Origin of the sequence: Streptomyces sp. NPDC051921, from assembly GCF_040680975.1 — a bacterium.
Classification (GTDB): Bacteria; Actinomycetota; Actinomycetes; order Streptomycetales; family Streptomycetaceae; genus Streptomyces.
This window is the reverse complement of the sequence record NZ_JBFAXU010000004.1, coordinates 112,142-168,695: the sequence shown is the minus strand read 5'-3', so window position 1 is coordinate 168,695 and position 56,554 is coordinate 112,142. Positions and strand designations below refer to the sequence as shown.

General features: G+C 73.0%; 49 protein-coding genes, 3 tRNA genes and 1 pseudogene (2 of these 53 cut by a window edge). 33 read left to right on the top strand and 20 right to left on the bottom strand.

Going from position 1 to position 56,554, the window contains the following annotated elements:
* A protein-coding gene (locus AB0M16_RS07460) for a PucR family transcriptional regulator (protein WP_365339821.1) crosses the window boundary here: on the top strand, positions 1–1,152 show its 3' portion. Its footprint begins 318 nt before the window's first position; 1,152 of the gene's 1,470 nt are visible here — the last part of the coding sequence; its start codon lies off the left edge, out of view; it ends in the stop codon at positions 1,150–1,152.
* Positions 1,153–1,273: 121 nt separating this feature from the next.
* Here AB0M16_RS07460 and AB0M16_RS07455 read toward each other — a convergent pair whose 3' ends face one another.
* Entirely contained in the window at positions 1,274–1,879 is a 606-nt protein-coding gene (locus tag AB0M16_RS07455; protein ID WP_365339819.1) for a hypothetical protein, read from the bottom strand.
* 164 nt (positions 1,880–2,043) lie between these two features.
* Here AB0M16_RS07455 and AB0M16_RS07450 point away from each other — a divergent pair, with 164 nt between their 5' ends.
* The 3 genes from AB0M16_RS07450 to AB0M16_RS07440 all read left to right on the top strand — a co-directional run bounded on the left by AB0M16_RS07450 (position 2,044) and on the right by AB0M16_RS07440 (position 5,334).
* Complete coding sequence (locus tag AB0M16_RS07450; RefSeq protein ID WP_365339817.1) at positions 2,044–3,231, top strand: helix-turn-helix transcriptional regulator; 1,188 nt, start codon at positions 2,044–2,046, stop codon at positions 3,229–3,231.
* Positions 3,232–3,306: 75 nt separating this feature from the next.
* Positions 3,307–4,464 carry an acyl-CoA dehydrogenase family protein gene (locus AB0M16_RS07445; RefSeq protein ID WP_365339815.1) on the top strand — a complete coding sequence of 386 codons (1,158 nt, stop codon included), beginning with the start codon at positions 3,307–3,309 and terminating at the stop codon, positions 4,462–4,464.
* The gene (locus tag AB0M16_RS07440; protein ID WP_365339813.1) at positions 4,465–5,334 is read left to right on the top strand and encodes an acyl-CoA thioesterase II; all 870 of its coding nucleotides are present in this window, start codon (positions 4,465–4,467) and stop codon (positions 5,332–5,334) included.
* A 38-nt stretch (positions 5,335–5,372) separates the two neighbouring features.
* On the opposite strand, the gene AB0M16_RS07435 is transcribed toward AB0M16_RS07440, so the two are convergent.
* Positions 5,373–8,069 carry a SpoIIE family protein phosphatase gene (locus AB0M16_RS07435; protein WP_365339811.1) on the bottom strand — a complete coding sequence of 899 codons (2,697 nt, stop codon included), beginning with the start codon at positions 8,067–8,069 and terminating at the stop codon, positions 5,373–5,375.
* 138 nt (positions 8,070–8,207) lie between these two features.
* Here AB0M16_RS07435 and AB0M16_RS07430 point away from each other — a divergent pair, with 138 nt between their 5' ends.
* A complete protein-coding gene (locus AB0M16_RS07430) occupies positions 8,208–9,128 on the top strand; it encodes a cation diffusion facilitator family transporter (protein WP_365339809.1) in 921 nt (306 codons plus the stop codon).
* 256 nt (positions 9,129–9,384) lie between these two features.
* Here the strand turns inward: AB0M16_RS07430 and AB0M16_RS07425 are convergent, their stop codons facing one another.
* Together AB0M16_RS07425 and AB0M16_RS07420 are read right to left on the bottom strand one after the other, a co-directional pair.
* Entirely contained in the window at positions 9,385–10,167 is a 783-nt protein-coding gene (locus AB0M16_RS07425) for a phosphatase (protein ID WP_365339807.1), read from the bottom strand.
* 33 nt (positions 10,168–10,200) lie between these two features.
* Positions 10,201–10,815 (bottom strand): TetR/AcrR family transcriptional regulator, encoded by a 615-nt coding sequence (locus tag AB0M16_RS07420; RefSeq protein WP_365339805.1) that lies wholly within the window; start codon positions 10,813–10,815, stop codon positions 10,201–10,203.
* Between the two features lie 100 nt (positions 10,816–10,915).
* On the opposite strand from AB0M16_RS07420, the gene AB0M16_RS07415 reads away from it, so the two are divergent.
* The 11 genes from AB0M16_RS07415 (at position 10,916) to AB0M16_RS07365 (ending at position 24,819) form a co-directional block, all read left to right on the top strand.
* Positions 10,916–12,523 carry a carboxyl transferase domain-containing protein gene (locus AB0M16_RS07415; protein ID WP_365339803.1) on the top strand — a complete coding sequence of 536 codons (1,608 nt, stop codon included), beginning with the start codon at positions 10,916–10,918 and terminating at the stop codon, positions 12,521–12,523.
* Positions 12,524–12,543: 20 nt separating this feature from the next.
* On the top strand, positions 12,544–14,580 hold the full coding sequence (locus tag AB0M16_RS07410) for a biotin carboxylase N-terminal domain-containing protein (protein WP_365339801.1): 2,037 nt from the start codon (positions 12,544–12,546) through the stop codon (positions 14,578–14,580).
* A complete protein-coding gene (locus AB0M16_RS07405) occupies positions 14,577–15,512 on the top strand; it encodes a hydroxymethylglutaryl-CoA lyase (RefSeq protein ID WP_365339799.1) in 936 nt (311 codons plus the stop codon). The genes AB0M16_RS07410 and AB0M16_RS07405 overlap by 4 nt, the downstream gene beginning before the upstream one ends.
* Positions 15,513–15,514: 2 nt before the next feature.
* Positions 15,515–16,675 carry an acyl-CoA dehydrogenase family protein gene (locus AB0M16_RS07400; RefSeq protein WP_365339797.1) on the top strand — a complete coding sequence of 387 codons (1,161 nt, stop codon included), beginning with the start codon at positions 15,515–15,517 and terminating at the stop codon, positions 16,673–16,675.
* Positions 16,676–16,844: 169 nt separating this feature from the next.
* Entirely contained in the window at positions 16,845–17,894 is a 1,050-nt protein-coding gene (locus tag AB0M16_RS07395) for an ABC transporter substrate-binding protein (protein WP_365339795.1), read from the top strand.
* A gap of 3 nt (positions 17,895–17,897) precedes the next feature.
* Positions 17,898–18,749, top strand: coding sequence for a siderophore-interacting protein (locus AB0M16_RS07390; RefSeq protein ID WP_365339793.1), 852 nt, complete (start codon positions 17,898–17,900; stop codon positions 18,747–18,749).
* 284 nt (positions 18,750–19,033) lie between these two features.
* Positions 19,034–20,512, top strand: coding sequence for an aspartate aminotransferase family protein (locus AB0M16_RS07385; RefSeq protein ID WP_365339791.1), 1,479 nt, complete (start codon positions 19,034–19,036; stop codon positions 20,510–20,512).
* A complete protein-coding gene (locus AB0M16_RS07380; protein ID WP_365339789.1) occupies positions 20,499–21,782 on the top strand; it encodes a lysine N(6)-hydroxylase/L-ornithine N(5)-oxygenase family protein in 1,284 nt (427 codons plus the stop codon). The genes AB0M16_RS07385 and AB0M16_RS07380 overlap by 14 nt, the downstream gene beginning before the upstream one ends.
* Entirely contained in the window at positions 21,779–22,315 is a 537-nt protein-coding gene (locus AB0M16_RS07375) for a GNAT family N-acetyltransferase (RefSeq protein WP_365339787.1), read from the top strand. Before AB0M16_RS07380 ends, AB0M16_RS07375 begins: the two co-directional genes overlap by 4 nt.
* On the top strand, positions 22,312–24,096 hold the full coding sequence (locus AB0M16_RS07370; protein ID WP_365339786.1) for an IucA/IucC family siderophore biosynthesis protein: 1,785 nt from the start codon (positions 22,312–22,314) through the stop codon (positions 24,094–24,096). The genes AB0M16_RS07375 and AB0M16_RS07370 overlap by 4 nt, the downstream gene beginning before the upstream one ends.
* A 147-nt stretch (positions 24,097–24,243) precedes the next feature.
* Complete coding sequence (locus tag AB0M16_RS07365) at positions 24,244–24,819, top strand: hypothetical protein (RefSeq protein WP_365339784.1); 576 nt, start codon at positions 24,244–24,246, stop codon at positions 24,817–24,819.
* Here AB0M16_RS07365 and AB0M16_RS07360 read toward each other — a convergent pair.
* Positions 24,812–25,780 (bottom strand): hypothetical protein, encoded by a 969-nt coding sequence (locus AB0M16_RS07360; RefSeq protein WP_365339782.1) that lies wholly within the window; start codon positions 25,778–25,780, stop codon positions 24,812–24,814. The genes AB0M16_RS07365 and AB0M16_RS07360 overlap by 8 nt on opposite strands.
* A 273-nt stretch (positions 25,781–26,053) precedes the next feature.
* On the opposite strand from AB0M16_RS07360, the gene AB0M16_RS07355 reads away from it, so the two are divergent.
* Entirely contained in the window at positions 26,054–26,329 is a 276-nt protein-coding gene (locus AB0M16_RS07355) for a hypothetical protein (protein ID WP_365339780.1), read from the top strand.
* Between the two features lie 33 nt (positions 26,330–26,362).
* Positions 26,363–28,180, top strand: coding sequence for a glutamine--fructose-6-phosphate transaminase (isomerizing) (glmS, locus tag AB0M16_RS07350; protein ID WP_365339778.1), 1,818 nt, complete (start codon positions 26,363–26,365; stop codon positions 28,178–28,180).
* Between the two features lie 148 nt (positions 28,181–28,328).
* Here the strand turns inward: glmS and AB0M16_RS07345 are convergent, their stop codons facing one another.
* Positions 28,329–28,892 carry a GPR1/FUN34/YaaH family transporter gene (locus tag AB0M16_RS07345; protein WP_365339777.1) on the bottom strand — a complete coding sequence of 188 codons (564 nt, stop codon included), beginning with the start codon at positions 28,890–28,892 and terminating at the stop codon, positions 28,329–28,331.
* 170 nt (positions 28,893–29,062) lie between these two features.
* Positions 29,063–29,584 (bottom strand): universal stress protein, encoded by a 522-nt coding sequence (locus AB0M16_RS07340; protein WP_365339775.1) that lies wholly within the window; start codon positions 29,582–29,584, stop codon positions 29,063–29,065.
* Positions 29,585–29,908: 324 nt separating this feature from the next.
* Between AB0M16_RS07340 and AB0M16_RS07335 the strand changes: the two genes are divergently transcribed.
* From AB0M16_RS07335 to AB0M16_RS07320, 4 genes are all read left to right on the top strand, one after another.
* Entirely contained in the window at positions 29,909–30,403 is a 495-nt protein-coding gene (locus tag AB0M16_RS07335; protein ID WP_365339773.1) for a hypothetical protein, read from the top strand.
* A gap of 307 nt (positions 30,404–30,710) precedes the next feature.
* Complete coding sequence (locus AB0M16_RS07330) at positions 30,711–31,880, top strand: helix-turn-helix domain-containing protein (RefSeq protein ID WP_365339771.1); 1,170 nt, start codon at positions 30,711–30,713, stop codon at positions 31,878–31,880.
* Between the two features lie 116 nt (positions 31,881–31,996).
* Complete coding sequence (gene orn / locus AB0M16_RS07325; RefSeq protein WP_365339769.1) at positions 31,997–32,608, top strand: oligoribonuclease; 612 nt, start codon at positions 31,997–31,999, stop codon at positions 32,606–32,608.
* Between the two features lie 118 nt (positions 32,609–32,726).
* Positions 32,727–32,799 (top strand) — tRNA-His (locus AB0M16_RS07320).
* Positions 32,800–33,119: 320 nt separating this feature from the next.
* Here AB0M16_RS07320 and AB0M16_RS07315 read toward each other — a convergent pair.
* From AB0M16_RS07315 to AB0M16_RS07305, 3 genes are all read right to left on the bottom strand, one after another.
* Entirely contained in the window at positions 33,120–34,607 is a 1,488-nt protein-coding gene (locus AB0M16_RS07315) for a cellulose binding domain-containing protein (RefSeq protein ID WP_365339766.1), read from the bottom strand.
* A 144-nt stretch (positions 34,608–34,751) separates the two neighbouring features.
* A complete protein-coding gene (locus AB0M16_RS07310; RefSeq protein ID WP_365339763.1) occupies positions 34,752–36,122 on the bottom strand; it encodes a HAMP domain-containing sensor histidine kinase in 1,371 nt (456 codons plus the stop codon).
* Positions 36,119–36,829: a response regulator transcription factor gene (locus AB0M16_RS07305; protein WP_365339761.1), complete on the bottom strand. Its 711-nt coding sequence runs from the start codon at positions 36,827–36,829 to the stop codon at positions 36,119–36,121. The genes AB0M16_RS07310 and AB0M16_RS07305 overlap by 4 nt, the downstream gene beginning before the upstream one ends.
* Positions 36,830–36,863: 34 nt before the next feature.
* Here AB0M16_RS07305 and AB0M16_RS07300 point away from each other — a divergent pair, with 34 nt between their 5' ends.
* Positions 36,864–37,430, top strand: a complete 567-nt coding sequence (locus AB0M16_RS07300; RefSeq protein ID WP_365339759.1) for a hypothetical protein — start codon at positions 36,864–36,866, stop codon at positions 37,428–37,430.
* 328 nt (positions 37,431–37,758) lie between these two features.
* Here the strand turns inward: AB0M16_RS07300 and AB0M16_RS07295 are convergent, their stop codons facing one another.
* Both AB0M16_RS07295 and AB0M16_RS07290 read right to left on the bottom strand, forming a co-directional pair.
* Positions 37,759–38,634 (bottom strand): fused MFS/spermidine synthase, encoded by an 876-nt coding sequence (locus tag AB0M16_RS07295; protein ID WP_365339757.1) that lies wholly within the window; start codon positions 38,632–38,634, stop codon positions 37,759–37,761.
* A 25-nt stretch (positions 38,635–38,659) separates the two neighbouring features.
* Complete coding sequence (locus AB0M16_RS07290) at positions 38,660–39,148, bottom strand: hypothetical protein (protein WP_365339755.1); 489 nt, start codon at positions 39,146–39,148, stop codon at positions 38,660–38,662.
* 224 nt (positions 39,149–39,372) lie between these two features.
* On the opposite strand from AB0M16_RS07290, the gene AB0M16_RS07285 reads away from it, so the two are divergent.
* On the top strand, positions 39,373–40,668 hold the full coding sequence (locus AB0M16_RS07285) for a tetratricopeptide repeat protein (RefSeq protein ID WP_365339753.1): 1,296 nt from the start codon (positions 39,373–39,375) through the stop codon (positions 40,666–40,668).
* A 97-nt stretch (positions 40,669–40,765) separates the two neighbouring features.
* Here AB0M16_RS07285 and AB0M16_RS07280 read toward each other — a convergent pair whose 3' ends face one another.
* A complete protein-coding gene (locus AB0M16_RS07280; protein WP_365339751.1) occupies positions 40,766–41,362 on the bottom strand; it encodes a histidine phosphatase family protein in 597 nt (198 codons plus the stop codon).
* Positions 41,363–41,576: 214 nt separating this feature from the next.
* On the opposite strand from AB0M16_RS07280, the gene AB0M16_RS07275 reads away from it, so the two are divergent.
* From AB0M16_RS07275 to AB0M16_RS07250, 6 genes are all read left to right on the top strand, one after another.
* Positions 41,577–42,728, top strand: a complete 1,152-nt coding sequence (locus AB0M16_RS07275) for a hypothetical protein (protein WP_365339749.1) — start codon at positions 41,577–41,579, stop codon at positions 42,726–42,728.
* A gap of 37 nt (positions 42,729–42,765) precedes the next feature.
* Entirely contained in the window at positions 42,766–44,349 is a 1,584-nt protein-coding gene (locus AB0M16_RS07270; RefSeq protein WP_365339747.1) for a hypothetical protein, read from the top strand.
* 11 nt (positions 44,350–44,360) lie between these two features.
* Complete coding sequence (locus AB0M16_RS07265) at positions 44,361–45,689, top strand: AAA domain-containing protein (RefSeq protein ID WP_365340227.1); 1,329 nt, start codon at positions 44,361–44,363, stop codon at positions 45,687–45,689.
* A 131-nt stretch (positions 45,690–45,820) separates the two neighbouring features.
* Positions 45,821–46,177, top strand: a complete 357-nt coding sequence (locus tag AB0M16_RS07260) for a hypothetical protein (RefSeq protein ID WP_365339745.1) — start codon at positions 45,821–45,823, stop codon at positions 46,175–46,177.
* Between the two features lie 132 nt (positions 46,178–46,309).
* Positions 46,310–46,939: a bifunctional DNA primase/polymerase gene (locus AB0M16_RS07255; protein ID WP_365339743.1), complete on the top strand. Its 630-nt coding sequence runs from the start codon at positions 46,310–46,312 to the stop codon at positions 46,937–46,939.
* A tRNA-Lys gene (locus AB0M16_RS07250) sits at positions 46,930–47,003 on the top strand. The genes AB0M16_RS07255 and AB0M16_RS07250 overlap by 10 nt, the downstream gene beginning before the upstream one ends.
* A gap of 61 nt (positions 47,004–47,064) precedes the next feature.
* Here the strand turns inward: AB0M16_RS07250 and AB0M16_RS07245 are convergent.
* Entirely contained in the window at positions 47,065–48,324 is a 1,260-nt protein-coding gene (locus AB0M16_RS07245) for a M6 family metalloprotease domain-containing protein (RefSeq protein ID WP_365339741.1), read from the bottom strand.
* A gap of 354 nt (positions 48,325–48,678) precedes the next feature.
* Here AB0M16_RS07245 and AB0M16_RS07240 point away from each other — a divergent pair, with 354 nt between their 5' ends.
* Positions 48,679–50,559, top strand: a complete 1,881-nt coding sequence (locus AB0M16_RS07240; protein ID WP_365339739.1) for an EAL domain-containing protein — start codon at positions 48,679–48,681, stop codon at positions 50,557–50,559.
* A gap of 13 nt (positions 50,560–50,572) precedes the next feature.
* On the opposite strand, the gene AB0M16_RS07235 is transcribed toward AB0M16_RS07240, so the two are convergent.
* The 4 genes and pseudogenes from AB0M16_RS07235 to AB0M16_RS07220 all read right to left on the bottom strand — a co-directional run bounded on the left by AB0M16_RS07235 (position 50,573) and on the right by AB0M16_RS07220 (position 53,966).
* The gene (locus AB0M16_RS07235) at positions 50,573–50,707 is read right to left on the bottom strand and encodes a hypothetical protein (RefSeq protein ID WP_365339737.1); all 135 of its coding nucleotides are present in this window, start codon (positions 50,705–50,707) and stop codon (positions 50,573–50,575) included.
* A 20-nt stretch (positions 50,708–50,727) separates the two neighbouring features.
* Positions 50,728–50,856: pseudogene (locus tag AB0M16_RS07230) on the bottom strand (GNAT family N-acetyltransferase); the annotation flags it as partial.
* 81 nt (positions 50,857–50,937) lie between these two features.
* Positions 50,938–52,632 (bottom strand): glycosyl hydrolase family 18 protein, encoded by a 1,695-nt coding sequence (locus tag AB0M16_RS07225; protein WP_365339735.1) that lies wholly within the window; start codon positions 52,630–52,632, stop codon positions 50,938–50,940.
* 242 nt (positions 52,633–52,874) lie between these two features.
* Positions 52,875–53,966, bottom strand: a complete 1,092-nt coding sequence (locus tag AB0M16_RS07220) for an LLM class flavin-dependent oxidoreductase (RefSeq protein WP_365340225.1) — start codon at positions 53,964–53,966, stop codon at positions 52,875–52,877.
* 338 nt (positions 53,967–54,304) lie between these two features.
* Between AB0M16_RS07220 and AB0M16_RS07215 the strand changes: the two genes are divergently transcribed.
* Both AB0M16_RS07215 and AB0M16_RS07210 read left to right on the top strand, forming a co-directional pair.
* Complete coding sequence (locus AB0M16_RS07215) at positions 54,305–55,063, top strand: IclR family transcriptional regulator C-terminal domain-containing protein (RefSeq protein ID WP_365339733.1); 759 nt, start codon at positions 54,305–54,307, stop codon at positions 55,061–55,063.
* 74 nt (positions 55,064–55,137) lie between these two features.
* Positions 55,138–55,211 (top strand) — tRNA-Lys (locus AB0M16_RS07210).
* A 137-nt stretch (positions 55,212–55,348) separates the two neighbouring features.
* Here AB0M16_RS07210 and AB0M16_RS07205 read toward each other — a convergent pair.
* Positions 55,349–56,002 (bottom strand): response regulator transcription factor, encoded by a 654-nt coding sequence (locus AB0M16_RS07205; protein WP_365339731.1) that lies wholly within the window; start codon positions 56,000–56,002, stop codon positions 55,349–55,351.
* A protein-coding gene (locus AB0M16_RS07200) for a sensor domain-containing protein (RefSeq protein ID WP_365339728.1) crosses the window boundary here: on the bottom strand, positions 55,942–56,554 show its final stretch. 701 nt of this gene lie beyond the right edge of the window; only the last 613 of its 1,314 coding nucleotides appear in the window; the start codon falls outside the window, past its right edge; its stop codon occupies positions 55,942–55,944. Before AB0M16_RS07200 ends, AB0M16_RS07205 begins: the two co-directional genes overlap by 61 nt.

Here is a 56,554-nt window from a genome sequence, read left to right as displayed (position 1 = left end):
CGGCACGGTCTCCCACTGATCGAGGTGCCGCCGAAGACCCCGTTCACGGCGGTGGCGCGAGCCCTGTGGCGCTTGATGGCGGAGGCCCGGCTGCACGAACTGCGCCGGGTCAGCGAGGCCCAGCAGTCCCTGGCGACCGCTGCCGCCCGCCCCGCTCCGGTCCCCGCGGTCCTCGGCGCGCTGGCCTCCCGCCTGGCCGGCCGCGCGGTCCTCTTCGACCCCGCGGGCGCGCAGACGGCGTCGGCCGGCCGCGAGATCCCCCCGGCGGCGTCCGAGGCCCTCGCGGACCTGGCGGGCGTGGTGGGCCCGCGTCCCGGCGGCCCGGCCTCGGCGAGCGGCGACGGCGGCGGGCTGCAGCTCGCCGCGTACGCCCTGGGCGGGGGCGACGGCCTGACGCTGGGCCTGGCGACGGAACGGCGTGGACCGAGCGACCGCACGATCGCCGGTGTCGCGGTGGTCCTCCTGTCCCTCCTCACGGCCCCGCACCGCGCCGCCGACGTGACGACGCGCGACACCGCGCTCCTCCGCCTCCTCCTGGGCGCCACCCCGTCGGCCGCGGCCGACGCCCTGGGCCCGGGTCCCTGGACGGTCGTCCACGCCCGCGGCGGCGACGGCACCCCCTTCGCCGCGGCCACCCTGGCGGCGGCCCTGGGCACCCCCCTCATGGACCCGGGCACGACGGCCGACGACGGCGGGACCCCGCAGGCCCGAGGATTCGCGCCCGTCCGCCTCCTCCTGCCGTCCTCCGCCCCCCTGACCGCCCAGCCCGGCTGGACCCTGGGCGCGGCCGCCCCCGCCGATGCGGCCGACCTCCCCTCCGCCGACGCCCAGGCGGCCCGCGCCCTGCGCCGCGCGGAAGCGACCCGGACCCCGTTGGTCCGGCACCGGCCGGCCGGCTTCGCGGGGCTCGTCGACCGCGACGAGGCGGCGGCCTACGCCCGCGCCACCCTCGCCCCGCTCTCCGAGCCGCTCGTCGAGACCCTCCGGACCTGGCTGTCGCTACACGGCAGCTGGGACCGGACCGCCGTGGCGCTGGCGATCCACCGCAACACGGTCCGGCAGCGGATCGCCCGCGTCGGGACGCTCCTCGACCGCGACCTGGACGACCCGGACGTGCGGATGGAGCTGTGGTTCGCCTTGGGCCGACTGTGACGGCGGGGCGGCTTTCCGGCCCCGCCGCGTCGCCGGCGCCGGGGTGGGCACGACAGCGGCGCGCCCAGGTTCGGGACGCGCCGCTGCGGAGCCGTGGTGAGTACTCGGGACAGCCCCCGGATCAGTAGAGCTTGCTGACGGCGGTCTTCGCCGTCGTGCGGAAGGCGCCCAGCGGGGCGTCCTTCAGGTCGCCCATCTGGCCCCAGCGGACGAGGGTGACGGTGCGGCCGTCGCGGCCGACGGAGAAGAGGTGGATGTCGGTGTTGCCGATCTGCGGGTCGGCGGTGTCCAGGCTGTAGACCCAGGCGCCCTCCTCGACGGCGAGCTTGCCGTGGTAGGCGCTGACGGCCTGCAGGCCCGGGTTCTGCTGCTCCAGCAGCGGGCCGCAGCCGGCGAGGGCCTTGCGGAGGGTGTCGACCAGCTTCACGGCGTCGGCCTCGGTGCGGGCGACGGTCGTGATCTGGACGCCGTTGGTGTCGAGCTCGGTGCTGAACTCGCGGTAGCGGGTGTTCTGCGCCGGGATCTTGTACGGGGCGCAGAGGACGCCGCCGTTCTCCGGTACGCCGGTGAAGACCTGGGTGGCGGTCCACGGCGTCGACGACGGCGGCATCTGGGCGGCGGCGAGGAAGGCGGGCTGGGCGGCGGCCTGCGCCGGGGCCGTGGCGAGGGCCGCGAGGCCCAGGGCGGCCGCGGCGGCGGTGGCGAGTGCGGTGCGGAGCTTGTGCATGGTGGTGGATCCCCCGTCGGGTCGTTCGGTCAGTGCTCGACCAGCGTCGGGGCGGCGCCCGCCGCCTGCAACGGTGACGCGCCCACCTTTCGTCCCGGAACCATTCCACCCCCGCTGACGTGCAAGAACGTTGAGGGGTGGGACGCAGGGCCGAGGGGGATGGAATGCCGAAGGACGCCGCCGTCGAGGAGTTCGCACGGCTCGTGCGCGCGCTGAAGGCGCGGGACGGGAGGAGTTACGAGGCGCTGGGCCGGCGCCTGAGCGTCAGCGCGTCCACCCTCCACCGCTACTGCTCGGGCGCGACCGTCCCGGAGGAGTTCGCCGTGGTCGACCGCCTCTGCCTGCTGTGCGGGGCGGACGAGGAGGAGCGGCGCGCCCTGGAGGTGGCCTGGAGCCGCGCGGACGGCGCCCGCCGCCGTCCGGCATCCGTTCCCGGGCCCGCCCCGAGCCCGGCACCGGTTCCCGGCCCCGCCCCCGGCCCGGAGCAGGAACCCGGCCCGGAGCAGGAGCCCGGCCCGGAGCCGGGTCCGGAGCCCGCGCCCGCCGTGCACACGCGCGTGCAGGGCCTCACGCGCGTGCCGGGCGTCCCCTCCCGGCGGCGCCGGTGGGGGCGGGTGGGCGTGGCCGGCGGGGCGCTGGCGGTCATCGGGGCGGTGACGCTCGGAGCGGTCCTCCTGCCCGGAAGGCCCCGGGAGCGGGCCGCCGAACCCCCGGCGCCGCTGACGTGGACGGTCGCCTCGGACCTCTGGAAGAACGGGTGCGGGCACACCTACCTCGTGGAGCGGACGCCCCCTCCCCCGCCGGAGGCGGCCGACGCGCGGAGCTGGGCGGCGGCGCAGGGGGCCGTGGACGGCGGGGAGACGCTGGTGCGGGTGTCGGTGCAGGGGAAGAGCGCGGCGGCGGTGGTGCTCCAGGCGCTGCACGTGCGGGTGGTGGAGCGGGGCACGCCGCCGCCGTGGGCGGCGTACCGGATGGACGACGGGTGCGGCGGGGCGGTGACGCCGCGTCGTTTCGAGGTGGACCTGGACCGGCCGCGACCTGTGGCGCGGGCGCTGGACGGGTACGACGCCTCCGGGGAGGAGGGCCGGACGCTCCCGGCGGTCTCCTTCCCGTACACGGTCAGCGCCTCCGAGCCGGAGGAGCTGCTGGTCTCGGCGGAGGCGGCGGGGTGCGACTGCCGCTGGTACCTGGAGCTGGAGTGGAGCTCGGAGGGGCGCCGGGGCACGGTCCGGATCGGGGACGAGGACGGCGCGCCCTTCCGGACGAGCGGGGCGCAGGGCCGGCCCGTGTACGGGTACGACTCCGTGGGGCGGGCCTGGATCACAGGCAAGGAGTCTGGACAGGGCGGGTGACCGCTGGGTAACTTCGTTGACGACAGGCTGAGCAAGCGCTTAGACAACTGGGCCGCAGACCGGAGGAGCCGCACCGTGCGCCGTACCGTATTCAACGAGGACCACGAGGCGTTCCGGGAGACCATCCGGGCCTTCATCGAGGCCGAGGTCGTCCCCGTCTACGACGAGTGGTTCGCCGCCGGTCAGGCGCCGCGCGACTTCTACAACAAGCTCGGCGAGCTCGGCATCTTCGGCATCAACGTGCCGGAGGAGTTCGGCGGCGCCGGCCTGGACACCCACAAGTTCGAGGCCGTCCTCTACGAGGAGACCGCCCGCGCCGGCGTGCAGTTCGGCGGCTCCGGCGTGCACGTCCTGCTCGCCCTGCCGTACATCAAGATGCTCGCCACCGACGAGCAGAAGAAGCGTTACCTCCCGAAGTTCGTCTCCGGCGAGGAGATGTGGGCCCTCGCGATGACCGAGCCGGGCACCGGCTCCGACGTCGCGGGCATGAAGACCACCGCCAAGCTCTCCGAGGACGGCACCCACTACGTCCTCAACGGCGCCAAGACCTTCATCACGGGCGGCGTCCACGCCGACCGCGTGATCGTCTGCGCCCGCACCTCCGCCCCGTCGGCCGAGGACCGCCGCTTCGGCATCTCCCTGTTCGCCGTGGACACCAAGTCCGAGGGCTACTCCATCGGCCGCAAGCTGGACAAGCTGGGCCTGCGCACCTCCGACACCGCCGAGCTCGCCTTCGTCGACGTCAAGGTCCCGGTCGAGGACCTGCTCGGCGAGGAGGGCAAGGGCTTCTCCTACCTCGGCCACAACCTGGCCTCCGAGCGCTGGGGCATCGCCTTCGGCGCGTACGCGCAGGCCAAGGCCGCCGTCCGGTTCGCCCAGCAGTACGTCACGGACCGCACCGTCTTCGGCAAGCCGGTCGCGCACTTCCAGAACACCAAGTTCGAGCTGGCCGCCTGCCAGGCCGAGGTGGACGCCGCCGAGGCCGTCGCCGACCGCGCCCTGGAGGCCCTGGACGCGGGCGAGCTGACCCCGGCCGAGGCCGCCTCCGCGAAGCTCTTCTGCACCGAGGTCGCGCACCGCGTGATCGACCGCTGCCTCCAGCTGCACGGCGGCTACGGCTACATGAACGAGTACCCGATCGCCCGCCTGTACGCGGACAACCGCGTCAACCGCATCTACGGCGGCACCAGCGAGATCATGAAGTCGATCATCGCCAAGTCGATGGGCCTGTAAGTGCCCGACGAGCACAGCGCACTGGATGACCTGCTCGATCTCCTCGACCTCGAGCGGATCGAGCAGGACATCTTCCGGGGGCAGTCCCGCCCCTCGATCGTCCCCCGCGTCTTCGGCGGCCAGGTGGCCGCCCAGGCGCTGGTGGCGGCGGGGCGGACCGTCCCCGAGGACCGCCTCGCCCACTCGCTCCACGCGTACTTCCTGCGCGCCGGGGACCCGGGCGCGCCGATCGTCTACAACGTGGACCGCATCCGCGACGGGCGTTCCTTCACCACCCGCCGGGTGGTGGCCGTCCAGCACGGACAGCCGATCTTCCACCTCTCGGCGTCCTTCCAGACGTACGAGGAGGGGCTCGACCACCAGGCGGACATGCCGCCCGCGCCGGACCCCGAGTCGCTGCCGACGCCCGCCGAGATGCTGCCCCGCCACCTCCCCCGCGAGGTCGCGGACCGGCTGATCGAAGCCCGGGCGGCGGTCGACCTGCGCTACGCCGAGACGCCCCCGTGGGGCACGGTCGGCACCCCGCGCGAGCCGCGCTCCCAGGTCTGGTTCCGCACCAACGGCAAGCTGGCCGACGACCCCCTCCTGCACGTCGTCCTGGCCACGTACGTCTCCGACATGACGCTGCTCGACTCGATCCTCCTCGCCCACGGGCGCGGCGGCTGGGCCGTCGGCGACGTCGTCGGGGCGTCCCTGGACCACGCCATGTGGTTCCACCGCCCCTTCCGGGCCGACGAGTGGCTCCTCTACGACCAGGAGTCGCCGACGGCGTCCGGCGGACGCGGCCTCGGCCAGGCCCGGATCTACACCCAGGACGGAAAGCTGGCCATCTCGGTCATCCAGGAGGGTGTCGTCCGCGTTCCGCGCTGACGACCCGACGGCCCCCCCCACCGGCCGCTGCCCGGGCTCTATCCGGGCAGCGGCTGCTCCGCCCAGATGACCTTGCCACGGGCGGTGTAGCGGGTTCCCCAGCGCTCGGCGACCTGGGCCACCAGGAACAGACCGCGGCCTCCCTCGTCCGAGAGAGCCGCCCGGCGCAGGTGCGGGGCGGTGCTGCTGCCGTCGGAGACCTCGCAGATCAGCGCACGGTCCCGGATCAGGCGCACGCGGATCGGACCGGCGCCGTAGCGGATGGCGTTCGTGACCAGCTCGCTCAGGATCAGTTCGGTCGTGAAAGCCTCCTCCTGCAGGCCCCAGCCCTCCAGCGTCCGGGCGGCCTCGGCGCGCACCGGGGCCACGGCCGAAGGATCGGAGCGCACGTCCCACGCGACGGTGCGGTCGGCGTCCAGTGCGCGGGTCCGGGCGACCAACACGGCGAGGTCGTCGCGCGGGTGACGGGGCAGCAGGGACTCCAGGACGGCGCGGCAGGTCTCCTCCGGCGAGCGACCGGCGTGGGCGACAGCACGGCACAGCCGGTCGAGGCCCTCGTCGATGTCGCGGCCACGGGCCTCGACCAGACCGTCGGTGTAGAGCACGAGGGTGCTGCCCTCGGCGAGTTCCAGCTCGGCCGTCTCGAAGGGCAGGCCGCCCAGGCCGAGCGGCGGACCGCCGGGGACGTCGGGGAGCTCGGCGCGGCCGTCCGGCCGTACGAGGACGGGGCCCAGGTGCCCGGCGCGGGCCACGGTGCAGATCCGGGACGTCGGGTCGTAGATCGCGTACAGGCAGGTGGCGCCGGTGACGTGCGCGACCGCGTCACCGCCGTCTCCCCCCTCCTTCCCGGCCTCGCCCCCGTCCTCGTCCTGGTCGATCCGGGCGACCAGCTCGTCCAGGTGCCACAGCAACTCGTCCGGGGGCAGGTCCAGGTTCGCGAAGTTGTGGACGGCGGTCCGTAGCCGCCCCATGGTGGCGGCGGCGTGCAGGCCGTGCCCGACGACGTCGCCCACCACGAGCGCCACCCGGGCGCCCGGCAGGGAGATCACGTCGAACCAGTCCCCGCCGACACCGCCCACCCCGCCTGCCCCGGCCTGCGCCGGCAGGTAGCGGTGGGCGACGTCCACCGCGGTCTGCTCGGGCAGGGCCCGGGGGAGCAGGCTGCGCTGCAGGGTGACCGCCATGGCGTGCTCGCGCGTGTAGCGGCGGGCGTTGTCCACGCCGACCGCGGCACGGGCGACCAGTTCCTCGGCCAGTGACCGGTCGTCCTCCTCGAAGGGCTCGGGCTTGTCGGAGCGCCAGAACGTGGCCACGCCCAGGACGACTCCCCTGGTCCGCAGGGGAGCCGCGATCATCGAGTGGATCCCGTACGAGAGCAGCCGCTGGGCATTGGCCGGATCCTGCCGCTGCCACCCGGAGAGGGCGGCCATGTCCGCCTCCATGACCACCTCTCCCGTCCCGAAGCCCGCCGCCTGGGGCGTGGACGACACGAAGCTGATCAGGCTGCCGGTCGGGTAGAGCGGGCTGTCGTCCCGGATGCCGCGGAACGCCACCCGCCGCATGTCGGCGGCCCGGCCCGCCGGCTCGCCCCCGCGCACGACCGGATCGGACAGGTCGACGGTGACGAAGTCGGCGAACCGGGGCACCGCGACGTCCGCCAGTTCCTCGGCGGTCCGCACCACGTCGAGCGTGGTGCCGATCCGCACCCCGGCGTCGTACAGCAGGCGCAGGCGCTCCCGCGCGACGTCGGCCCGACCGGCGAGCGCCCGCAGTTCGGTGGTGTCCCGCAGGGTGACGACGGTGCCGGAGGGGCCGCCGTCGCGGTCGGTGGACCGCTGGTTGACCGCGAGCAGGCGGTCACCGGCCACGTGCACCTCGTCGACGGCCGGCCGGCCCGAATCCAGCAGCCGGGCCATGTCCGGGTCGATCCCGAGGTCCAGCGCCGGTCGTCCCTGGGCGTCGGCGGCGAGGTCGAGCAGTCTGCGCGCCTCGTCGTTGGCCAGGACGAGCCGGTGGTCGCCGTCCAGGATGAGCACGCCCTCCTTCACGGCGTGCAGCACCGCGTCGTGGTGGTCGTACATCCGCGTCATCTCGGCGGGTCCCAGACCGTGGGTCTGGCGCAGCAGCCGTCTGCTGACCAGCGCGGTGCCGCCGGCGGTGAGCGCGAAGGCACCGGCCGCGGCGCCGAGCAGCAGCGGGAGCTGGGCCTCGGCGATCCCGCTCACCTCGTCGACCGTGACCCCGGCGGCCACCAGGGCGACCACGTCGCCGTCGTCCCCGACGACGGGCACGACGGCCCGGATGGACGGTCCGAGGGTCCCGGTGACGGTCTCCCTGACGACGCCGCCCGCCGCGGCGGGGGCGATCGTGCCGATGTAGCGCTTGCCGATCTGGGCGGGGTCGGGATGGGTGTAGCGCACGCCGTCGGGCGTCATCACCACGACGAACGACACCCCGGCCCCCGCCCGGGCCCGCTCGGCCTTCGGCTGCAGCACCCCGGAGGGATCGGAGGAGGCCAGGGCCTCCTCGATGCCGGGCGCACTGGCGAAGGCCTGCGCGACGGCCAGCGAGCGGCTGCGGGCCTCCCGCCGGCTGTCGCTTCGGGACTGCAGGACGAGCGCCACCACGGCCGCGACGACGAGGAGCACCACGATCGCCACCTGCAGGAGGAAGACCTGACGGGCGACGGTGCGTGCGCTCAGGAACGAGCGCAGGTGGCCGACGATTCCAGCCATGCCTCTTTTCTAGCACCGTCCGAGCGACGGGGTACGCCGATGGCGGGCCCGTCGGCCGCCGCCACGGGGGCCGGTCTCCGCCGTACGGGAGGGTGTCGTTCGCGGCCCGCACCGCGGACCGGACATACCGTCCGATCCATGGCGGAACAGGGCGAGAGCACCTTCACAGTGATCGTGGCGGCGATGGCCAACCTGGGCATCGCCGCCGCCAAGGCCGTCGCGGGCGTGGTCAGCGGTTCCAGCGCGATGCTGTCGGAGGCGGCGCACTCGCTCGCCGACACCGTCACCGAGTTCATGCTGCTCACGGCCCTCAAGCGGAGCGAGAAGCCGGCGGACGAGGACCACCCGCTCGGCTACGCGAACGAACGCTACGTGTGGGCGATGCTCGCCGCCGTCGCCACCTTCGTCGGCGGCGCGGTCTTCTCCCTCTACGACGGCATCCACACCCTCGTCGCCGGCGAGGAGCTGGGCGACCCCCTCATCTCGTACATCGTCCTCGGCGTCGCCTTCGTCCTCGAAGGCTTCAGCCTCCGCACGGCCGTCAAGCAGGTCAAGGGCGAGGCGGCCCGGATGAAGACCCCGTTCAGCCGCTACCTGCGCCTCACCCCCGACACCACCGTCAAGGCGGTCGTCATGGAGGACTCGGCCGCCCTCGCCGGCCTGATGCTGGCGGCCGGCGGCCTGATCGGCGTCGAGATCACCGGTTCGAGCGTCTGGGACGGCGTCGCCTCGATCCTGATCGGCCTGCTGCTCGTCTACGTCGCCTGGGTCCTCGGCCGCTCGAACGCGGAGCTCCTCGTCGGGCGCCCGCTCCCCCGCCGGATGCGCGAGCAGGTGCGCGAGGAACTGCTGGCGGTGGACCACGTGGTCGGCGTCCTGGCCCTGACGACGCTGATCCAGGGGCCGGACGAGGTGCTGGTGGCGGCGAAGATCGACTTCAGGGACGTGTCGACGGCGGCCGAGATCGAGCGGGCATGCGACCACGCGGAGACCCGCCTCCGCGCCCGCTTCCCGGCCGTCCGCCGCGTCTACCTGGACCCGACCCCGGGTCGCGACTGACGCCGCACGACCGCCCCCGCCCCGCCCGGGCCCCTCCCCGCCCCGCCCACGACAAAAAGCAAGCGGGACGGCGGCGTCGGCGCCCACGGCGGGCGCCCGGCGAGCCCGCCCGGCGAGGCGAGCGGGCAGGCGGGCGGGCAGGCGAGCGCGGGGAAGGCTCCGGCGAGGCGAGCGGGCAGGCGAGCGGCCCGGCGCGGAGCGACGGCGCTCGCCGTCTCGCGCCTCGCGCCTCGCGCCTCGCGCCTCGCGCCTCGCGTCAGCTCAGCAGGCCCGCGGTGTCCAACAGGTACGCCGTCAGGGGCTCGTAGGAGCGGGGGTCCAGGACGTGGTCGTCCAGCGGGACCGTGACCTGCATGGTGCCCTCCGCCTCCGCCAGGAACAGCGCCGGGTCGTTGCAGTCCGCATAGCCCACCGAGTCCACGCCCCGCTGCGCCGCGCGCCCCGCCCACCCGTGGTCGGCGACCACGAGGTCCGGCGCGGGCTCGCCCAGCACCGCCAGGCCGTCCAGGATCGCGTTCATCGGCTCCGGGGAGTGGGTGTGCCAGAGGGAGGCGCCGCGTTCGAAGACGGCGACGTCGGCGAACTGCACCACGTACCCCTCGTCGGCGGTGAGCCCGCCGGGGATCCGGACGATCTCGCAGCCGCGCGCCCGCAGCGCGCCGGCGACCCGGCTGTGCGCGTCGATCAGGGCGCCGGGGTGGCCGGTCGCGAAGAGCACGCGCTCCTTCGCGGCGGCGGCCTTGGCGAGGCGGGCGGCCATCCGGTCGAGGGCGGCGACCGTCAGCTCGGGGTCGATCGTGTCCTGCCCGGTCCGGTGCGCGGGATCGTCGACGACCCCGCACCGCTCGGCCATGACGGCGAGCACGTCCTGCTCGTCGGTCCACCGGTCGCCGAGCTCCAGGCCGAGCCAGTAGTGCCGGTCGCCGTTGGCGAGCTTCCGGTAGTGACTGAGGTTGTTGTCGCGCGGGGTGGCGACGTCCCCCGCGATACGGGTCCGGACGAGGTGCTCGACGAGGGCGGCGCGGCTGAGTATCGGCATGGCGCCATTCTGCCGGGCGGCGGGCCCGGCCTCCTAGGCGGCGCCCTGACCGCCGCCGAGCGCGCCGAACGCCCCGTGGGCGAGGCCGCGCAGCAGGGTCTCCATCTCGCCCCGGCCCAGCGGGGCGCCCAGGTGGGGGGTCGAGTTGAGGAGGCCGAAGACCGCGTGGACGGCGGCCCGCACCTCGTACTCGCCCGCCGTCGGGTACAGGTCGCGGACGACGGCGACCCACAGCTCGACGTACTGCCGCTGGAGCTGCCGGACCCGCTTGCGGTCCTCGTCCTTGAGGCGGTCGAGCTCGCGGTCGTGCAGGGTGATGAGCGGCCGGTCGTCGAGGGCGAAGTCGATGTGGCCGTCGATGAGGGAGCCGAGGACGGCCCGCGGGTCCCCGTCCGATTCGGCGACGCGCAGCCGGCCGCCGTCGAGCAGCCGCTCGCTGATGCCCACGAGCAGCTCGGCGAGCATCGCGTCCTTGCCGGGGAAGTGCCGGTAGAGCCCGGGGCCGCTGATGCCGACGGCGGCTCCTATCTCGTCGACGCCCACGCCGTGGAAGCCGCGCTCGGCGAAGAGACGCGCGGCCTCCTTGAGGATCTGCTCGCGTCGCGTCGGGGCGTCGGTCCGTCCGGTCCGGGTCGGCGTCGTGGTCATGCACTCGATTCTAGACAACGCGGTTAGCGGTCGTTAACCTGAGGCCATACGTTAACGCTCATTAACCCGAGTGGACCGACCGAGCAAGGGAGCTCGACGGATGCACCAGGCACCTGTGCTGACGAGCGCGGCGGATCCCGCCTCGGCGGCCTGGCAGGCCAACGAGACGGCCCACCACGAGCTGGCCGCGACCCTGCGCGCCAAGCTCGCCGCGGCCGCCCTCGGCGGCGGCGAGAAGGCCCGCGCCCGGCACACCGCACGCGGCAAGCTGCTGCCGCGCGACCGCGTGGACACACTGCTGGACCCGGGTTCGCCGTTCCTGGAGCTGGCCCCGCTGGCGGCCAACGGGATGTACGGCGACCAGGCCCCGGCGGCCGGCGTCATCGCGGGCATCGGCCGGGTCTCCGGCCGTGAGTGCGTGATCGTCGCCAACGACGCGACCGTCAAGGGCGGCACGTACTATCCGATGACGGTGAAGAAGCACCTCCGCGCCCAGGAGGTGGCGCTGGAGAACCGTCTCCCCTGCCTCTACCTGGTCGACTCCGGCGGCGCCTTCCTGCCGATGCAGGACGAGGTCTTCCCGGACCGCGAGCACTTCGGCCGGATCTTCTTCAACCAGGCCCGGATGTCGGGCGCCGGCATCCCGCAGATCGCGGCGGTCATGGGCTCCTGCACGGCCGGCGGCGCGTACGTCCCGGCGATGAGCGACGAGGCCGTGATCGTGCGGAACCAGGGCACGATCTTCCTCGGCGGCCCGCCGCTGGTGAAGGCGGCGACCGGCGAGGTCGTGACGGCAGAGGAGCTCGGCGGCGGCGAGGTCCATTCGCGGATCTCCGGCGTCACCGACCACCTGGCCGAGGACGACGCCCACGCCCTGCGGATCGTCCGGAACATCGTCGCCACGCTTCCCGAGCGCGGCCCGCTGCCCTGGTCGGTCGAGCCGGCCGAGGAGCCGAAGGTCGACCCGATGGGCCTGTACGGCGCGGTGCCGGTCGACTCCCGCACCCCGTACGACGTGCGCGAGGTGATCGCGCGGATCGTGGACGCCTCCCGCTTCCAGGAGTTCAAGGCGGAGTACGGGCAGACCCTGGTCACCGGCTTCGCCCGGATCCACGGCCACCCGGTCGGCATCGTCGCCAACAACGGCATCCTGTTCGCCGAGTCCGCCCAGAAGGGCGCGCACTTCATCGAGCTGTGCGACCAGCGCGGCATCCCGCTGCTGTTCCTGCAGAACATCACCGGCTTCATGGTGGGCAAGGCGTACGAGCACGGCGGCATCGCCAAGCACGGCGCCAAGATGGTGACGGCCGTGGCCACCACCCGCGTACCGAAGCTGACGGTCGTCGTCGGCGGCTCGTACGGCGCGGGCAACTACTCGATGTGCGGCCGGGCCTACTCCCCCCGCTTCCTGTGGATGTGGCCGAACGCCAAGATCTCGGTCATGGGCGGCGAGCAGGCCGCGTCCGTCCTCGCCACGGTCAAGCGCGACCAGCTCGGCGACGCGTGGAGCACCGAGGAGGAAGAGGCCTTCAAGGACCCGATCCGCGCGCAGTACGAGACGCAGGGCAACGCCTACTACGCGACGGCCCGGCTGTGGGACGACGGGGTCATCGACCCGCTGGAGACCCGGCAGGTGCTCGGTCTCGCCCTGACCGCCTGTGCCAACGCGCCCCTGGGTGACCCCCAGTTCGGCGTCTTCCGGATGTGAGGACCCAGAGGATGCAGCACATGTTCGACACCGTCCTGGTGGCCAACCGGGGCGAGATCGCCGTCCGGGTCATCCGCACCCTGCGGGAGCTGGGCGTCCGCTCCGTGGCCGTGTACAGCGACGCGGACGCCGACGCCCGGCACGTACGGGAGGCGGACACGGCGGTACGGATCGGGCCGCCGGCGGCCTCGGAGTCGTACCTCTCCGTCCCCGCCCTGCTCGACGCCGCCCGGCGCACCGGCGCGCAGGCCGTCCACCCCGGCTACGGCTTCCTCGCCGAGAACGCGGGCTTCGCGCGGGCCTGCGCGGAGGCCGGCCTGGTCTTCATCGGGCCGTCCGCCGAGGCGATCTCGCTGATGGGCGACAAGATCCGGGCGAAGGAGACGGTGCGGGCGGCGGGCGTGCCCGTGGTCCCCGGTGCCGCCGACCCCGACATCGTCGACGCCGCCCGCGAGCTGGGCGCGCCCGTCCTGCTCAAGCCCAGTGCGGGCGGCGGCGGCAAGGGCATGCGCCTGGTGCGCGACCTCGCGGTCCTGGAGGACGAGATCGCGGCGGCGCGGCGCGAGGCCCGGTCCTCGTTCGGCGACGACACCCTGCTCGTGGAGCGGTGGATCGACCGTCCGCGGCACATCGAGATCCAGGTCCTCGCCGACGCGCACGGGAACGTGGTGCACCTGGGTGAGCGCGAGTGCTCGCTGCAGCGCCGCCACCAGAAGATCATCGAGGAGGCGCCGAGCGTCCTGCTCACCCCGGAGATCCGGGCGGCGATGGGCGCGGCGGCGGTCGACGCGGCCCGTTCCTGCGGCTATGTCGGCGCGGGCACGGTCGAGTTCATCGTGCCGGGCGGCGACCCGTCCTCGTACTACTTCATGGAGATGAACACCCGCCTCCAGGTCGAGCACCCGGTGACGGAGCTGGCGGTAAAGATCAAGGAGGACGGCCTGGACCTGGTGGCGTGGCAGCTGCGGGTCGCCGCCGGCGAGCCGTTGTCCTTCGCCCAGGAGGACGTCCGGCTGGACGGCTGGGCGATCGAGGCGCGGATCTGCGCGGAGGACCCGGCGCGCGGCTTCCTGCCGTCCGGCGGCACGGTGCTCGCGCTGAACGAGCCCCAGGGCGCGGGGGTGCGCACGGACTCGGGTCTCGCGGAGGGGACGGAGGTCTCCTCCCTCTACGACCCGATGCTGTCGAAGGTCATCGTGCACGGCCCGGACCGGCCGACGGCCCTGCGCAAGCTGCGCGCGGCCCTGGCCGACACGGTCACCCTGGGCGTCCCCACCAACGCGGGTTTCCTGCGCCGTCTGCTCGCCCACCCGGACGTCGTCACCGGCGACCTGGACACGGGCCTGGTCGAGCGGGACGCGGAGAGCCTGATCGACGGCACGGTCCCGGCGGAGGTGTACGCGGCGGCGGCGCTGCTGCGCCACTTCCCGGTGCGCTCGGCGGCCGCCCCCGGCGGCGCCTGGGCGGACCCCTTCGACGCGCCCACGGGCTGGCGCCTGGGCGGCACCCCCGCCTGGACGGCCCTGGACTTCCGGGTGCCCGGCCACGAGCCGGTGACCGTCCGCGTGCGCGGCGGGGCCTCGGGCGCCGAGCTGCTGCTCGGCGGGGCCGGCTCCGGCGACGAGGGCGCCCCGGTCTCCGCGGCACTGGTCGGCGACACCGACGGCGCGGCGCTTGTCCTCGCCGTCGACGGCGTCACGCACCGCTTCACCGTCGTCCCCTCCCCGGAGGGGCGGTGGCTGGGCCGGGACGGCGACTCCTGGCACGTCCTGGACCACGACCCGGTGGCCGCCGCCCTGAGCGGGGCCCGGCACGGCGGGGCCGACACGCTGGCCGCGCCGATGCCCGGGACCGTGACCGTCGTGAAGGTGGCGGTCGGGGACGAGGTCGAGGCCGGGCAGAGTCTGCTGGTCGTCGAGGCGATGAAGATGGAGCACGTCATCTCCGCCCCGCACGCCGGCACCGTCACCGAGCTGGACGTCACGCCCGGCACGGCCGTCGCCATGGACCAGATCCTGGCCGTGGTGACGCCGCGGGACGAGGAGGAGGCGGCATGAGCGGCCTGCCGATGACCGTGTCCGATCCCACGCTTCCCGCGCGGGTCCGGATCCACGAAGTGGGGCCCCGCGACGGGCTGCAGAACGAGAAGACGGCCGTCCCGACCGATGTGAAGGCCGAGTTCGTCCGGCGACTCGCCGCCGCCGGCCTGTCGACCGTCGAGGCGACCAGCTTCGTGCACCCCAAGTGGGTGCCCCAACTGGCCGACGCCGAGGAGCTGTTCCCGCGGGTGAGCGACCTGCCGGTGCGGCTTCCGGTCCTCGTGCCGAACGAGCGCGGGCTCGACCGGGCACTCGACCTCGGCGCCCGCGAGGTCGCCGTGTTCGCCTCGGCCACCGAGTCCTTCGCCCGGGCCAACCTGAACCGGACCGTCGACGAGGCGCTCGCGATGTTCCGGCCGGTCGTCACCCGGGCCATAGAGGCCGGCCTCACGGTCCGCGGCTACCTGTCGATGTGCTTCGGCGATCCCTGGGAGGGCGCCGTCCCGATCGAGCAGGTCGTCCGGGTCACGAAGGCGCTCGCCGACATGGGCTGTGACGAGCTGAGCCTCGGCGACACCATCGGCGTCGCCACCCCGGGCCACGTCCAGGCCCTGCTCACGGCACTGAACGAGGCGGGGGTGCCCACCTCCCGCCTCGCCGTGCACTTCCACGACACCTACGGGCAGGCGCTGTCCAACACGCTCGCCGCGCTCCGGCACGGCGTCACCACCGTGGACGCCTCCGCCGGCGGCCTCGGCGGCTGCCCGTACGCCAAGTCCGCCACCGGGAACCTCGCGACCGAGGACCTGGTGTGGATGCTCCAGGGCCTCGGCATCGAGACCGGGGTCGACCTGGCCGCCCTGACCGCCACGAGCGGCTGGATGGCCGAACAGCTGGGGCGGCCGAGTCCGTCCCGCACCGTCCGCGCGCTCTCCCACAAGGAGTCCTAGTCATGTCCCTCGACCACCGGCTCTCCGAAGAGCACGAGGAACTCCGCCGTACGGTGGAGGAGTTCGCCCACGACGTCGTGGCGCCGAAGATCGGCGACTACTACGAGCGGCACGAGTTCCCGTACGAGATCGTCCGCGAGATGGGCCGCATGGGCCTGTTCGGTCTGCCGTTCCCCGAGGAGTACGGCGGCATGGGCGGCGACTACCTGGCGCTCGGGATCGCGCTGGAGGAGCTCGCCCGGGTGGACTCCTCGGTCGCCATCACCCTGGAGGCGGGCGTCTCGCTCGGCGCGATGCCCGTCTACCGCTTCGGCACCGAGGAGCAGAAGCGGGAGTGGCTGCCGAAGCTGTGCGCCGGCGAGATGCTCGGCGCCTTCGGTCTGACCGAGCCGGGCGCCGGCTCGGACGCGGGCGGCACCCGCACCACCGCCGTCCGCGACGGCGACCACTGGGTCATCAACGGCTCGAAGTGCTTCATCACCAACTCCGGTACCGACATCACCGGTCTGGTCACGGTCACGGCCGTCACCGGCCGCAAGCCGGACGGGCGGCCGCTGATCTCCTCGATCATCGTCCCCTCGGGCACTCCCGGCTTCACGGTCGCGGCGCCCTACTCGAAGGTCGGCTGGAACGCCTCGGACACGCGTGAGCTGGCGTTCGACGACGTGCGGGTCCCGGTGGAGAACCTGCTGGGCGAGGAGGGCCGCGGCTACGCGCAGTTCCTGCGGATCCTGGACGAGGGCCGGGTCGCGATCGCGGCGCTCGCCACGGGCCTGGCGCAGGGCTGTGTGGACGAGTCGGTGAAGTACTCGCAGGAACGTCACGCCTTCGGCCGTCCGATCGGCGACAACCAGGCCGTCCAGTTCAAGATCGCCGACATGGAGATGCGGGCGCACATGGCCCGGATCGGCTGGCGCGACGCGGCCTCGCGGCTCGTGATGGGCGAGCCGTTCAAGAAGGAGGCGGCGATCGCGAAGCTGTACTCGTCGACGGTGGCCGTCGACAACGCGCGTGAGGCGACCCAGATCCACGGCGGCTACGGCTTCATGAACGAGTATCCGGTGGCCCGCATGTGGCGCGACTCCAAGATCCTGGAGATCGGCGAGGGCACGAGCGAGGTCCAGCGGATGCTGATCGCGCGGGAGTTGGGCCTGCCGGCCTGATCCCTCCGCCGTACGTGCCGGAGCCCGTCACCCCGACCCGGGGTGGCGGGCTTCACTCGTTCCCGGGGCCGAAGGGGCGGCCCCACCTCTGTTGATCGGGATGAGGTTAGGCTAACCTACCTTCGACTTGCCCAGGCCGACCCCGGCACGTACCGAAAGCGACTTCGCCATGCCCAGCACCGCCCGAGCCACTTCCCTCACCCGTCGCGGTCTGCTCGCCGCGGGCGGCGCCCTCGGGCTCGGCGCCGCGCTCGCCGCCTGCGGCAGCGACACCAAGGGCGGCGGCGACTCGACCAAGGCCGGCGAGAAGGCCGGCCCGTGGAAGTTCACCGACGACCGCGGCACCGCCGTCGAGGCGAAGTCCGTCCCGAAGAACATCGTCGCCTTCACCGGAACCGCCGCCGCGCTCAAGGACTTCGGCATCGAGGTCAAGGGCGTCTTCGGCCCGACCACGGTCAAGGACCCGAAGACCGGCGCCGAGACCCCGGACGTCCAGGCCGGCGACCTCGACGTCAAGAAGGTCAAGATCATCGGCAACGTCTGGGGCGAGTTCAAGATCGAGGAGTACCTCAAGCTCCAGCCCGAGCTCCTCATCACCGACATGTGGGAGAAGAACGACCTCTGGTACGTCCCGGCCGAGCAGAAGGACAAGATCCTCAAGATCGCGCCGAGCGTCGCCCTGTGGGCCGCCGACAAGTCCATGCCGGCCGTCCTCCAGCGCCACGCCGACCTCGCCGCCTCGCTCGGCGCCGATGTGCAGACCGCGCAGATCAAGGCGGACAAGGCCCGCTTCGAGGCCGCCGCCGAGCGGGTCCGCAAGGCCGCGCAGGGCAAGAAGGACATCAAGGTCCTCATCGGCTCCGGCTCCCCGGACCTCTTCTACGTCTCCACCCCGGTCCGCCCGACCGACACGCTGTACTTCAAGGAGCTCGGCGTCAACATCGTCACGCCCACCAAGCTCGACCAGGCCGGCTGGTTCGAGGGCCTGAGCTGGGAGAACGTCGACAAGTACCAGGCCGACATCATCATGCTGGACAACCGCACCTCGGCCCTGCAGCCCGAGGCCCTGAAGGCCAAGCCCACCTGGGCCGCGCTGCCCGCCGTCAAGGCCGGCCAGGTCATCCCGCGCGTCACCGAGCCGATCTACTCGTACGCCAAGTGCGCCCCGCTCCTGGAGGACCTGGCCAAGGCCCTCGAGAACGCCAAGAAGGTGTCCTGACCCATGACGAACGCCGAGACCGCCCCGTTCCAGTTCTTCTCCCTCCAGGTCGACCGGACGCGGCGGCTCGGCCCGTCCCTGGTGCGTGTCACCTTCACCGGCGAGGACCTGAAGAACTTCGCCGCCGGCGGGCGCGACCAGTCGCTCTCGCTCTTCCTGCCGCACCCCGGCCAGGACGCCCCGGTGCTGCCCCCGCTGGACGACCCGGACATGTACGCGATCCTGGGCGCCTACCGGGCCATGCCGCACGACGAGCGGGCCGTGATGCGCTCGTACACCGTGCGCGCGCAGCGCACCGAGCCGGTGGCCGAGGTCGACATCGACTTCGCGGTGCACGAGGACGGCGGCCCCGCCTGCCGCTGGGCCCAGCACGCGAAGGCCGGGGACCGGGTGGTCGTGCTCGGCCCGGCCGTGTCCGACAACACGGGTGTGCGCTTCCGGCTCCCCGAGGACGCCGACTCCGTCCTCGTCTGGGGCGACGAGACGGCCCTGCCGGCCGTGTCGGCGATCCTGGAGTGGCTGCCGGCCGAGACCCGCGCCCACGTCTACCTCGAAGTCCCCTACTCCGGCGACCGCATGGAGCTGGCGACGGAGGCCGACGCGACCGTCACCTGGCTGGTCCGCGAGGAGGGCGCGCCGTCCGCCGTCGAGGCGATCGCGGGCGCCGAGCTGCCCGGCACGGACCCGTACGTCTGGATCGCGGGCGAGTCCGGTGCCGTGAAGGCACTGCGCAGGCACTTCGTGCGCGAGCGCGGGATCGACAAGCGGCGGGTCACGTTCGTGGGCTACTGGCGCAAGGGCCTGTCCGAGGACGCCCTGCGCGAGGTCCCGGACGAGACGCAGGAAGAGGCGTAGCACCCCTCCGCAACCCGCCCGCGAGCTTCCGCCCCGGACCCCGCCGCGCCGGGACCGGGACCGGCCCGCGCCACCGGAACCACGACCCGGGCCCGTACCGCCGCCCTCAACGGCACCACCACCCGGGCCGGACGGACCACGGTCCCCCCAGATCCCCCCACAGGGCCGACGGCCCCTCGACCCTTACGGGCCGAGGGGCCGTTGTTGTGTGCGAAGTAAGGTTAGGCTAACCTTACTTACACAACGTCGACCGACCGTGTCCCCCACACCCGGAAGGGCCCCACATGCGCTCCCACCTGCTCAACGCCGCGACGGCGGAGTCATATCGACGCTCCGTCAACGAAGGAGTCGAGCGGGTCGCGAGGAAACTCGCCACGACACGCGGCCCGTTCACCGGCGTCACCCCCGCCGAACTCGCCCCCGTCGTCGACGCCGTCGACCTCGACCGGCCGCTCGGCGACGCCTCCGCGGCCCTCGACGAGCTGGAGGACGTCTACCTCCGCGACGCGGTCTACTTCCACCACCCGCGCTACCTGGCCCACCTCAACTGCCCGGTGGTCATCCCCGCCGTCCTCGGCGAGGCGGTGCTCTCCGCCGTCAACTCCTCGCTCGACACCTGGGACCAGAGCGCCGGCGGCACCCTCATCGAGCGCAAGCTCATCGACTGGACCGCCGGCCGGATCGGCCTCGGCCCGCTCGCCGACGGCGTGTTCACCAGCGGCGGCACCCAGTCCAACCTCCAGGCGCTGCTGCTCGCCCGCGAGGAGGCCGGCGCCGGGGACCTGACGAAACTGCGGATCTTCTCCTCCGAGTGCAGCCACTTCAGCGTCCAGAAGTCGGCCACCCTGCTCGGCCTCGGCCGCGACGCCGTCATCTCGATCCCGGTCGACCGCGACCGCCGCATGCAGTCCGTGGTCCTCGCCGCCGAGCTGGAGACCTGCCGCGCCGAGGGCCTGATCCCGATGGCGATCGTCGCCACCGCCGGCACCACCGACTTCGGCTCCATCGACCCGCTGCCCGAGATCGCCGCCCTGGCCGCCGAGTACGGCGCCTGGATGCACGTGGACGCGGCCTACGGCTGCGGCCTGCTCGCCTCGCCGACCCGCCGCCACCTCCTGGACGGCATCGAGCGGGCCGACTCCGTCACCGTCGACTACCACAAGTCCTTCTTCCAGCCGGTGAGTTCCTCGGCCGTCCTGGTCCGCGACGGGGCCACGCTGCGGCACGCCACCTACCACGCGGACTACCTCAACCCGCTCCCCCAAGCTCTCGGCTCCGCTCGAGCAGGGGGGACCCCCATGACGATCGCCGGGCAGATCCCCAACCAGGTCGACAAGTCGCTCCAGACCACCCGCCGCTTCGACGCCCTCAAACTGTGGATGACCCTGCGCGTCATGGGCGCCGACGGCGTCGGGGAGCTCTTCGACGAGGTCTGCGACCTGGCCCGGGCCGGCTTCGAGCTGCTCGCCGCCGACCCGCGCTACGACGTGGTCGTCGCGCCGCAGCTGTCCACGCTCGTCTACCGCTACATCCCCGAGGCCGTCACCTCGCCCGCCGAGATCGACCGCGCCAACCTCTACGCCCGCAAGGCCCTGTTCGCCTCCGGCGAGGCCGCGGTCGCCGGCACGAAGGTCGACGGCAAGCAGTACCTCAAGTTCACCTTGCTCAACCCCGAGACGACCGTGGCCGACATCGCCGCCGTCCTCGACCTGATCGCCGGCTACGCCGAGCAGTACCTGGGAGAGAACCTTGTCCACGCCTGAGACGACTCAGCCGCACGACTTCATCGGCATCGGGCTCGGTCCGTTCAACCTCGGCCTGGCCTGCCTGACCGAGCCGATCGACGAGCTGAACGGCCTCTTCCTGGAGTCCAAGCCGGACTTCGAGTGGCACTCCGGCATGTTCCTGGAGGGCGCCCACCTCCAGACCCCGTTCATGTCGGACCTCGTCACCCTCGCCGACCCCACCTCGCCGTACTCCTTCCTCAACTACCTGAAGGAGAAGGGCCGGCTGTACGCGTTCTACATCCGCGAGAACTTCTATCCGCTGCGGACGGAGTACAACGACTACTGCCGCTGGGCCGCCGGGAAGCTCTCCTCGATCCGCTTCGGCACGACCGTCTCGGCCGTCTCGTACGACGAGGACGCCGAGCTGTACGTGGTGACCACCGAGGCCGGAGAAACGTTCCGGGCCCACCGGATCGTGCTCGGCACCGGCACCCCGCCGTACGTCCCCGAGTCCTGCCAGGGCCTCGGCGGCGACCTCATCCACAACTCGCGCTACCTCCCGAACAAGGAGGAGCTCCAGAAGAAGAAGTCCATCACCCTGGTCGGCAGCGGCCAGAGCGCCGCCGAGATCTACTACGACCTCCTCAGCGAGATCGACGTCCACGGCTACCGGCTCAACTGGGTGACCCGCTCCCCGCGCTTCTTCCCGCTGGAGTACACCAAGCTCACCCTGGAGATGACCTCGCCGGAGTACGTGGACTACTTCCACGCCCTCCCCGAGCAGACCCGCTACCGCCTGGAGACCCAGCAGAAGGGGCTCTTCAAGGGCATCGACGGCGAGCTCATCGACGCGATCTTCGACCTGCTCTACCAGAAGAACCTGGCCGGCCCGGTCCCCACCCGGCTGCTCACCAACTCCGCGCTGACCTCGGCCTCGTACGACGGGACGACCGGCAGCTACACGCTGGGCTTCCGCCAGGAGGAGCAGGAGAAGGACTTCCGGCTGGAGACCGACGGCCTGATCCTCGCCACCGGCTACAAGTACGCCGTCCCCGCCTTCCTGGAGCCGCTCCGCGACCGCCTCCGCTGGGACTCCCAGGGCCGCTTCGACGTGGCCCGCAACTACTCGGTCGACACCACCGGCCGCGCGGTCTTCCTGCAGAACGCCGGTGTGCACACCCACTCGATCACCTCGCCCGACCTGGGCATGGGGGCGTACCGCAACGCCTACATCATCGGCGAGATGCTGGGCTCCGAGTACTACCCCGTCGAGAAGACCATCGCGTTCCAGGAGTTCGCCGTATGACCGCCACCGTCCACATACGCCCGCTCGATCCGCTGCGGGACGCCGAGCTGATCCACCCCTGGGTCACCGACCCCAAGGCGACCTACTGGATGATGCAGGGCTTCCAGCTCCAGGACGTCGAGCGCGAGTACATGGCGATCGCCGCGAACCCGCACCACGACGCCTTCATCGGTCTCGTGGACGGTGCGCCGGCGTTCCTGATGGAGCGCTACGACCCCGCGAAAGCGGAGCTCGTCGGCCTGTACGAGCCGCAGCCCGGCGACGTCGGCATGCACTTCCTCGTCGCGCCCACCGACTCCCCCGTGCACGGCTTCACCCGCACGGTGATCACCGCCGTCATGCGCGAGCTGTTCGCCGACCCGGCCACCACCCGCGTGGTCGTCGAGCCCGACGTCCGCAACACGGCCGTCCACGCGCTCAACGAGGCCGTCGGCTTCGTGCCCGAGCGCGAGATCCAGAAGCCCGAGAAGAAGGCGCTGCTGAGCTTCTGCACCCGCGCGCAGTTCGAGGCCGCCGTGGGAGCCGCCGCATGAGCACCAGGACCGCCGACGCCGTCGCCCATCTGACCCCGGCCCGCTGGGCCGACGCCAACCGGGCGCTGATCCGCAAGGGCCTCGCCGAGTTCACCCACGAGCGCCTGCTCGACCCGCAGGAGCTGGGCGAGGGCCGCTACCGGGTGCTCAGCGACGACGGCCGCACCGAGTACCGCTTCACCGCGGACCGGTTCGCCCTCGACCACTGGCAGGTCTACCCGGAGTCCATCAGCCGGCACCGCGGCAGCGAGCAGCTCCCGCTGGACGCCCTGCAGTTCATCACCGAGCTGCGCGGTTCGCTCGGTCTGAGCGACGAGATCCTGCCGGTGTACCTGGAGGAGATCTCCTCCACCCTGTCCGGCACGGCCTTCAAGGCGACCAAACCGCGCGTCACGGCCGCGGAGCTGGCCCGCGCGGACTTCCAGGCGATCGAGACCGGGATGACCGAGGGCCACCCCTGCTTCGTCGCCAACAACGGGCGGCTCGGTTTCGGCGTCGACGAGTTCCGCGCCTACGCCCCGGAGGCGGCCGCCCCGGTGCACCTGGTGTGGCTGGCCGCGCACCGCGACCGCACCACCTTCACCGCGGGCGCCGGGATCGACTACGAGACCTTCGTCCGCGCCGAGCTCGGCGACGCGGCCGTCGACGGCTTCGCCGCGACCCTCGCCGCCCGCGGCCTGGACCTCGCCGACTACCTGCTCGTGCCGGTCCACCCCTGGCAGTGGTGGAACAAGCTGTCCGTCACCTTCGCCGCCGAGGTCGCCCAGGAGCGCCTGGTGTACCTGGGCGAGGGCGCCGACGCCTACCTGGCGCAGCAGTCCATCCGTACCTTCTTCAACACCGCCGACCCGGCCAAGCACTACGTGAAGACGGCCCTGTCCGTCCTCAACATGGGCTTCATGCGGGGTCTCTCGGCCGCCTACATGGAGGCCACGCCCGCGATCAACGACTGGCTGGCCGGTCTCATCGAGGCGGACTCCGTCCTCAAGGCGGCCCGGTTCTCGATCATCCGCGAGCGCGCGGCGGTCGGCTACCGACACCTGGAGTACGAGGCGGCCACCGACCGCTACTCGCCCTACCGCAAGATGCTGGCCGCCCTGTGGCGCGAGTCCCCGGTGCCGTCCCTCGCCGAGGGCGAGCGGCTGGCCACGATGGCCTCGCTGCTCCACCTCGACCACGCGGGCGCGTCCTTCGCGGGCGCCCTGATCAAGGAGTCGGGCCTCGCTCCGGCGGAGTGGCTGCGCCGCTACCTCGACGCGTACCTGCTGCCGGTGCTGCACTGTTTCTACGCCTACGACCTGGTCTACATGCCGCACGGCGAGAACGTGATCCTGGTCCTCGACGAGCGCGGCGCAGTCTCCCGGGCGATCTTCAAGGACATCGCCGAGGAGATCTGCGTCATGGACCCGGACGCGGTGCTCCCGCCGGCCGTGGAGCGGATCCGCGCCGAGGTCCCCGAGGACATGAAGCTGCTGTCCGTCTTCACGGACGTCTTCGACTGCTTCCTGCGCTTCCTCGGCGCCACGCTGGCCGCCGAGGGCGTGGTGGGCGAGGACGACTTCTGGCGCGCGGTCGCGGAGTGCGTGAAGCGCTACCAGGAGTCGAAGCCGGAGCTCGCGGACCGCTTCGCGCAGTACGACATGTTCGCGGAGACCTTCGCGCTGTCCGCGCTCAACCGCCTCCAGCTGCGCAACAACAAGCAGATGGTCGACCTGGCGGACCCGTCGGCGGCGCTCCAGCTCGTCGGCGACCTGGTGAACCCGATCGCGCGGTTCGCCTGACGGCAGCCCGAGACCGGGCGGGGGCCCTGGCGGAGATACGGTCCTCCGCCAGGGCCCGCGCCTCCCCCCTCCGATCAGGCGATCACGCTGCGGCACCGGCCGAATCGCTTCGACCACGCACCGTGACTGTGGAAGCTTGGCCGGGTGATGACTCGAATCGCACGCGGTCTCGCCGGAGCGGCCCTGGCCCTGACGCTCGCCACGACGACCGCCTGCGGGGGAAGCGACGAAGGCAGCACGGACGGCCCCACGGAGACCACGGATGCGCCGACGACGAGCCCGGAGCCGGGCACCACGCTCTTCCCGGGGAGGGGAGGCGGTCAGTCCGCGCCGGTCCACGTGCCGACGGCCAAGGTGAACGAGCCGACGTACGCGAGGGTACCCGTCCACTTCGACGGCGAAATGTCCCTCGCAGGTGTCGACGCGAGCACCGACGACACCGACAGCGCGGACGCGTCGGCGAACCTCGGCACGTGCACCGGCACTCTGTCCGCCGGCGAAGACTGCGAGATCACTCTGCAGGTGACGGCGTACGAGCCCGGGCCCTACAGCGGAGTCATGACCGTCGAGACCTCGGACGGCGAGACACTCACCGTGCCCTTCTCCGGGGAAGCCGTCGGCGGCGAACCCACGGAGACCGTGTCGCCCACGACCGAGCCGCCGACCCCGACCGAGACCGAGATCGTGCCGACGGAATCCGAACCCACGCCCGAGATCACGTGACGGCGGGCGACGTCAGCTCCACGCGCACGGTGTCGTCGTCGGGCAGCACGACCGTCAGGTGGTCCGCGTACCGCGAGGCGTACGAGACCAGGTAGAAGCGCGACGGAGACTTGGCGAGCAGGCGGAATCCTGTGTACTGGTGCCGGTACGGGCCCTTGGCGGTCCCCACGTCCCGGTACGCGATGTCCTTCGCGTCGTGCGTGAGCGGGATGCGCGAGTAGACCACCACGGGCAGGCTCCCCGCGTGGCCCCCTTCGATGGCCCTCCAGGCATCGGTCTGCCCCGAGTCGGCCACGTACCGGGTCATGCCGAAGAACAGGCTCATGGCCAGCAGCCCGATCAGCAGGGCACCCCCCGCCGCCCACATCCGTTCGGCGGTCTCGTCGCGCCGGGCCGAGTCGACCGCACTGCGCTGCAGACGCTGCTGCACGGCGTAGAACGCCAAGGTGGCCCCCAGGGCCACCACGAGGATCGGGACGTATTCGGTCCCCCACCAGCTCGCGGGGAGGGGGTTCGGAATCCGATATCCGAAGAAGAGCGGAAATCCCAGCATCGCCATCACCAGGCCGACACCGAGGAACCACCAGCACACCGTGCGGCGCCGGCGCTCGTTCCCGGGGCGGGCCAGCACGTGACCGATCCTGCCGAGCACCAGCAGCACGACCAGCCCGCAGACCAGCAGGAACCACACCGGGCCGAAGACCGCGTCCGGGCTCTTGGCCAAGTAGGCCTGTACGGAGAGCTGGAGATCGGCCGGCGGCACGCCGAAGGACGCGTAGTAGGCATCGGTGTAGACGCTGCCGAAGTAGTACAGCAGACCGATGACGGCGGTCCCCGGCCCCACGACGTACGCCGCCTTACCGAGGAACGAGGACACCTTGGGCGGCGTCGCCGACCGCGGCTCAGGCTCCGGCTCCGCCGCGGGCCCCGGCGCGGACTTCTCCCCTCGCGGCACGTGCATGCCGCCAGTCTCCGCGCCGGCGCCCGGCCGCGCGCGCAGAGCGCGCCACCTGGTCTAACTCCGGGCCGCACCCACGGCCCCCGCGGCGCCCGGTGGAACTCGACGCGTCGACGAGCGGTACGCATCCGGACGGTCACCCTGCGTACATCACGCCCCCGCGAGGGGTCGAGGTGTAGACCAATCGGCCCATCCGAGGGTGTGATCGCGCTCTCTCCTGCCCGAAATCGGGCAGGATTCTTGCACTGACCCTCGGGTAGCCCTCAGTATTCACGGGTGCTCGATCGCCGACCGTCGTACGACGACCTCATCGACCACCTGGTGCGCAGCACCGCGCTCCAGCGCGGGGAGGCCTCCCGGGTGGTCCTCGACGTCCTCGCGTACTTCGACGAGACGACCGAGGACTTCGTGCGTCGCCGCCACCGCGAACTGCAGGCCGGCGGCTCGGTGAACGCGGAGATCTTCGAGCGGATCGCGGCCGAGCTGCCGCACCGCGCCGTGGCGCCGCCGGAGCTCTCGCTCCGGCAGCTGCGTCGCATCGTCTACGGCTGAGCACACTCACTGACTTGGAGGGTTGACACCTTTATGTGCGGAATCGTTGGCTACATCGGCAAGCGTGACGTCGCCCCGCTGCTCCTCGAAGGGCTGCAGCGCCTGGAGTACCGGGGGTACGACTCCGCCGGCATCGTCGTCACCAGCCCCAAGGCCGCCGGTCTGAAGATGGTGAAGGCCAAGGGCCGGGTCCGCGACCTGGAGGCCCGGGTGCCCAAGCGCTTCGCCGGCACCACCGGTATCGCGCACACCCGCTGGGCCACCCACGGCGCCCCGAGCGACGTCAACGCCCACCCGCACCTCGACCCCGAGAACAAGGTCGCCGTCGTCCACAACGGCATCGTCGACAACGCCCAGGAGCTCCGCGCCAAGCTGGAGGCCGAGGGCGTCGTCTTCGCGTCCGAGACCGACACCGAGGTCATCACCCACCTGATCGCCCGCTCCCAGGCCGACTCCCTGGAGGAGAAGGTCCGCGAGGCGCTCAAGCACATCGAGGGCACCTACGGCATCGCCGTCATGCACGCCGACTTCAACGACCGCATCGTGGTGGCCCGCAACGGCTCCCCGGTCGTCCTCGGCATCGGCGAGAAGGAGATGTTCGTCGCCTCCGACGTCGCCGCCCTGGTCGCCCACACCCGCCAGGTCGTCACCCTCGACGACGGCGAGATGGCCACCCTGAAGGCCGACGACTTCCGCACCTACACGACCAGCGGCGCGTCCACCAACGCCACCCCGGAGACCGTGGAGTGGGAGGCCGCCTCCTACGACATGGGCGGCCACGACACCTACATGCACAAGGAGATCTCCGAGCAGCCCGACGCGGTCGACCGCGTGCTGCGCGGCCGGATCGACGAGCGCTTCTCCACCGTGCACCTCGGCGGCCTCAACCTGGACGCCCGCGAGGCCCGCTCCATCCGCCGGATCAAGATCCTCGGCTGCGGCACCTCGTACCACGCGGGCCTCATCGGCGCCTCCCTCATCGAGGGCATGGCGCGCATCCCGGCCGACGCCGAGCCGGCCTCCGAGTTCCGCTACCGCAACCCGGTCGTCGACCCCGACACCCTCTACATCGCCGTCTCCCAGTCCGGCGAGACCTACGACGTGCTCGCCGCCGTCCAGGAGCTCAAGCGCAAGGGCGCCCGGGTCCTCGGCGTGGTCAACGTGGTCGGCTCGGCCATCGCCCGCGAGGCCGACGGGGGCGTCTACGTCCACGCGGGCCCCGAGGTCTGCGTCGTCTCCACCAAGTGCTTCACCAACACGGTGGTCGCCTTCGCGCTGCTCGCCCTGCACCTCGGCCGCATCCGCGACCTGTCCGTCACCGACGGCAAGCGGATCATCGAGGGCCTGCGCAAGCTGCCCGGCCAGATCGAGGAGATCCTCAAGACCGAGGACGAGATCAAGAAGCTGGCCAAGGAGTACGCGGGCGCCCAGTCGATGATGTTCATCGGCCGTGTCCGGGGCTACCCGGTCGCCCTGGAGGCCTCCCTCAAGCTGAAGGAGATCTCCTACATCCACGCCGAGGCCTACCCGGCCTCCGAGCTGAAGCACGGCCCGCTCGCCCTGATCGAGCCGGCCCTGCCGACGGTCGCCATCGTCCCCGACGACGACCTGCTGGAGAAGAACCGCGCCGCCCTGGAGGAGATCAAGGCCCGCAGCGGCCGCATCCTCGCGGTCGCGCACCAGCCGCAGGAGAAGGCCGACCACACCATCGTCGTGCCGAAGAACGAGGACGAGCTCGACCCGATCCTGATGGGCATCCCGCTCCAGCTCCTCGCCTACCACACGGCGCTCGCCATGGGCCGCGACATCGACAAGCCGCGCAACCTGGCCAAGTCCGTCACGGTCGAGTAGGCGGCTCCTCGGGCCTGTCCCCCGAGGTCCCGCCCGCCGGGCCTGTCCCCCGGCGGTCGGCCGGACACCGGAGCGGCCCCCGTGCATCCCAGGTGCACGGGGGCCGCTCCTCCATGTGCGCGCGCTCGTCCGCGCGTGGTGCCGCGGATCAGCTCGCGGCGGCCGCCCCACGGCCCGAGCGGGCCACGGAGGTCGGCCAGCCCGCGACAGCGGCCGTGGCGCCGTACCAGGCCGCGAGACCGGCGACGGCAGCGACCCAGCCACCGGCCTTGCCGAGGCCGGAGTTGTCCGCGAGGGCCCCGATGCCCATCAGCAGGAGGGCGACGAAGAGCAGCCCGTACACGCCCTGGCCGAAGAGGCCGCTGCCGCCGGACGCCATCGTCAGGGTGAGCGCGAGCAGCGCCCACAGCAGCAGGAACAGCCCTGCGGCCTCGGCCGAACCGCTGTCGCCGACGCCCGTGCCCCAGGTGAACCAGAAGGCGCCGAGCGCCGAATAGGCCGTGCCCTCACCGGAGTTGCCCGCACGCAGGGCGAGCAGGCCGACGAGGAAGAGGGCCACTCCGCCGACCCAGGTCGCGAGCCCGGCGGCGTCGGCGCTGCCGACGTGGTCGATGACGCCTGTCGAGCCGACGCCGAAGGCGAGCAGGGTCAGTCCGAGTGCGAGGTGTCCGAGAGTGGAGGTGGTGTTTCCCGCGGCGGCTTCGTTGGACACGGCGGGCTCCCTTCAGGTGTGCAGTTGTGCTGCTTGGGTCACTTTGTTCCGGTGACTTTTATGTACCCTTCACAAGCGCACAATTCACCTGAGGAAGGCCGAAATTATGGCCGGATCAAGGGAGTTGAAGCAGCGACCGCTGTTGCGGGAGCGACGGCCGGGAGCCGGTGTTACGGGATGACGACCACGGGCCGCTGCGCGCGCTTCGCGAGGCGCCCGGCCACCGACCCGAAGATCCGGCCCACGATGCCGTGCGTCCCGCCGACCACGATCGCGTCGGCCGAGTACTCCCGGCCGACCTCCTCCAGCTCGTGACAGATGTCGCCGCCGCGCTCGACGAGGATCCAGGGCACCTCGGAGAGGTGGTCCGCGCAGGCCAGCTCCAGGCCGAGGACCTCGGTGCGGTGGTCCGGCACGTCGACGAAGACCGGCGGCTCGCAGCCGGCCCAGACCGTGGTGGGCAGCCGGTTGGCGACGTGCACGATGATCAGGCCGGAGCCGGAGCGGCGGGCCATGCCGATGGCGTAGGCGAGGGCGCGCTCACTGGACGTGGAGCCGTCGAAGCCGACCACGACACCGTGCCGGAAGGCCGGGTCGCAGGCGTGGCGTGGCTGTTCCACCGCGAGGGGGTCGACCGTGGAGTCGGCGACGCGCTTGCGGTCCGCGGGTTCGGGGAATTCGTGACCGGCCATCGGTGTCTCGGCGAAGAAGGTCCTCTTGAGAGGGACGGAAAGGACGGGGAGCGGAACAACGGTTGGCGGCGGAGCTGTGTCCGGGAATCATCTTCCCAAGCCCATACCCCCAAGGGTACGGCGACACTCCTCTCGTGCCCAGAGGCGTCCGGAGCGGTGTCCGTACGGCGTTCCAGGGAGCATGCACGAGCCCCGCGCCGTCGCGCAATGCCGGATGTGCCCTACAGGTGTCCGTACGGGGGCCAAACGGACGGTGCGCGCAGTGACCGGAACGTTCCGCTCCTCGTTGCCACAGGTCACGCCACCGTCGCAGGGAGTCCGCCCGTGCCCGCACCGTCACCCGCAGAGACCACCCGCCGCACCACCCGCCGCACCGCCTCCGCCGCCCGCACCGCCTCCGCCTCCGCCGCGGCCCTCGCCTCCGCCGAGACCGTCACCGCCGTCGTGGTGCCGCCCGGCGCCGCCCCGGCGGCCCGGCCCCCGGGCGGGCGGGGGCGCCGCAGGGCGCCGGAGCCGGCGGGCGCTCCGGCCGACCCGACCGCACCGGCCGGGCCGGCCGGGCGCGGGGCGCCGGGCGGCCCGGGCCCCGACGCGGCGAGCGACGTGGTGCGGTGGGCGGTCTTCTGCTGCGTGCTCGTCCCGGTCGTACTGCTCGGCTACGGGACGTCGGTGGGCGGGGCGGCCGGCGCGGCGGTGGCCCTCGCCGCGGTCACGGCAGCCTGCCGGGTGCTGCTGCGCCGGTCCGAGCGCGGGCTGCGCGCCGAGGCCCGGGAGGGCCGCAACCGGTCGCGCGCAGCCGTGGACCACTCGCGGAGTTGACAGGGTCGCACAGCCGATCCCGTATGTTTTCAGCCAAGTTCCCGCCCCCGGCGAGTCGCCGCCCGAACACTGCTCAACCCGCGTAGTTCCAGGCATCGCCGCCCTGGACTGCGCTTCACGATCGAACGCTTCACGCCAAGTGGCCATGTCGACAATGTGCCGGAAGGAGAACTTGTCACGCCGGCGCCACGGGACACAGTAGATTCGATCATGGATACCGAAGACTGGGGTCTCGTGCAAAACCGAGGGGAAACGTGGCACAGCGACACGACCAGGGAGACGCCAACACCGAGGGGGGCTTAGCGTCATGAGCCAGGACTCTGCCGCACCGGAGGCGGCACGGAAGCTGTCCGGGCGCCGCCGCCGAGAAGTCGTCGCGGTACTGCTGTTCAGCGGTGGCCCCATCTTCGAGAGCTCCATCCCGCTCTCCGTTTTCGGCATCGACCGCCAGGACGCGGGGGTGCCGCGCTACCGGCTGCTGGTGTGCGCCGGCGAGGAAGGCCCCCTGCGGACCACAGGCGGGCTCGAACTCACCGCACCGTACGGCCTGGAAGCGATCAGCCGCGCCGGCACCGTCGTCGTGCCGGCCTGGCGCTCGATCACCTCGCCGCCGCCCCCGGAGGCGCTCGAAGCGCTCCGCCGGGCGCACGAGGAGGGCGCGCGCATCGTCGGCCTGTGCACCGGGGCGTTCGTCCTCGCCGCGGCCGGCCTGCTCGACGGACGCCCGGCGACGACGCACTGGATGTACGCGCCGACGCTCGCCAAGCGCTATCCGTCGGTCCACGTGGACCCGCGGGAGCTCTTCGTCGACGACGGCGACGTGCTGACCTCCGCCGGCACGGCGGCCGGAATCGACCTCTGTCTGCACATCGTGCGGACCGACCACGGCACGGAGGCCGCGGGCGCCCTGGCGCGCCGGCTGGTCGTCCCGCCGCGGCGCAGCGGCGGTCAGGAGCGCTACCTCGACAGGTCTTTACCCGAGGAGATCGGCGCCGACCCGCTGGCCGAGGTCGTCGCCTGGGCGCTGGAGCACCTCCACGAGCAGTTCGACGTGGAGACCCTGGCCGCCCGCGCGTACATGTCACGGCGGACCTTCGACCGCCGCTTCCGCTCGCTGACCGGCTCCGCGCCGCTGCAGTGGCTGATCACCCAGCGGGTGCTCCAGGCACAGCGGCTCCTGGAGACCTCCGACTACTCGGTCGACGAGGTCGCCGGACGGTGCGGCTTCCGCTCGCCGGTGGCCCTGCGCGGGCACTTCCGGCGCCAGCTGGGCTCCTCTCCGGCCGCCTACCGGGCCGCGTACCGGGCCCGGCGACCGCAGAGCGAGAGCGCGACGGCGGTGCTCGACTCGGTCGTCCCGGCCCAGGTCCAGGGGATGCCGCGGCGCCCCGGGCACCCGCTGGAGCACGGCAAGCCCGTGTCGGACGCCTTCGCCCCGGGCCGGCCGGCCCTTCCGGGCCAGCGCATGGCCCCGTAGAGACCGCGCGCCACAAGCCGCGCTCCGAGAAACCGAAGGGCCTCCGAGGACACCTCCCCGGGGGCCCTTCGGCCATCCCGTGCCCCCGGCGCACCGGGGGCCATAAGGTAGGACGCATGAACGATCGCATGGTGTGGATCGACTGCGAGATGACCGGGCTCTCGCTGACGGACGACGCACTCATCGAGGTGGCCGCGCTGGTCACCGACTCGGAACTGAACGTGCTCGGCGAAGGCGTGGACATCGTGATCCGCCCGCCGGACTCGGCCCTGGAGACCATGCCCGAGATCGTGCGCCAGATGCACACGGCCTCCGGTCTGCTCGACGCGCTCGCCGAGGGCACCACCCTCGCCGACGCCGAGGCCCAGGTCCTCGCCTACGTGCGCGAGCACGTGAAGGAGCCCGGGAAGGCCCCCCTGTGCGGGAACTCGGTCTCCACCGACCGCGGCTTCCTCGCCCGGGACATGCCGGCCCTGGAGAAGCACCTCCACTACCGGATCGTCGATGTCTCCTCGGTCAAGGAGCTGGCCCGCCGCTGGTACCCGAGGGCGTACTTCAACAGTCCGGAGAAGAACGGCAACCACCGCGCGCTCGCCGACATCCGCGAGTCCATCGCCGAGCTCCGCTACTACCGCGAGGCCGTCTTCGTCCCGCAGCCCGGCCCCGACTCGGAGACCGCGAAGGAGATCGCGGCCAGGCACGTCGTCACGGAGGACAAGCAGCTCTGAGGCACGCCGCTCGCGCTCACGGACCCCTCGGGGAAAACGTGTGCGCGAGCACCCCCTCAGACCCTGTAGACTTCTTCTCGGCCGGTCAGGGAAGCCCTCGGGCAGATGACCGGTCGTGGTGGGTATAGCTCAGCTGGTAGAGCACCTGGTTGTGGTCCAGGATGTCGCGGGTTCGAGTCCCGTTACTCACCCTGAAGATCGAGGCCCCGGTTCGGAAGAACCGGGGCCTCGATCGTTGTGGCGTCCGCCCTTCCGGGGCGTGGTCACGCCTTCACCCATTCACCCGTTCGGCCGAGACGCCGGGCTCGCCCCTGACACCCCGGTCAGCGGGTGACCACGCGGAGGGGCGACGGCCGGCGCGCCCCCTTTCCGGGTTCTGATTCCGGGTTCCGCCCCCGCCCGGGCCGGCCGGGCCCCGAAAAGGGGCGCGCCCCGGACGGCGGTGGGGGTGGATCCGTCCGGGGCGCGCGGTGTGGGGGGACCAGGGGGGCCGTACGACGACGGCTTGCGGCTACTTGTAGGCGGCGAAGGCCTTGGTGAAGGCGAGCGGCTGCTGGAGGATCGAGGAGCAGGTGGCGTCCGCGTAGTTCACCGCGCCGGCCGCGCACTGCTTGTCGCGGGTCGAGGACCACATCGACAGCCAGCCGATGCCCTTCGACTTCGCGAAGTCGACGAGCTGGGTGGCGTCGTCGACCTTGAAGACCTCGGAGGCGACGTCGTTGACGCCGATCATCGGGGTGACGGCGACGGCCTTCCAGGCGGCCGCGTCGGAGAGCCCGAGCACGCCCTTGACCTGGGCCTGGGTGGCGGTGGCGGCCGAGATCGCGTACTGGCCCATGTCGGCGCTGTAGGCCGGCCCGTAGTCCATCGCCATGATGTTCACGGCGTCCACGCGGACCCCGTTCCGCTTCGCGTCGGCGAGCAGGTCGACACCCGGCTGGGTCAGGCCCTCGGGCATGACCGGCAGGGTGAAGGAGACGTTCAGGCCCGGGTGGGACTTCTGGAGCCGGGCGATGGCCTGGGAGCGGCGCGTGTTGGCGGCGGTGTCCGGCAGGGCGGCGCCCTCGATGTCGAAGTCGACCTTGGTGAGCCTGTACTGGTCGATGACCTTGCCGTACGCGGCGGCGAGGGCATCGGCGCCCTGGCAGTTGAGCGCCAGCTCGTGGCCAGCCGCACCGCCGAAGGAGACCCGGACGTCGCCGCCCTTGGCCCGCAGGGCGCCGATCTGGGCGGCGACCTTGTCGGATGCCAGGTCGGTGACGCCTCCCCACAGCGGGGCGCAGCTGCCGCCGGAGGTGATGAAGGCGAGGTTGAACTCCTTGACGCCGGTCTGGTCGGCGGTGGCGAGGAGGTCGTAGGCCGGGTAGAGGGAGGTGTCGACGTAGGGGGCGAAGCGGGCCGTCCCGGCGGGGGCGGTGGTGGCGGTCGGCGTCGGCGTGGGGGACGCGGTCGCGGTCTTCGTCGGGGTGGGCGTGGCGGTCCTGGTGGGGGTCGCGGTGGCCGTGGGGGTCGCGGTCGCGGTGGGCTGCCCGGTGGGGCGGCCGCTCGGGGTGGGCGTGGGCCCGCCGGCGGAACAGGCGGCCTTGTTGATGAGGCAGTTGACGGGGTCACCGGCCGCGCCGGAGGCGGAGGTCACGAAGCCGACGGTGACGGACTGACCGGGGGCGAGCTGCTTGTTCCAGCTCGCGGGCTTCACGGTGACGTGACGGCCCGAGACGGTGTGCTCGCCGTTCCAGAGGGAACCGATGACCGTTCCCGCGGGGAGGTCGAACTCCAGGGTCCAGTCGGTCTGCGGGGCGGAGGTCTCGTTGGTCACGACGTACTGGCCGGTGTAGCCGCCGGTCCAGGAGCTGGTCCTGGTGTAGGCGGCGCCGACGGACGCGGCCTGGGCGGTGCCGGAGAGCGCGAAGGCCGCGCCGCCGATCACCGCCGCGGCGACGACCGCGCCGACGACCTTGGTCCTGCCGCTGGTCCTGCGCCGGTGCGAACTGGTGCCCATCGCGTGCCTGCCTCTGCGTGCCGGGGGTGGGGTGAGGGGTGCGGCAGCACGCTAGCGCCAGGGAAACGGACAAATACCCGCGAGTAGGCAGCGGTTGAGGATTCTTAGGGTCCGCTTAAGGAAGGCATCGGAGCGATTAAAGGTTCACCGGGCACGACGGCGGCCACGGCGCCCCGAGGGGGTCCGGGCGCCCCGCTCGCCCAGGCCGATCCAGATGCGGACCTCCGTGCCACCGAGCACGGAGTGCCCGATCCGGACGTCGCCGCCGGTCGACTCCGCCATGCGCCGGACGATGTCCAGCCCGAGGCCGGTGGAGCCGGCGCGACCGCTGCCCGCGCCGCGGGCGAGCGCGGCGGCGGGGTCGGCGATGCCGCGGCCCGCGTCGGAGACCAGGATGATCACGGCGTCGTCGCCGTTGTGGAGGTCGACGGAGAAGGCGGTGCCCTCCGCCGTGTGCCGGAAGACGTTGCCGAGCAGCGCGTCGAGCGCGGCGACGAGTTCGGGGCGCGCGACCGGGATGCGGACCGGTCGCTCGATCCCCGCGACGCGCACCTTGCGGTCCTCGTCCTCGGCGAGCGCCGACCAGAAGTCCATCCGCTCGCGCACCACTTCGGCCGCGTCGCAGCCGGCCACGGCCGTGGTGGCCTGGGTCTGCGGCTTGGCCTCGCGGGCGGTGCGGATGATGGTGTCGACCTCGCGCTCCAGCTGCTCGACGGCGGCCCGGGTCTGGTCGGCCGCCGGGCCGGAGCCCAGCGAGGCCGCGTTGAGCCGGAGCACGGTCAGCGGGGTGCGCAGCCGGTGCGAGAGGTCGGCGGCCAGTTCCCGCTCGTTGGCGAGCAGTTGGACGACCTGGTCGGCCATCGAGTTGAAGGCGACGGCGGCCGACTTCAGCTCGGGCGGCCCCTCCTCGCGCACCCGCGCGCCCAGCTTGCCCTCGCCCAGTTCGTGGGCGGCGCGGGCGAGCCGCTGGGCGGGCTGGACCATGCGCAGGCCGAGCCGGTCGGCGACGGCGACGGAGCCGACGATCAGGGCGATGCCGACCGCGGCGAGGACCAGCCAGGCGGTGGCGACGCCGTTGCTGACCTCGCCCTCGGGGACGAAGAGTTCGACGATCGCGACCTGTCCGGAACTGACCGCGGTGGGCTGGAGCAGCGCGGAACCGCCCGGCACCTCGGCGATGGTGGCCCGGCCGAGCGAACGGGTGGTGGCCAGGTCCTCGTCGCTGGCCCGCCGGGTGCCGATCTCCTCGCCCTCGCCGCCCGGTTCGCCGGGCGCCGGCAGGTGGACGGCGAGCCGGCCCTCGGCGCCGTCGTCGGTGGTGGCGACGGCCCGCTGCAGCTGTTCGCGGTCGGTGGTGATCGCGAGGACCGGCGCGAGACCGGCGGCGCGCCGCTCGGCGTTGGAGAACGCCCGGTCGCGGGCCATCTCCTTGACGACCAGGCCGAGCGGCACCGCGAAGGCGACCACGACCATCGCCGTCACCGCGAGCGACACCTTGACCAGGGCCCATCTCACGGCTGGAACTCCCCCGCGCCGGCCGGCGGCTCCAGCTTCACGCCCACCCCGCGCAGGGTGTGCAGATAGCGCGGGCGGGCGGCCGTTTCGCCCAGCTTCCGTCGCAGCCATGACAGATGTACGTCGATGGTCTGGTCGTCCCCGTAGGACTGCTGCCACACCTCGGCGAGCAGCTCCTTGCGCGAGACGACCACCCCCGGCCGGCCCGCCAGGAAGGCGAGCAGGTCGAACTCGCGCCGGGTCAGGTCGAGTGCGGTCCCGTCGAGCGCCGCCTGGCGGCGCAGCGGGTCGATGGCGAGCCCGCCGACCCGGAGCTCCCGGGAGGGCGGCGCCTCCCCCGCCGAGGCACGGGCCCGGCGCAGCACCGCCGCCATGCGGGCGGACAGGTGCTCCACGGAGAACGGCTTGGTGAGGTAGTCGTCCGCCCCGTCGTTGAGCAGTCGGACGATCTCCGCCTCGTCGTCGCGGGCGGTCGCGATGATCACCGGGACGTCGGTGATCCCGCGCAGCATCTTGAGCGCCTCGGCGCCGTCCAGGTCGGGCAGTCCGAGGTCGAGGATGACCACGTCGAAGCGGAAATGGGCGACCTCGCGCAGCGCCTCCAGGGCCGTGCCGACGCTTCTCACCGTGTGGGAGGCCTCGGACAGGTGCCGGATGAGGGCGGAGCGCACGAACTGGTCGTCCTCGACCACGAGCACACTTGCCATGGGCGGCACCGTACGCCATTCGGGGGATGGCAGTATGAGCCGGATGCGAAGAGGACTGGTTCACGCGCTGGCGTGGTCGCTCGCCACGGGCGCCGCGGTCACGCTCTCCTGGTGGGGCGTGCACACGGTGCTGGCCGGCACGGTCTACGACCCGCCGCGGGCCCTGCCGATCCCCTCGGACACGAGCGCCGTGATCGGCGACGCCGCCGCCGGGACGGACCCGTTGACCTCCTCGACCCGGCGCCCCGAGTCACCCTCCGCGACCTCGACGGCGGCGCCGACAGCCCGCCCGACGAAGACGGCGTCCACGGCCCCCGCCCATCGGCCCACCGCCCCGAGGACCACGCCGAGCGACCCCGGCGAGGGTGCGGGGAACACCGGCAGCGTCAAGAGCTACGGCACGGACGGCGGCCGGGTCGTCTTCGACCTCGGCCCGTCCTCGGCCGAGCTGGTCTCCGCCACGCCCGAGTCGGGCTGGCAGATGCAGGTGTGGAAGCAGCCCACGTGGATCCGGGTGACCTTCACCAAGGACGGCCGGGAGATATCCGTCTTCTGCCTGTGGCACGACACCGCGCCCCGCGTGGAGATCGACGAGCGCTGACCCCGCGCGGGTCCGGCGACTGCGGCGTTTTTCGCGCGTTCGCGGGACGGCAGGTGGACGGGGGGTTGCGGGGAGCGGCAGCTCGGCGCGGCCCGGCGGGGTCCGGCGGACTTCCCCGCGAGACGACAGCCGCGGCGCGGCCCGGCGGGGTCCGGCGGACTTCCCCGCCCCGGCGCAGGCCTCGCAGGTTCCGCGCGGGCCCCGCGGCTCCGGCAGGTCGGCTCGGCCCCCGCGGCTCCGGCAGGTCCGTGCGGGCCCCGCGGCTCCGGAAGGTCGGCGCAGGTGACCCGGCTCCGGGAGTCCGCGCGGTTCCGCGGGTCCGGGAGGGTCAGCGGAAGACGGATGCCGGCGGTACGGGCGAGGGTTTGGCGCTCGCGTCGGTGACCGGCGCCGCGCCGCCCGTGAAGTCGGCCAGCGCCCGCCCGTGCTCGACCCGCCCCGGATGCGGGTCGGTCGCGACCCGCCGGGTCAGCTCCGTCACCGGCAGCTCCCGGTCCGAGGCGAGCAGCACGGCGTTGCCGAAGCGCCGCCCGCGCAGCACGGTCGGGTCGGCGACGAGCGCCAGCTCGGGGAAGACGGTGGCGGCGGTGGCGATCTGGCCGCGCAGATGGGCCAGCGGCGGGCCGTCGGCGAGGTTGGCCGCGTAGAAGCCGCCGGGCCGCAGCCCCCGCCTTACCTCGGCCAGGAACTCCGTGCTGGTCAGGTGCGCGGGCGTGCGCGCCCCGCTGAACACGTCGGCGATGATCAGGTCCGCCCAGCCGTCCTGCACCTTGGCGAGCCCGGCGCGGGCGTCGGTGGAGCGGACCCGGATGCGGGCGGAGGCGTCGAGCGGCAGCTCCCGGCGGACCAGCTGCACGAGGGGTCCGTCGAGCTCCACGATCTGCTGCGTGGAACGGGGCCGGGTGGCCGCCACGTACCGGGCGAGGGTGAAGGCGCCGCCACCGAGGTGCACGACCTGGACCGGCTTGTTCGGCGGGGCGGCGAGGTCGGCGATGTGGCCGAGGCGCCGCTGGTACTCGAAGGAGAGGTGCGCGGGATCGTCGAGGTCGACGTGCGACTGCGGGGCGCCGTCGATGAGCAGCGTCCACCCGCGGGGCCGCTCCCGGTCGGGTATGAGTTCGGCGAGCCCACCGTCGACGGTCTCGACGACCGCGACGGCCCCCGCCGTCCGTTCCCGCTGCTTGTTCCTGGCCACGAGCCCCATTATCGGTGCACGCGCGGGACCGGGCTCAGCGGCAGCCGTCCGCCGCCTCGATCAGCCGGGCCGCCTGCCCCAGGGCGGCCCGCAGCATCGCCGGGTCGGTGACCTCGCCGCTGTCGCCGGGCGGCAGCAGCCAGTCCGCCGGACGCGGGGTGGCACCGTCCGGACCCGGTAGCTCCGGCAGCTCCGGCAGCCGCAGACCGCGCCCGTCGGTCCTGGTACAGGCGCTGCCCGGCATGTCCCAGCCCGCCGCCGTGCCGGGCGGCACCAGGAAGCCGAGCGTGTCGCAGGCGCCGTCGTGCAGCACGGGGCCGACCGCCGGCGCCCCGCCGCGGCGCAGGATGTCCACGGCCTCCAGGCCCTGCCGGGCCGGCACGGTCACCAGGTCGCAGTCCCCCAAGCTCTCGGCTTCGCCCGAGCAGCGGGTACCCCCGGCGCCGTACGACGCGAGGGACGCGCTGGCGTCCTGCGAAGGCATGTGCCGCTCGGTCGACTGCGACGCTCCGGTCTCCACCATGGGACCCCTCCTCGCTCAAGAGGAGACACGTTCCGTCTCTCCGCATGGTTCAACGCCCCTACGCGTCAACGGCTACGGCGGCACGCCGCCGCAAAGGATGGCAGTTCATGGCAGATCACGTGCGAGATATCCGATTTGTTGCCAAACCCTGCGTACGCGGCCGGTCACAGCAGGTACGTTCTTGCCCCGCCGGAACACCGGCAGCACCAGGAGAGGGCTCGGCCATGGCGTTGTCACGGGCAGTTCCCAATCTCGCCTTCCGCAGACTCCGCGGACAGCGCTCGCCGGCGGAGTTCGCCGCGATCGTCCGCCGGGCCGCGCGGGAGATCGGCGAGCAGGTCGCATGCGACGCCCGCTACGTCGGGCGCGTGGAGGCGGGCGAGATCCGCTGCCCCAACTACGCGTACGAGCGGGTCTTCCTGCACATGTTCCCCGGACTGAGCCTTGCGGACCTGGGGTTCTCTGCGCGGGAGGCCGTTCGCGGCCGGCGGCCGGCCGCCGTGGCGGCCGGGGCACCGCCGCCCCTCGCCATCACCACCCGGAACGATGAGGAGAGCGACGTGCTGCGTCGCGCATTCATGACCGGCGGCACCGCCACCCTGGCGACCGCCTCGCTGGGACTCGGCGGCGCCACCGTCGCCGCCGCCATCCCCGCCCCCCGTGGCGCCCACCGCGTCGGCGACGCCGAGGTCCGCGCCGTGGAGGACGCCGTACGGCAGATCCGTCTGCTCGACGACCGGCACGGCGCCGAGGGCCTCTACCAGCGGGCCACCCAGCCGCTGCGCACCGCCTACGCCCTGCTCGACGCGGGCGTCAGCACCCGCCGCTCCATGGCCGACCGGCTGCACAACGGCGCCGGCGAGCTGGCCATCTCCGTCGGCTGGCTCGCCCACGACTCGGGCCGCCTCGACGACGCCCGCTCCCACTACGCCGAGGCCCTCGCCACGGCACGCGTGGCCGGCGACGCAGCCCTGGAGGCGCACGCCTTCTGCAACACCTCGTTCCTGGCCCGGGACTGCGGCCGGTACCGGGAAGCGGTCCGCGCGGCGCAGGCCGGGCTGCGGGCGGCCCGGCCGCTCGCCTCCCACCGGCTGCTCGCCCTGCTCACCCTGCGGGAGGCCGGGGCGTGGGCCGGACTCGGCGACCGCTCCGCCTGCGCGCAGGCCCTCGGCCGCGCCCACACCCACTTCGAGCACGGCCCCGGCGAGGGCGACCCCGAGTGGATGTCCTTCTTCGGCGAGCCGGAGCTGGAGGCCCTGGAGGCCCAGTGCTGGTCGCTGCTCGGCGACTGGTCCCGTGCGGCCCGTCACGCCCAGCGCGCCACGGTCCTGCAGAACCCGCACTTCGCCCGCAACCTCGCCCTCTACCGGGCCCAACTCGCCGGCGACCTCGCGCACGCGGGCCGCCCCGACGAGGCCGAGGCCGAGGTGCGCCGGGTGGAGTCCTCCTTGAACGGCGTCGAGTCCGCCCGGATCCGCACGATGCTCGCGGAGACCCGGCGGGTCCTCGCCGCGTACTGACGAGCCCGCGTACCGCCGAGCCCACGTACCGCCGAGCCGGCGTCCTGCGAGCCCCGGCCCCGACGAGCGCCCCGACGGGCCCGTGCCCCGGCGGGGCCTACTGCTCGAGGTGCCCGGTGTCGTTCCAGCGCTCGATCGCCGGGTCGCCGTACGCCCAGCCCAGGACCGACAGGCTGGTGGGGTCGAGGCGGATCCGGGCGGCGAAGGACACGTCCTCGCCGAGCCAGCGGGCGCCGATGGAGCGCAGGATGTGCCCGTGGGCGAAGACCAGGACGTCGCGGTCGGCCGAGCGGGCCCACTCCACGACCCGGTCCGCCCGCGCCGACAGCTCGGCCAGGGTCTCCCCCTCGGGGACGCCGTCGCGCCAGATGAACCAGTCCGGCCGGCCGGCCTTGATCTCGTCCGGGGTCTTGCCCTCGTACGCGCCGTAGTCCCACTCCATGAGCGCGTCCCAGTTCTCGGCGCGCTCGCCGAAGCCGGCCAGGTCGCAGGTCTCCCGGGCCCGCACCAGCGGGCTGGTGCGCACCTCGACCCCGTCGAGGCCGGCCCAAGGGCCCCGCTCCAGGCGCGCGCCGAGGAGCTTGGCGCCGCGCCGGCCCTCGTCGAGGAGGGGGATGTCCGTCCTGCCGGTGTGACGGCCGGACAGCGACCACTCGGTCTGGCCGTGCCGGGCGAGCAGGATGCGCGGTGCCATGAAGGCTCCCTGGTTCTTCAGCGGGGCGTGTTCGGGATGCACCTCCATCATCACCCACGTGAACTCCCGGTGACCTCCGGGCGTCCTCCCACCGCGCCCTCGCGCGCGGGGCGGTCGCTCACCCCGTACGCGACGCGCCTCGCGGACCGGGTGATGACGGGCGGATCCCCGCAAAGCGCCCCGCTTGTCAGTGGCGGATGGGAGACTTCCGCGGGTGAGCGCATCCCTGGGCAGCGGTCCGCACCGGCCGCCGCAGACGACACTCCGGCATCAGCTCGCCGAGCTGCGCGGACCGGCCTCCGTGCCGCGTCCGCTGGACGCGCGGGCGCTGGCCGCGCTCGCCGCCAATCCCGGCTGCCGGCGGCGGGCGATCCTCGACGGCGCCGGGGTCGACAAGTCGGCGCTGGCCGCGAAGCTGGGCTCCCCCTCGGGCTTCGGCCAGTCGCAGTTCGCCATCGCCCGGGGCAATGCGTTCGAGGCCAAGGTGAAGGCGGACGGCGGGCGCGAGCTGCTGCGGCTGCTCGGCATCGAGGAGCCGTCGGGCGTGGACCTGCCGGAGCTCGCGGCCGCCGGGCCCCAGGGCCGGGCGGCCCGGACGGCGCTCGCGCTGCGCGAGGCGACGGCGGCGGGCCGCTGGGCGCTGCTCGACCATCCGATGCTGGCCCTGGAGGTGGCCGGCTCCCCGGTCTACCTGGAGCCGGACGCGGTCGTGGTCCACCCCGACGGACGGTGGACGGTCGTGGAGATCAAGTCCTTCCCGATGATCGACGGTTCGGCCGACGCGCCGAAGGTGGGCGCGGCGGCCCGCCAGGCCGCGGTGTACGTGCTGGCCCTGGAGCGGGTCGCGGGCGTCACGGAGGGCGCGGCGGTGGCGCACACAGTGCTGCTCGTCTGCCCGAAGGACTTCTCCAACCTGCCGACGGCCTCGGCGGTCGACGTGCGCAAGCAGCTGTCGGTGACGCGCCGCCAGCTGGCCCGGCTGACCCGTCTCGACGAGATCCTGGACGCGCTGCCGGAGGGCGTGAGCTTCGACGTGGCGGAGTGCTCGGCCGAGGAGCTGGCCTCGGCGGTCGAGTGCGTGCCGCACGCGTACGCGCCGGAGTGCCTGGCCGCGTGCGAGCTGGCCTTCCACTGCCGCGAGCGAGCCCGGGCCGCGGACGCCGTGACGGCGCTCGGCCGGTCCGTACGGGGTGATCTGGGCGGCCTGACGACGATCGGCGCGGTCCTGGCGGCGGCGCGCGGCGAGGAGGGCGATCCGGACGACCCGGCGGTCGCGGCGCTGCGCCGGGCGCGGGCGCTGCGGCGCGAGGCGCTGGCGGCGGCGCCCGCCCGGACCCCGCAGGAGGTCGTCGAGTGCGCCTGCTGACCGGCCTTCCGCGCGTCACGGCCGAGGAGGCCCCCGTATGTCGCTGATCTCCGCCCTCGCCCGTATGGAGGCCGTCGAGGCGGGCCGGGCACAGCCGCTCGCCACGGTCCGGCACCGGCATGTGTCCGAACGGCCGCTGGTCCTGGTGCCGTTGACGACCGCCGGTGAGGCGGGCGCGCCGCTCGGGGCACTGGTGGGCACAAACCCGGAGGAGCCGCGGCTGCTCGTCGTGCCGCAGCCGCGCGACCGCGACCTGCGGTTCGCGTTCCTCGCCGAGCTGGCCGGCGAGATCCTGCCGTACGTCGACTCCTTCGCCGGGACGGTGGAGGCTGCCGAGCGGTCCGAGACCGACCCGGAGACCGGGAAGAAGGTCAAGGTCGAGGTCGAGCTGTGCGCGGACGCCCCGCAGGTGGTGGTGCCGAGCCGGGCAGGCGTCGAGTACGTACGGCTCCTCGGCCGGTCCACGCGCTTCCGGCGGACCGCCGAGCAGGATCCGGAGACGCCGTTCCCGGCGCCGCCGCGGGTGCCGCTGCTCGGCCGCTGGCTGACCCACCTCGGGGAGCGGGCCCGGGTGCCCGGCTCCTCGCTGCTGGTCTCCGCGACGGACCTGCTGAACCGGCACTGGGCGACGGGGCAGTCCTCCCTGGAGGACCAGCACCTGGGGGCGTTGCTCGCCTGGATCGACGCCCCCGAGGGGGAGTCCGGCGCAGAGGCGGCGCTGCGCGCGGAGCTCGGGCGGGACGCGCAGGGACAGTTGTTGTGCCCGCCGGCCGGTCCGGCGACGGACCCGGCCTTCGACAACAAGCTGCTCGCGCCCGCGATCGAGCGCTACGACCGGGCCCGGCAGGCGCTCGGCGCGGCCGAGGACGGTCCGGCCGCCGAGGACGGTCTGGCCGCGCTGCACCGCGCCGAGGGGGAGGTCCGCCGGCTGGTCGTCTCCCAGCTGAAGCCGACCTGGGAGGCGGTGTGGCGGGCGCTCGACCTGCTGCGGGAGCTCCCGGAGGGTGCCCGGGTGCCCGACCGCTGGACCCGCGACCGCTGGTCGTTCACCGGTCAGCGGGACCGGATCGCCGCGGGCGAGCCGCCGCAGCCGCGCCGGGACGACGCCGTGACCGCCGCGCAGAAGCTGGCCGCGCGCGAGCAGGCACAGGGCCAGCTGGAGGCGCAGGAGGCCCTCGACGACCCGCTGGTGATGGCGGGGCGGCGGCTCGCGGGCGAGGCGTTCGTCGCGGAGGTCGTCGAGGTGACGATGGCGCGCACGGAGAAGAACCGCCCTCGTCCGCGGCTCACGGTCCGCACGGACGACCGGCCGCATCTGGGCGTGGGTGTGAAGGTGTTCCGCTCGCTGGACGGGAAGCCGCAGTCCGCCGAGTTCGTGGGGGTCGAGGACGACGGGGCGCTGGTCCTGCGGATCCTCGACAGGATGGGCCGCGCGAAGGAGCCGGCCGAGGGCTCGGTGCCGGAGAAGGGCGAGCGGATCGCCTGGACGCTGTTCGAGCACGAGCAGCGGGTGGGCGCGAAGCTGCCCGATCCCGAGGAGACGCCGTGGACGCACGGCGGTCCCCCGCGCTCCGACGTCGCCGAACTGCCCGACGCCATCACCCCCGAGGACATCCTGTGAGCCACCGGTCCGTGACCTTCGACCCGTCCGCGGAGGCCGCGCGGGCGACGGACGCCATCCTGGCGAGCACCCTGCACGGCACCGCCCGGGGGGTCGTCGTCGACTCCCCGCCGGGCGCCGGCAAGTCGACCCTCGTCGTGCGGGCCGCGCTCGAACTGGCCGACGCAGGGCGCCCCTTGATGGTCGTCGCGCAGACCAACGCCCAGGTCGACGACCTGGTGCTGCGGATCGCGGAGAAGCGTCCCGACCTCCCGGTGGGCCGGCTGCACTCGAACGACTCCGATCCGTACGACCGGGCGCTGAACGACCTGGAGCAGGTGCGGAAGTCGGCGAAGGCCGGCGATCTGACCGGGCTTCCGGTGGTCGTGTCGACGGCCGCGAAATGGGCGCACGTGAAGAACGTGGAGCCGTGGGCGCACGCGATCGTGGACGAGGCGTACCAGATGCGCTCGGACGCGCTGCTCGCGGTGGCGGGCCTGTTCGAGCGGGCGCTGTTCGTGGGCGATCCCGGGCAGCTGGACCCGTTCTCGGTGGTGGGCGCGGAGCAGTGGGCGGGGCTGTCGTACGACCCGTCGGCCTCCGCCGTCGCCACGCTCCTGGCGCACAATCCGGAGCTGCCGCAGCACCGCCTCCCGGTGTCGTGGCGCCTGCCGGCGTCCGCCGCCCCGCTGGTGTCCGACGCCTTCTACCCCTACACGCCGTTCCGCAGCGGCACGGACCACGGGGACCGCACGCTGTCCTTCGGGGTGCCCTCGGACGGCTCGGGTCCCGACCGGGTCCTCGACGAGGCGGCGGAGTCCGGCTGGGGCCTGCTGGAGCTGCCCGCCCGGCACACCCCGCGCACGGACCCGGAGGCGGTGGGGGCGGTCGCCCTCGTGGTGCGCCGCCTCCTGGACCGCGGCGGCGCGGCGGTCAGCGAGCGGTCTCCCGACCCGGTGCCCCTGACCGCGGACCGGATCGCCGTCGGCACCGCCCACCGCGACCAGGCGGCGGCCGTGCGGGCGGCGCTCGCGGAGCTCGGCGTGTCCGGCGTGACGGTGGACACGGCGAACCGGCTCCAGGGCCGCGAGTACGACGTGACGGTGGTCCTGCACCCGCTGTCGGGCCGCCCGGACGCGACCGCCTTCCACCTGGAGACCGGCCGGCTGTGCGTCCTGGCCTCCCGGCACCGGCACGCCTGCGTCGTGGTCTGCCGCGCGGGCGTCGCCGAGCTCCTGGACGAGCACCCGTCGACGGAGCCGGTGCAGCTGGGCGTCACGGTGAAGTTCCCGGACGGCTGGGAGGCGAACCACGCGGTCCTGTCGCACCTGGCGGAGCACCGGGTGAGCTGGGCGCCCTGACGGCCCCCGGCGGCGGGCCCACGGGTGCAAGGGCCCCGGACCGTTCCCCTCCGGTGCCCTCTTGCCAGGCGCGGGAGAATGGAAAGTGGCCCGGGTGTCCGGGCCGCGTGTGTGCGAGGAGGAGAAGGACCATGGCGGAATCCGCGGAGCGGAGCGGACAGCGGCGGGTCAGGCCGGCGCCGCTGGTCTTCGAGCCTGCCGAGGCGACCGCCGACCCGGAGCACTTCTTCGACCTGGAGTCGATCGAGGATCCGCGGGAGCTGCTGGCCCGGGCGACCGAGCTGACGCTGGCGTTCCGCGCGGCGACGGACCGGGCGATCGAGTTCCAGGCGATCGCGGCGGCCCAGCTGGCGGACCCTCGCCGGTTCGACCGGCTGACGCCGGCGGACGTGGCCGAGCGGGCGGCGTGGACCGAGGACTACGCGCGCAAGATGATCGAGTTCGGGCAGGACCTGATCCGTACGGGCGGCCACGACCGGGAGGAGTGAGCCTCCGGCCTACCCCCGTCGACCAGCGCCCTGGCATATGCCGGGGCGCAAGATACTCCCCCGGACCCCACCGTGTCCGGGTTTCCGGCAACCCGCTGAAACGGATCCGTCACACCCGGTAGACCTTGCGGTATGACCACCTGGCTGCGCGAAGAGACCGCCCCGTACGACATCCTCCGCCTCCTGGCGGACCCCGACGAGGAGCGGCACCAGGCCGCGCGGGTGACCGAGGACGGCGCAGCCTGGCTCGCGTCCGCGACGACCGACCCGTGGGCCACGCTCGACCACTGGGAGACCCGGCCCGCCGCCCCGGCCGTGCTGCCCTGCGGCGGGGTGTTCGACGTGGTGAACGTGGAGCCGATCTTCGGGCGCCGGATGCTCGACCGGCTCTGGGCCGACGGGCCCGGCTCCGGGCCCGTCGCCGTGCACCGGGGCCGGATGCTGCTCTTCGCCGCGCCCGGCACCGCCCAGCGGTTACCGTCGCTGCTCGACTGGGAGGAGTGGGGGAACGCCGTGCCCCGGCCGCTCTGTCACGGCACCGGGGACGCGGTGACCATCCCGCCGCTCTCGCCGGGCGACGCGTCGGGCCCGCGCTGGCTGGTCGCGCCGGACACCCGCAGGCCCTGGCTGCCCGGCCCCGAGGTGCTGCTGTGGGCCTGTGTCCGGGCGGCCCGGGCGGTTTCGGCGGCCGACGTGCGGGTATCGATTTTTCCTTCGGCGGATCCTGATGCTAATGTCTACGACGTCAGCAGGCGCCGCTAGCTCAGTTGGTTAGAGCAGCTGACTCTTAATCAGCGGGTCCGGGGTTCGAGTCCCTGGCGGCGCACAGACGGAAGAAGCCCCTCGCGGAAGCGGGGGGCTTCTTCGTGTGCGTGCGCGGCGCGCCGTCAGTGCGGTGTCCCGGCCCGGGGGCCGGTGACGAGGACCGTCCACATCCCCGCCTTGCTGCGCTCGGCGACCTCCACCCGTACGCCGACGCCCGGCACGGTGAAGGACTCGCCCTCCCGCAGGGGCGCGTCGGCGAGCGGCGGGTAGACCGAGCGGTCCCAGCACGCCTCCGTCCTGGGGTGGGTGTCCACGACCTCGACCGGACCCTCTCCGGACGCCGCCTCGTTGCGGACCCGGTAGACGAGCACGCCCTCGGCGCAGGTGTCGCGGTCGTTGCCGGTGGCCGAGCGGGCCTCGATCGCCAGCACGCTGCCCTCGCCGGTACGGACGACGGCGAGCCGGGTGCCCAGGGTGCCGCCGGCCACGGGGGCGGAGGCGACCGGCTCCAGGCTGATCACATGGGTGCCGGGCCCGCGCACGCACGCCACCTGGGTGCGGTCGAGCCAGCCCAGCTTCCACTTGTGCCAGGCGAAGAGGTCGGGGGCCAGCCCGAACTGGCTGCCCATGACGTCCCAGTCGCCCACATGGGTGTCCCAGTCCCCCTTGCCGTCCGTGGGCCGGTGGTAGAGGTCGGGCAGGTCGAAGACGTGCCCGGTCTCGTGGGCGAGCACGTTGCGGTCCGGCGGGTGGCGCTCGAAGACGGTGACGACCCGCTTGAGCTCCGCGCCGTCGACCTCCAGCGGGTGCTCCAGGTTGACCACCTTGGTGGCGTCGGAGTCCACGCCGGGGGCGTCGGGGTCGGCGACCAGGTAGACGATGTCGTACCGGGAGAAGTCGACGGAGTCGTCGGCGGCCCGGATCGCGTCGCGGAGGTAGGCCGCGCGGTGCTCGGCGCTCCAGTCGCGCCGTATCGCGTACGCGGTGGAGCTGCGTGGCATCCGGGCCCAGCCGGTCTGGGGGTGGACGCGCAGGCTGAACCGCCCGTAGGAGGCGCGCGCGAAGAACTCGGCCGTGCCGGGGAAGTGGTCGGCGGTCAGTTCGGCGGGCGTGGTCAGCGGTGCGGAGTCCGGGAAGGACAGGAAGATCATGGCCGCGTCGAGGGTGCGGGTGGGCTGCGGATAGGACCCGTTCCAGGTGTCGAGGCCGAGCGAGTGATGGGCGGCGGTGCGGGGCAGGGCGCAGGGGCCCGCGGAGGGCGCGGCGACGGCGGGGCCGGCGACGAGCCCGGTCGCGGCGAGCGCGGCGAGGGAGGTGAAGGCCGCCGCACCGGCACGCAGACGCGAGCGTTGCACTCCCCCGGGTGGCTGCTGACCCCTCACGTGGACCTCCGGCTCCGGAAAGCGTGACACCTCAACCACCTTGTGTCGGTTTATGAGGTTTCGCACCTTTCCGCTGCCCCGGTCGGGTGAGCGGGACCCGCCGGGTCGACGCGACACGGAACCGCATCAGCTCACGGAAAGTCACATTCGGTCAGGCCCTCGTCGACCCGTGTCAGACCCGCGCAGAAACGATCGGCCGGGGGTTCGGGTGGGCAGCCTCACAGCCTCCACGGGACCGGCGCCGGGCCTCGGAGCTGGAACGGGCCCCAGGCCTGCCTCTATGATCGGTCCACTTTCCTTGGCCGACCTTTCCGACCACATCTGTACGGCCCGAACGCACTACGGGAGCGAGCGGTGAGCGGAATCCCCGAAGAACCGGTGCACCCGTCGGCGAAGCCGGTGCTCACGGAGCGTCACGGATCGGATCCCGATCACGCACTCACGCCATCGGAGTCCCGGGAGAGCGAACTCCGCGACTACCGCGCCGCCTTCCGGGCCACCCGGCTCGCGATGGCCATGGTCGACCGGGCCGGCGTCGTCGTCGCGGCCAACGAGGCGCTCGGCGCCCTCCTCGGCACCGAGGCCGCCGCCCTGCGCGAGCAGGCCGCCGCCGACCTCGTCGACCTCGCCTCCGACGGGCGCACCTGGCACGCCTACCGAGAGGTGCTGGGCGGCCGGCGCTCCCGCTTCCGCTGCACCCGCCGGCTCAAGCACCCCGACGGGCGCTCCCTGTGGGCCGAGGTGACCGTCTCGCCCGTGCCCGACAGCCCGCGCGTCCTGCTCACCGTCGCCGACATCAGCGACCGGCGCGAGCTCCAGGCCCGGCTGCGCCACCTCCAGATGCACGACCCGGTCACCCGGCTGCCCAACCGCACCCTCTTCTTCGAGCGCCTCACCGCCGCCCTGGAGAGCGCGGCCGCCGAGGGCCCCGCGGACGAGGACGCCCCGGACGGGTCGTACGGGTCGTACCAGTCGTACGGGCATGGCGGAACAGGGCGGATCGGCATCTGCTATCTCGACCTCGACGGCTTCAAGGCGGTCAACGACACCCTCGGCCACCGGGTCGGCGACCGGCTGCTCGCCGCCGTCGCGAGCCGGCTCACCGAGTGCGCCGACGGCTACGGCTACACGCGCAACGGCGGGCACCTCGTGGCCCGGCTCGGCGGCGACGAGTTCGCGATCCTGGTCGAGGACTCGACCGGCACCGAGCAACTGGCCGATCTCGCGCAGTCCGTCCTCGAAGCGCTCCAGGAGCCCTTCGACCTGTCCGGGCAGCGCCTCTCGGTCTCCGCGTCCATCGGCGTGGTCGAGCGGCGGGCCCACGGCTCCTCCGCCACCTGCCTGATGCAGGCCGCCGACACCACGCTGTACTGGGCGAAGGCCGACGGCAAGGCCCGCTGGACGCTCTTCGACCCCGAGCGCAACGCCCACCGGATGACACGGCAGGCACTCTCCTCCACCCTGCGGCCGGCCGTGGAGCGCGAGGAGTTCGCGCTCGAGTACCAGCCGCTGGTGGACCTCGTGGACGGCGCGGTGCGCGGGGTGGAGGCGCTGGTGCGCTGGAACCACCCGCAGTTCGGCACGCTGACGCCGAATCGGTTCGTCGGGATCGCCGAGGAGGACGGATCGATCGTCGAGCTCGGGCGCTGGGTGCTGCGGACCGCCTGCCGGCAGGCCCGCCAGTGGCAGAAGGACCACCCGGGCGACCGGCCGATCTTCGTCAGCGTCAACGTGGCGGTGCGCCAGGTCTGGGACTCCGACCTGGTGGCGGACGTCGCGGGCATCCTCGTCGAGACCGGGCTCGCGCCCCATCTGCTGCAGCTTGAGCTGACCGAGTCCGCGGTGATGGGCTCGGCGGGCCGGCCGCTCCAGGCCCTCCAGGCGCTCAGCGACATGGGCGTGCGGATCGCCATCGACGACTTCGGCACCGGCTACTCGAACCTGGCCTACCTGAGCCGGCTCCCGGTCTCCGTCCTCAAACTGGACGGATCGTTCGTCCGCGGCTTCCAGGACGAGGAGCACGCCAACCCGGCGGACGAGCTGATCGTCGAGGCGCTCGTCCAGCTCGCCCACCGGCTCGGGCTCACGGTCACCGCCGAGTGCGTGGAGACGGCGGGCCAGGCCGCCCGGCTGCGCCGCATCGGCTGCGACACCGGACAGGGCTGGCTCTACTCGCGGGCGGTCCCCCCGGACCGCATCGCGGGTCTCATCGGCGTCGCGCCGCTTCCCGTGTAACGGGTGGGGAGGATCATCCGTCCCACCGCAGCACCAGCTCGTCGATCTCCGCTCCCCGCGCGTTCGCGAAGCCCCGGTCCTCGCCGACGACCTTGCTCGCCGAGGTCCCCGAACGCCCGCTGCTCGCCCGGGCGGCGGCGGACAGCACCGGATCGGTGCGGGTCCTGGCGCCGCGGTCGCGATGCCCCGCCCCCAGGAGGAGCGATCGATGAAATACGTGACCTCCCGCTCGCCCGGCTCGCCGTACGCGGCCACGTGCCCGACCACATCGCCGCCCGCGAGCACGGTGCGGGTGACATGGAACTGCCCCCGGCCGGAGGGACATTCCGGGCGGGGGCAGTGGTTCATGAGGGGGTGCCGCGAGGGATCAGCGGGTGATCAGCAGGCGCCGAGGTCCTGCCAGACGCCCCACTCGCCGGTCGTGCCCGGCTCCTCGTTCTGGGTCCACCACTTGGCCTTCCAGTTGCGGCCCTTGTGGGAGACGGTCTGACCGCCGGTGTAGACCTGGCCGGCCACGTAGGCCGGGTTGGTGCAGCCGGTGGGCGGCGTCGTCGGCGGAGTGGTGGGCGGAGTCGTCGGCGGGGTGGTCGGCGGCGTCGTGGTGGGCGGGGTGGTCGGGCTCGTCGGGGAGGAGCCGACCGCCGTCACGATCTGGTTGAAGAGCGTGGCGTTGGCGTCGAGGCCGAGCAGCGAGTACATCATCGCGCCGGCGAGCCCCCGCTGGTGGGCGTAGTCGGCGCGGGCCTGGATGGTGCGCTGGTCGAGACCGGTGAAGAACTCGCCGTCCTTGTAGAAGTAGGCGGACTTGGCCTGGTCGTCCCAGAAGGTGGTCGCCGCGTTGTCGACGATGCCGCCGAGCTCCTTGTAGTAGGCGATGCCGGCCGCCTGGCTGAGCGGGCGGGCGTTGGAGCCGCCGGTCGCGGTCTGGGCGAGTCCGTTGGTGGTGCCGGCCGGGACGCCCTTCCAGCCGCGGTAGTAGAACTCGTAGCCGAGGGTCAGCTTGTCGGCGGGGAAGCCGCCGGTGATGCCGTAGGCGGGCTTGCCGTCGATCCAGGAGTCGATGGCGTTGTCGATCGAGTACTTCTCTGTGCCCGGCTTGATGGCGTCGGTCGGGTCGTTCGTGCCGGAGTGGAGCGGGGACTGGTGGTACGTCGGCCCGTCGCCGTCCCAGGCGCCGTGCATGTCGTACGTCATGATGTTCGCGTAGTCGAGGTACGCGCCGATCTTGTCCGTCTCGATGTTCTTGATCTTGTCCTGGCCGGCCGGCAGGGCGGCGGTGAGCAGGTACTTCTTGCCGCCGTGGGCGGCGCCGTACGCGTCGAGCTGCTTGCGGAACTCGGCGAGCAGGAGGGTGAAGTTCTGCTTGTCCTCGGGGGCGTAGTGGTTGCCGAGGTGGCCTCCGTCCGAGCCCGGGTACTCCCAGTCGATGTCGATGCCGTCGAAGATGCCCGCCGCGGTGCCGGGGCCGCCGTAGCCGCCCTCGACCGGGAGGTCGCCCTGGATGTACTGCTTGATGCAGGAGGCGACGAACTTCTGGCGGCCGGCGTCGGTCTTGGCCACGTCCGAGAAGTACTTGGAGTAGGTCCAGCCGCCCAGCGAGATGTTGATCTTCAGGTGGGGGTGCTTCGCCTTCAGTTCCTTGAACTGGTTGAAGACGCCCACGATCGGCTGGTCCCACTTGTCGGCCACGCCGTCGACGCTGTCCGCGGCCGAGAAGGACTTCTGGTAGTCGGCGTACGAGTCGCCCGCGCCGTCACCGGCGTTGGGGTTGTTGTCGTCGCCCGCGGCCTTGTTGGCCTCGAAACAGGTGAGGTCGGTCGGGTGGATGTTCCCGAACGAGTAGTTGATGACGTCCAGTTTGGCCGCGATGCCCCGCTCGTCTAGGTGCTTCGGGTAGAAGGCGTTGCCGTACACGCTCCACTGGTCGTAGTAGGCGATCTTGACGCCGCCGGTGGACGGGGCGGCGGCGGTGTCGGCTGCCTGCGCGGAGCCGAGGCCGACGGTCGTGGCGAGCGCGCCGGCGGCGAGTGCCGAGCTCAACAGGGCGGCGATCAGTGGTCTGCGGGGGTGCACGTGCGGCCTCCGGGAGGGGTGGCGGTACGGAAGTTGGAGCAGTGATATCCGCCGCGTGAACAGTGCGTCAATGGTCTGAACCAGATTGAGGACTAGACCAATTGGCCGGAGAAAGCCCTTGTCAGAGGCGTGCAGCACAAAAAAGAACCGCTCGCCACCATCCGTGACGAGCGGTTTAAGGGTCCCTTAGGCTTCCCGCGCCCACCGGTTCGAGGACGAACCAACGGCCGGGGAAATTCCGCTTACCCGAGCTCCGCCGGGTCCGCCGGCGCGAGCTCCGGCAGTCCGTACGCGTCGGCGATCAGCTCGTAACTGCGCAGCCGGGCCTCCCCGCTGTGCGCGTTGGCCGTGATCATCAGCTCGTCGGCGCCGGTCCGCTTCCGCAGTCCGTCCAGGCCCTCGCGCACCTCGTCCGGCGTGCCGTGGACGATGTTCGCGAGCCAGCCGTCCACGAACTCCCGCTCGGCGGGGCTGAACCCGTACGCCTCCGCCTCCTCCGGCGTCGGCACCAGACCGGGCCGGCCGGTGCGCAGCCGCAGCATCGCCAGGGCGCCGGTCAGCACCTGGCGGCGGGCTTCCTTCGCCTCGTCGGCGGCGAGCGCGGCGACACCGATCAGGGCGTACGGGGCGTCGAGCACCGCGGACGGCCGGAAGGACTCCCGGTAGAGGTCGAGGGCGGGGACCGTGTGGTGCGCCGAGAAGTGGTGGGCGAAGGCGAAGGGCAGCCCGAGCAGCCCGGCGAGCCGCGCGCTGAAGCCCGAGGAGCCCAGCAGCCAGACCGGCGGCCGCCCCTTCGGCCCCTGCACCGGGCCGGGCACGGCGTGGATCCGCGCGTACGGGTGCCCGTCCGGGAAGTCGTCGTCGAGGAAGCGGGTCAGCTCGGCCAGCTGCTGCGGAAAATCGTCGGCCGCCTCGTTCAGGCCCTCGGTGCGGCGCAGCGCGGCGGCGGTCGCCCCGTCGGTGCCGGGCGCGCGGCCGAGGCCGAGGTCGACCCGGCCCGGGGCGAGCGCCTCCAGGGTGCCGAACTGCTCGGCGATCACCAGCGGCGCGTGGTTGGGCAGCATCACGCCGCCCGAGCCGAGCCGGATACGGCGGGTGTGGGCGGCGAGGTGGGCCAGGATCACGGCCGGCGAGGACGAGGCGACCCCGGGCATCGAGTGGTGCTCGGCCACCCAGTGCCGGTGGTAGCCGCGCCGCTCGGCGAGCCGGCTGATACCGACGCTGGTGGCGAGCGCCTGGCTCGCGGTGCGCCCGCTGCCGACGGTCACCAGATCCAGTACGGACAGCGGTACGGGCGCGGTGCCGCGCGCCTCTCCTCGAATCGCGTCTCGAATCGCGTCGCTCACCGTGGGCGGCCTTCCTGCGCAGTGACGAAAGTGGGTGGGGAGGTGGGGGGATCTGCCTGCGGACTAACAGGAGGGTGTCTCCGGTTATTCCGCCGAAAAAATCTTCACGTCCGGAAGGGGCCCGAACGCGCGTCCGGAAGGCCTCGTTCGCGGCCCTGACCTCAGCCTCTCCCGCAGGGCTGTGACCATGGCATATGCCAGAGTGGTGCGCCGCAGCGTACAGCCCTTGGGCACCGCATCAATCTCGCCAACAGCCGCCCCGTAACGGGTGCTTGGCGGCTATCGTGGTACGGAAGCTTGCGGTCACAACCTGGTAGGGGGAAACCGTGGCGCTGAAGCCCGAGCCCACCGCGCCGTTCCATTCGGTGCAATACGCCCTGCGCGTGCTTGAGACGGTCTCACGGCACGGCGGCGGCGTGACGGACGTGCAGATCGCGCGGGAGACCGGCCTGCCCACCGCACATCTGGCGTCCCTGCTTCTGATGCTCCGGCGCGAGGGGTACGTGGAGCAGGTCTCCGACGGCGCCTACGTCATCGGCGACTCCCTGGTCCTCCTCGGCTCCGGCACCACCCGCCGCGAGGCCCTGGAGCGCAAGCTCCAGGAGACCCTGACCGAGCTGCGCGACTCGGTCGGCGCCGCGGTCTACATCAGCCGCTACATCGACGGCGAGGTGAAGATCACCCAGTTCGCCGACGGCCCGCGCACGCCCAAGGTCAACGAATGGGTGGACTTCCGCTCGGCCGCCCACGCCAGCGCGGTCGGCAAGTGCCTGCTGACCCAGCTCGACCTGAACGGGCGCCGGGACCACCTGGCCCGGCACAAGATCGCCCGGCTGACCTCCCGGACGATCACCAACGAGAAGGTGCTGTTCTCCAAGCTGGACAGCCAGCCGCCGACCGTCCCGGTGCTCGACCTCCAGGAGTACGCGGTGGGCACGGTCTGCGCCGCGGTGCCGCTGACGGCGGGCTCGGCCGTGGGCTGCCTGGCCCTGTCGCTGCCGCTGGAGCACGCGCACCGGCTCCGCTCGGCGGCCGACATGCTCAACCGGCGGGCCGCCCCCGTGGTGCTGTCGCTGGCGATCTGAGGGCTCCCCGGTCACCCGGACGGGCGTGGTCACGAGCACCCCTCGGGACCAGGTAGTATTTTCTCTGTCAGCAGGCGCCGCTAGCTCAGTTGGTTAGAGCAGCTGACTCTTAATCAGCGGGTCCGGGGTTCGAGTCCCTGGCGGCGCACAGACAGGAAGGCCCCTCGCGAGAGCGAGGGGCCTTCTGCTTTCCCCGCCGGGCGCCGACTCCCGGGCGCCGCCTTCCGACCGCCGTTTCCCGCGCTGCGCCCGCCGCGCGCCGGCCGCCCTTTCCCGCGGGGTCCCTCACGCCTGGAGGTAGGCGAGGACGGCGAGCACCCGGCGGTGGGTGTCCTCCGCCGGCGGGAGGTCGAGCTTGGCCAGGATGTTGCCGATGTGCTTGCCGATCGCCGCCTCCGTCACGACCAGCCGACGGGCGATCGCCGCGTTCGAGTGGCCCTCCGCGACCAGGCCCAGGACCTCCCGCTCGCGCGGGGTCAGCGCCTGCAGGGGGTCGCGGTGGCGGCGCAGCAGCTGGCGTACGACCTCGGGGTCGACGACCGTGCCGCCGTCCGCCACCCGGCCCAGGGCGTCCAGGAACTCCTCGACCTGCCCGATCCGGTCCTTGAGGAGGTAGCCGACGCCGGTCCCGTCGCCCGCGTCCAGGAGATCGGCGGCGTACGAACGCTGCACGTACTGGCTCAGCACCAGGATCGGCAGCGCCGGGCGTTCGGCGCGCAGGGCCACCGCCGCGCGGAGCCCCTCGTCCTGGAAGCCGGGCGGCATCCGGACGTCGGTGACGACGACGTCCGGTGCGTGTGCGGCGACGGCGTCGCGCAGGGCGTCGGCGTCGCCGACCGCGGCGACGACCTCGTGGCCGAAGCGTGCCAGCAGGCCGATCAGTCCCTCACGGAGGAGGACGCTGTCCTCGGCGAGGACGATTCGGAGAGGGCGCTGCACGGGATCTCCGCTCGTAGCAGGGTCGGCCCGCCGGGCGGGCTCATGATCGTCAGTGTGCCATCGAGGACGGCCAGCCGGTCGGCGAGTCCGGTGAGCCCGCTGCCCCGGGCGGGGTCGGCGCCGCCGCGCCCGTCGTCCTCGACGCCGATGAGCAGCGCTCCGTCCCGGTGCCGGGCGGTGATCCGGGCGCGGGCGGCGCCGCTGTGCCGGTCGATGTTGGCCAGGGCCTCACGGGCCACGAAGTAGCCGGCGCTCTCGACGGGGCCCGGCAGCCGGGGCAGCTCGACGTCCGTGTCCACAGCTGTGGAGGCGCGGTCGGCGACGTCGGCGAGTGCGGCGCCGAGCCCGTAGTCGGCGAGCACCTGGGGGTGGATGCCGTGGATCAGCTCGCGCAGCTCGGTGAGGACCTGCCCGGCCTCCGCGTGCGCCTTGGCGAGCTGGTCGGCGAGCGGCCCGGGCGGGGCGTCGTAGCGGGCGAGACCGAGGGTCATGGTGAGCGCGACCAGGCGTTGCTGGGCGCCGTCGTGGAGATCGCGCTCGATCCGGCGCCGC

Excerpts from the sequence above, each read along its gene's own strand:
- AB0M16_RS07270 (WP_365339747.1), top strand. The coding sequence starts at position 42,766 with ATGTCGCTGATCTCCGCCCTCGCCCGTATGGAGGCCGTCGAGGCGGGC.
- AB0M16_RS07390 (WP_365339793.1), top strand. The coding sequence starts at position 17,898 with ATGACGAACGCCGAGACCGCCCCGTTCCAGTTCTTCTCCCTCCAGGTC.
- glmS (WP_365339778.1), top strand. The coding sequence starts at position 26,363 with ATGTGCGGAATCGTTGGCTACATCGGCAAGCGTGACGTCGCCCCGCTG.
- AB0M16_RS07450 (WP_365339817.1), top strand. The coding sequence starts at position 2,044 with ATGCCGAAGGACGCCGCCGTCGAGGAGTTCGCACGGCTCGTGCGCGCG.
- AB0M16_RS07315 (WP_365339766.1), bottom strand. The coding sequence starts at position 34,607 with ATGGGCACCAGTTCGCACCGGCGCAGGACCAGCGGCAGGACCAAGGTC.
- AB0M16_RS07280 (WP_365339751.1), bottom strand. The coding sequence starts at position 41,362 with ATGGCACCGCGCATCCTGCTCGCCCGGCACGGCCAGACCGAGTGGTCG.
- AB0M16_RS07360 (WP_365339782.1), bottom strand. The coding sequence starts at position 25,780 with ATGCACGTGCCGCGAGGGGAGAAGTCCGCGCCGGGGCCCGCGGCGGAG.
- AB0M16_RS07385 (WP_365339791.1), top strand. The coding sequence starts at position 19,034 with ATGCGCTCCCACCTGCTCAACGCCGCGACGGCGGAGTCATATCGACGC.
- AB0M16_RS07420 (WP_365339805.1), bottom strand. The coding sequence starts at position 10,815 with ATGACCACGACGCCGACCCGGACCGGACGGACCGACGCCCCGACGCGA.
- AB0M16_RS07305 (WP_365339761.1), bottom strand. The coding sequence starts at position 36,829 with ATGGCAAGTGTGCTCGTGGTCGAGGACGACCAGTTCGTGCGCTCCGCC.
- AB0M16_RS07330 (WP_365339771.1), top strand. The coding sequence starts at position 30,711 with ATGAGCCAGGACTCTGCCGCACCGGAGGCGGCACGGAAGCTGTCCGGG.
- AB0M16_RS07300 (WP_365339759.1), top strand. The coding sequence starts at position 36,864 with ATGAGCCGGATGCGAAGAGGACTGGTTCACGCGCTGGCGTGGTCGCTC.
- AB0M16_RS07285 (WP_365339753.1), top strand. The coding sequence starts at position 39,373 with ATGGCGTTGTCACGGGCAGTTCCCAATCTCGCCTTCCGCAGACTCCGC.
- AB0M16_RS07260 (WP_365339745.1), top strand. The coding sequence starts at position 45,821 with ATGGCGGAATCCGCGGAGCGGAGCGGACAGCGGCGGGTCAGGCCGGCG.
- AB0M16_RS07340 (WP_365339775.1), bottom strand. The coding sequence starts at position 29,584 with ATGGCCGGTCACGAATTCCCCGAACCCGCGGACCGCAAGCGCGTCGCC.
- AB0M16_RS07365 (WP_365339784.1), top strand. The coding sequence starts at position 24,244 with ATGACTCGAATCGCACGCGGTCTCGCCGGAGCGGCCCTGGCCCTGACG.
- AB0M16_RS07370 (WP_365339786.1), top strand. The coding sequence starts at position 22,312 with ATGAGCACCAGGACCGCCGACGCCGTCGCCCATCTGACCCCGGCCCGC.
- AB0M16_RS07395 (WP_365339795.1), top strand. The coding sequence starts at position 16,845 with ATGCCCAGCACCGCCCGAGCCACTTCCCTCACCCGTCGCGGTCTGCTC.
- AB0M16_RS07400 (WP_365339797.1), top strand. The coding sequence starts at position 15,515 with ATGTCCCTCGACCACCGGCTCTCCGAAGAGCACGAGGAACTCCGCCGT.
- AB0M16_RS07255 (WP_365339743.1), top strand. The coding sequence starts at position 46,310 with ATGACCACCTGGCTGCGCGAAGAGACCGCCCCGTACGACATCCTCCGC.
- AB0M16_RS07455 (WP_365339819.1), bottom strand. The coding sequence starts at position 1,879 with ATGCACAAGCTCCGCACCGCACTCGCCACCGCCGCCGCGGCCGCCCTG.
- AB0M16_RS07410 (WP_365339801.1), top strand. The coding sequence starts at position 12,544 with ATGTTCGACACCGTCCTGGTGGCCAACCGGGGCGAGATCGCCGTCCGG.
- AB0M16_RS07290 (WP_365339755.1), bottom strand. The coding sequence starts at position 39,148 with ATGGTGGAGACCGGAGCGTCGCAGTCGACCGAGCGGCACATGCCTTCG.
- AB0M16_RS07295 (WP_365339757.1), bottom strand. The coding sequence starts at position 38,634 with ATGGGGCTCGTGGCCAGGAACAAGCAGCGGGAACGGACGGCGGGGGCC.
- orn (WP_365339769.1), top strand. The coding sequence starts at position 31,997 with ATGAACGATCGCATGGTGTGGATCGACTGCGAGATGACCGGGCTCTCG.
- AB0M16_RS07425 (WP_365339807.1), bottom strand. The coding sequence starts at position 10,167 with ATGCCGATACTCAGCCGCGCCGCCCTCGTCGAGCACCTCGTCCGGACC.
- AB0M16_RS07435 (WP_365339811.1), bottom strand. The coding sequence starts at position 8,069 with ATGGCTGGAATCGTCGGCCACCTGCGCTCGTTCCTGAGCGCACGCACC.
- AB0M16_RS07375 (WP_365339787.1), top strand. The coding sequence starts at position 21,779 with ATGACCGCCACCGTCCACATACGCCCGCTCGATCCGCTGCGGGACGCC.
- AB0M16_RS07405 (WP_365339799.1), top strand. The coding sequence starts at position 14,577 with ATGAGCGGCCTGCCGATGACCGTGTCCGATCCCACGCTTCCCGCGCGG.
- AB0M16_RS07430 (WP_365339809.1), top strand. The coding sequence starts at position 8,208 with ATGGCGGAACAGGGCGAGAGCACCTTCACAGTGATCGTGGCGGCGATG.
- AB0M16_RS07415 (WP_365339803.1), top strand. The coding sequence starts at position 10,916 with ATGCACCAGGCACCTGTGCTGACGAGCGCGGCGGATCCCGCCTCGGCG.